This window comes from Paenibacillus shenyangensis (assembly GCF_000346635.1).
GTDB classification, from domain to species: domain Bacteria; phylum Bacillota; class Bacilli; order Paenibacillales; family Paenibacillaceae; genus Saccharibacillus; species Saccharibacillus dauci.
In genome coordinates this window covers 1-57,671 of record NZ_AOIG01000031.1, presented here as the reverse complement: position 1 = coordinate 57,671, position 57,671 = coordinate 1, and the positions used below count along the sequence as shown (strand labels likewise).

General features: G+C 46.1%; 64 protein-coding genes and 2 other annotated features. Of the genes, 1 reads left to right on the top strand and 63 read right to left on the bottom strand.

Going from position 1 to position 57,671, the window contains the following annotated elements:
- Window positions 1–5: 5 nt before the first annotated feature.
- The 58 genes from H065_RS0122625 to H065_RS0122345 all read right to left on the bottom strand — a co-directional run bounded on the left by H065_RS0122625 (window position 6) and on the right by H065_RS0122345 (window position 49,076).
- The gene (locus tag H065_RS0122625; protein WP_017815384.1) at window positions 6–302 is read right to left on the bottom strand and encodes a hypothetical protein; all 297 of its coding nucleotides are present in this window, start codon (window positions 300–302) and stop codon (window positions 6–8) included.
- A 9-nt stretch (window positions 303–311) separates the two neighbouring features.
- Window positions 312–1,064 carry a type I methionyl aminopeptidase gene (gene map, locus H065_RS0122620; RefSeq protein WP_017815383.1) on the bottom strand — a complete coding sequence of 251 codons (753 nt, stop codon included), beginning with the start codon at window positions 1,062–1,064 and terminating at the stop codon, window positions 312–314.
- Between the two features lie 5 nt (window positions 1,065–1,069).
- The gene (locus H065_RS0122615) at window positions 1,070–1,714 is read right to left on the bottom strand and encodes an adenylate kinase (protein WP_026136398.1); all 645 of its coding nucleotides are present in this window, start codon (window positions 1,712–1,714) and stop codon (window positions 1,070–1,072) included.
- A 92-nt stretch (window positions 1,715–1,806) separates the two neighbouring features.
- The gene (secY, locus tag H065_RS0122610; protein WP_017815381.1) at window positions 1,807–3,105 is read right to left on the bottom strand and encodes a preprotein translocase subunit SecY; all 1,299 of its coding nucleotides are present in this window, start codon (window positions 3,103–3,105) and stop codon (window positions 1,807–1,809) included.
- Window positions 3,105–3,545: a 50S ribosomal protein L15 gene (rplO, locus tag H065_RS0122605; protein WP_017815380.1), complete on the bottom strand. Its 441-nt coding sequence runs from the start codon at window positions 3,543–3,545 to the stop codon at window positions 3,105–3,107. The genes secY and rplO overlap by 1 nt, the downstream gene beginning before the upstream one ends.
- 46 nt (window positions 3,546–3,591) lie before the next feature.
- Entirely contained in the window at window positions 3,592–3,777 is a 186-nt protein-coding gene (gene rpmD / locus H065_RS0122600) for a 50S ribosomal protein L30 (RefSeq protein WP_017815379.1), read from the bottom strand.
- 12 nt (window positions 3,778–3,789) lie between these two features.
- A complete protein-coding gene (rpsE, locus tag H065_RS0122595) occupies window positions 3,790–4,287 on the bottom strand; it encodes a 30S ribosomal protein S5 (RefSeq protein ID WP_017815378.1) in 498 nt (165 codons plus the stop codon).
- A 27-nt stretch (window positions 4,288–4,314) separates the two neighbouring features.
- Window positions 4,315–4,680: a 50S ribosomal protein L18 gene (rplR, locus tag H065_RS0122590; RefSeq protein ID WP_017815377.1), complete on the bottom strand. Its 366-nt coding sequence runs from the start codon at window positions 4,678–4,680 to the stop codon at window positions 4,315–4,317.
- 82 nt (window positions 4,681–4,762) lie between these two features.
- Window positions 4,763–5,305, bottom strand: a complete 543-nt coding sequence (gene rplF, locus H065_RS0122585; protein WP_017815376.1) for a 50S ribosomal protein L6 — start codon at window positions 5,303–5,305, stop codon at window positions 4,763–4,765.
- 31 nt (window positions 5,306–5,336) lie between these two features.
- Window positions 5,337–5,735: a 30S ribosomal protein S8 gene (gene rpsH / locus H065_RS0122580; protein WP_017815375.1), complete on the bottom strand. Its 399-nt coding sequence runs from the start codon at window positions 5,733–5,735 to the stop codon at window positions 5,337–5,339.
- A 32-nt stretch (window positions 5,736–5,767) separates the two neighbouring features.
- Entirely contained in the window at window positions 5,768–5,953 is a 186-nt protein-coding gene (locus tag H065_RS27525) for a type Z 30S ribosomal protein S14 (RefSeq protein ID WP_013312154.1), read from the bottom strand.
- Between the two features lie 68 nt (window positions 5,954–6,021).
- Entirely contained in the window at window positions 6,022–6,564 is a 543-nt protein-coding gene (rplE, locus tag H065_RS0122575) for a 50S ribosomal protein L5 (protein ID WP_017815374.1), read from the bottom strand.
- Between the two features lie 33 nt (window positions 6,565–6,597).
- On the bottom strand, window positions 6,598–6,954 hold the full coding sequence (gene rplX, locus H065_RS0122570; protein ID WP_017815373.1) for a 50S ribosomal protein L24: 357 nt from the start codon (window positions 6,952–6,954) through the stop codon (window positions 6,598–6,600).
- Between the two features lie 53 nt (window positions 6,955–7,007).
- Window positions 7,008–7,376: a 50S ribosomal protein L14 gene (rplN, locus tag H065_RS0122565; protein ID WP_017815372.1), complete on the bottom strand. Its 369-nt coding sequence runs from the start codon at window positions 7,374–7,376 to the stop codon at window positions 7,008–7,010.
- Window positions 7,377–7,413: 37 nt separating this feature from the next.
- On the bottom strand, window positions 7,414–7,677 hold the full coding sequence (rpsQ, locus tag H065_RS0122560) for a 30S ribosomal protein S17 (protein ID WP_017815371.1): 264 nt from the start codon (window positions 7,675–7,677) through the stop codon (window positions 7,414–7,416).
- Between the two features lie 52 nt (window positions 7,678–7,729).
- The gene (rpmC, locus tag H065_RS0122555) at window positions 7,730–7,930 is read right to left on the bottom strand and encodes a 50S ribosomal protein L29 (RefSeq protein WP_017815370.1); all 201 of its coding nucleotides are present in this window, start codon (window positions 7,928–7,930) and stop codon (window positions 7,730–7,732) included.
- Window positions 7,920–8,354, bottom strand: a complete 435-nt coding sequence (rplP, locus tag H065_RS0122550) for a 50S ribosomal protein L16 (protein WP_017815369.1) — start codon at window positions 8,352–8,354, stop codon at window positions 7,920–7,922. Before rplP ends, rpmC begins: the two co-directional genes overlap by 11 nt.
- A 2-nt stretch (window positions 8,355–8,356) precedes the next feature.
- Entirely contained in the window at window positions 8,357–9,022 is a 666-nt protein-coding gene (gene rpsC / locus H065_RS0122545; RefSeq protein WP_017815368.1) for a 30S ribosomal protein S3, read from the bottom strand.
- A 15-nt stretch (window positions 9,023–9,037) separates the two neighbouring features.
- Entirely contained in the window at window positions 9,038–9,385 is a 348-nt protein-coding gene (gene rplV / locus H065_RS0122540; protein WP_017815367.1) for a 50S ribosomal protein L22, read from the bottom strand.
- Between the two features lie 35 nt (window positions 9,386–9,420).
- Window positions 9,421–9,699 (bottom strand): 30S ribosomal protein S19, encoded by a 279-nt coding sequence (gene rpsS / locus H065_RS0122535; protein WP_017815366.1) that lies wholly within the window; start codon window positions 9,697–9,699, stop codon window positions 9,421–9,423.
- A gap of 62 nt (window positions 9,700–9,761) precedes the next feature.
- Window positions 9,762–10,592 (bottom strand): 50S ribosomal protein L2, encoded by an 831-nt coding sequence (gene rplB / locus H065_RS0122530; protein WP_017815365.1) that lies wholly within the window; start codon window positions 10,590–10,592, stop codon window positions 9,762–9,764.
- Window positions 10,593–10,604: 12 nt separating this feature from the next.
- Window positions 10,605–10,898 (bottom strand): 50S ribosomal protein L23, encoded by a 294-nt coding sequence (gene rplW / locus H065_RS0122525; protein ID WP_017815364.1) that lies wholly within the window; start codon window positions 10,896–10,898, stop codon window positions 10,605–10,607.
- Window positions 10,898–11,521 carry a 50S ribosomal protein L4 gene (gene rplD, locus H065_RS0122520; RefSeq protein ID WP_017815363.1) on the bottom strand — a complete coding sequence of 208 codons (624 nt, stop codon included), beginning with the start codon at window positions 11,519–11,521 and terminating at the stop codon, window positions 10,898–10,900. Before rplD ends, rplW begins: the two co-directional genes overlap by 1 nt.
- A 25-nt stretch (window positions 11,522–11,546) precedes the next feature.
- Window positions 11,547–12,170, bottom strand: a complete 624-nt coding sequence (gene rplC / locus H065_RS0122515; protein WP_017815362.1) for a 50S ribosomal protein L3 — start codon at window positions 12,168–12,170, stop codon at window positions 11,547–11,549.
- 45 nt (window positions 12,171–12,215) lie between these two features.
- Window positions 12,216–12,524: a 30S ribosomal protein S10 gene (gene rpsJ, locus H065_RS0122510; protein ID WP_017692074.1), complete on the bottom strand. Its 309-nt coding sequence runs from the start codon at window positions 12,522–12,524 to the stop codon at window positions 12,216–12,218.
- A 327-nt stretch (window positions 12,525–12,851) separates the two neighbouring features.
- Window positions 12,852–14,042: an elongation factor Tu gene (gene tuf / locus H065_RS0122505; RefSeq protein WP_017815361.1), complete on the bottom strand. Its 1,191-nt coding sequence runs from the start codon at window positions 14,040–14,042 to the stop codon at window positions 12,852–12,854.
- A 112-nt stretch (window positions 14,043–14,154) separates the two neighbouring features.
- Window positions 14,155–16,227, bottom strand: a complete 2,073-nt coding sequence (gene fusA / locus H065_RS0122500; RefSeq protein WP_017815360.1) for an elongation factor G — start codon at window positions 16,225–16,227, stop codon at window positions 14,155–14,157.
- 50 nt (window positions 16,228–16,277) lie between these two features.
- On the bottom strand, window positions 16,278–16,748 hold the full coding sequence (gene rpsG / locus H065_RS0122495) for a 30S ribosomal protein S7 (protein WP_017815359.1): 471 nt from the start codon (window positions 16,746–16,748) through the stop codon (window positions 16,278–16,280).
- Between the two features lie 49 nt (window positions 16,749–16,797).
- Window positions 16,798–17,217 carry a 30S ribosomal protein S12 gene (rpsL, locus tag H065_RS0122490; RefSeq protein WP_017815358.1) on the bottom strand — a complete coding sequence of 140 codons (420 nt, stop codon included), beginning with the start codon at window positions 17,215–17,217 and terminating at the stop codon, window positions 16,798–16,800.
- A gap of 137 nt (window positions 17,218–17,354) precedes the next feature.
- Window positions 17,355–17,603, bottom strand: coding sequence for a ribosomal L7Ae/L30e/S12e/Gadd45 family protein (locus H065_RS0122485; protein WP_017815357.1), 249 nt, complete (start codon window positions 17,601–17,603; stop codon window positions 17,355–17,357).
- Between the two features lie 238 nt (window positions 17,604–17,841).
- Window positions 17,842–21,456: a DNA-directed RNA polymerase subunit beta' gene (rpoC, locus tag H065_RS0122480; RefSeq protein ID WP_017815356.1), complete on the bottom strand. Its 3,615-nt coding sequence runs from the start codon at window positions 21,454–21,456 to the stop codon at window positions 17,842–17,844.
- Between the two features lie 148 nt (window positions 21,457–21,604).
- Window positions 21,605–25,150, bottom strand: coding sequence for a DNA-directed RNA polymerase subunit beta (gene rpoB / locus H065_RS0122475; RefSeq protein ID WP_017815355.1), 3,546 nt, complete (start codon window positions 25,148–25,150; stop codon window positions 21,605–21,607).
- Window positions 25,151–25,573: 423 nt separating this feature from the next.
- Window positions 25,574–26,170, bottom strand: a complete 597-nt coding sequence (locus tag H065_RS0122470) for a class I SAM-dependent methyltransferase (protein WP_017815354.1) — start codon at window positions 26,168–26,170, stop codon at window positions 25,574–25,576.
- 105 nt (window positions 26,171–26,275) lie between these two features.
- The gene (gene rplL / locus H065_RS0122465; RefSeq protein ID WP_017815353.1) at window positions 26,276–26,638 is read right to left on the bottom strand and encodes a 50S ribosomal protein L7/L12; all 363 of its coding nucleotides are present in this window, start codon (window positions 26,636–26,638) and stop codon (window positions 26,276–26,278) included.
- A 94-nt stretch (window positions 26,639–26,732) separates the two neighbouring features.
- Window positions 26,733–27,236, bottom strand: coding sequence for a 50S ribosomal protein L10 (rplJ, locus tag H065_RS0122460; protein ID WP_017815352.1), 504 nt, complete (start codon window positions 27,234–27,236; stop codon window positions 26,733–26,735).
- Window positions 27,237–27,302: 66 nt separating this feature from the next.
- Window positions 27,303–27,466: a sequence feature (ribosomal protein L10 leader region), on the bottom strand.
- A 76-nt stretch (window positions 27,467–27,542) separates the two neighbouring features.
- Window positions 27,543–28,235 (bottom strand): 50S ribosomal protein L1, encoded by a 693-nt coding sequence (gene rplA, locus H065_RS0122455; protein WP_017815351.1) that lies wholly within the window; start codon window positions 28,233–28,235, stop codon window positions 27,543–27,545.
- A 108-nt stretch (window positions 28,236–28,343) separates the two neighbouring features.
- The gene (gene rplK / locus H065_RS0122450) at window positions 28,344–28,769 is read right to left on the bottom strand and encodes a 50S ribosomal protein L11 (RefSeq protein ID WP_026136396.1); all 426 of its coding nucleotides are present in this window, start codon (window positions 28,767–28,769) and stop codon (window positions 28,344–28,346) included.
- A gap of 170 nt (window positions 28,770–28,939) precedes the next feature.
- Window positions 28,940–29,473 carry a transcription termination/antitermination protein NusG gene (gene nusG / locus H065_RS0122445; RefSeq protein ID WP_017815349.1) on the bottom strand — a complete coding sequence of 178 codons (534 nt, stop codon included), beginning with the start codon at window positions 29,471–29,473 and terminating at the stop codon, window positions 28,940–28,942.
- 22 nt (window positions 29,474–29,495) lie between these two features.
- Window positions 29,496–29,687, bottom strand: a complete 192-nt coding sequence (secE, locus tag H065_RS0122440; protein ID WP_017815348.1) for a preprotein translocase subunit SecE — start codon at window positions 29,685–29,687, stop codon at window positions 29,496–29,498.
- A gap of 373 nt (window positions 29,688–30,060) precedes the next feature.
- Window positions 30,061–30,705: an RNA polymerase sporulation sigma factor SigH gene (sigH, locus tag H065_RS0122435; protein ID WP_017815347.1), complete on the bottom strand. Its 645-nt coding sequence runs from the start codon at window positions 30,703–30,705 to the stop codon at window positions 30,061–30,063.
- Window positions 30,706–30,891: 186 nt separating this feature from the next.
- Window positions 30,892–31,416, bottom strand: a complete 525-nt coding sequence (locus H065_RS0122430) for an NYN domain-containing protein (RefSeq protein ID WP_017815346.1) — start codon at window positions 31,414–31,416, stop codon at window positions 30,892–30,894.
- A 4-nt stretch (window positions 31,417–31,420) separates the two neighbouring features.
- Window positions 31,421–32,167 carry a 23S rRNA (guanosine(2251)-2'-O)-methyltransferase RlmB gene (rlmB, locus tag H065_RS0122425; protein WP_017815345.1) on the bottom strand — a complete coding sequence of 249 codons (747 nt, stop codon included), beginning with the start codon at window positions 32,165–32,167 and terminating at the stop codon, window positions 31,421–31,423.
- 106 nt (window positions 32,168–32,273) lie between these two features.
- Window positions 32,274–32,711 carry a Mini-ribonuclease 3 gene (locus H065_RS0122420; protein WP_017815344.1) on the bottom strand — a complete coding sequence of 146 codons (438 nt, stop codon included), beginning with the start codon at window positions 32,709–32,711 and terminating at the stop codon, window positions 32,274–32,276.
- A gap of 16 nt (window positions 32,712–32,727) precedes the next feature.
- Window positions 32,728–34,125 (bottom strand): cysteine--tRNA ligase, encoded by a 1,398-nt coding sequence (gene cysS, locus H065_RS0122415; protein ID WP_017815343.1) that lies wholly within the window; start codon window positions 34,123–34,125, stop codon window positions 32,728–32,730.
- 39 nt (window positions 34,126–34,164) lie between these two features.
- Window positions 34,165–34,824: a serine O-acetyltransferase gene (gene cysE / locus H065_RS0122410; protein WP_017815342.1), complete on the bottom strand. Its 660-nt coding sequence runs from the start codon at window positions 34,822–34,824 to the stop codon at window positions 34,165–34,167.
- A 60-nt stretch (window positions 34,825–34,884) separates the two neighbouring features.
- Window positions 34,885–35,196, bottom strand: a binding site (T-box leader).
- A gap of 150 nt (window positions 35,197–35,346) precedes the next feature.
- Window positions 35,347–36,810: a glutamate--tRNA ligase gene (gene gltX / locus H065_RS0122405; protein ID WP_017815341.1), complete on the bottom strand. Its 1,464-nt coding sequence runs from the start codon at window positions 36,808–36,810 to the stop codon at window positions 35,347–35,349.
- Window positions 36,811–36,834: 24 nt separating this feature from the next.
- Window positions 36,835–37,311, bottom strand: coding sequence for a 2-C-methyl-D-erythritol 2,4-cyclodiphosphate synthase (gene ispF, locus H065_RS0122400; protein ID WP_017815340.1), 477 nt, complete (start codon window positions 37,309–37,311; stop codon window positions 36,835–36,837).
- The gene (gene ispD / locus H065_RS0122395; protein WP_017815339.1) at window positions 37,308–38,006 is read right to left on the bottom strand and encodes a 2-C-methyl-D-erythritol 4-phosphate cytidylyltransferase; all 699 of its coding nucleotides are present in this window, start codon (window positions 38,004–38,006) and stop codon (window positions 37,308–37,310) included. Before ispD ends, ispF begins: the two co-directional genes overlap by 4 nt.
- A gap of 177 nt (window positions 38,007–38,183) precedes the next feature.
- A complete protein-coding gene (locus H065_RS26625) occupies window positions 38,184–39,221 on the bottom strand; it encodes a PIN/TRAM domain-containing protein (RefSeq protein WP_017815338.1) in 1,038 nt (345 codons plus the stop codon).
- A 112-nt stretch (window positions 39,222–39,333) separates the two neighbouring features.
- Window positions 39,334–40,059: a CDP-diacylglycerol--serine O-phosphatidyltransferase gene (pssA, locus tag H065_RS0122385; RefSeq protein WP_017815337.1), complete on the bottom strand. Its 726-nt coding sequence runs from the start codon at window positions 40,057–40,059 to the stop codon at window positions 39,334–39,336.
- 55 nt (window positions 40,060–40,114) lie between these two features.
- On the bottom strand, window positions 40,115–41,191 hold the full coding sequence (gene disA, locus H065_RS0122380; protein ID WP_017815336.1) for a DNA integrity scanning diadenylate cyclase DisA: 1,077 nt from the start codon (window positions 41,189–41,191) through the stop codon (window positions 40,115–40,117).
- Between the two features lie 12 nt (window positions 41,192–41,203).
- A complete protein-coding gene (gene radA, locus H065_RS0122375) occupies window positions 41,204–42,574 on the bottom strand; it encodes a DNA repair protein RadA (RefSeq protein ID WP_026136395.1) in 1,371 nt (456 codons plus the stop codon).
- A gap of 209 nt (window positions 42,575–42,783) precedes the next feature.
- The gene (clpC, locus tag H065_RS0122370) at window positions 42,784–45,255 is read right to left on the bottom strand and encodes an ATP-dependent protease ATP-binding subunit ClpC (RefSeq protein ID WP_017815334.1); all 2,472 of its coding nucleotides are present in this window, start codon (window positions 45,253–45,255) and stop codon (window positions 42,784–42,786) included.
- Window positions 45,256–45,274: 19 nt separating this feature from the next.
- Entirely contained in the window at window positions 45,275–46,348 is a 1,074-nt protein-coding gene (gene mcsB / locus H065_RS0122365; RefSeq protein ID WP_017815333.1) for a protein arginine kinase, read from the bottom strand.
- A 13-nt stretch (window positions 46,349–46,361) separates the two neighbouring features.
- Window positions 46,362–46,886, bottom strand: a complete 525-nt coding sequence (gene mcsA / locus H065_RS0122360; RefSeq protein ID WP_017815332.1) for a protein-arginine kinase activator protein McsA — start codon at window positions 46,884–46,886, stop codon at window positions 46,362–46,364.
- 24 nt (window positions 46,887–46,910) lie between these two features.
- Entirely contained in the window at window positions 46,911–47,369 is a 459-nt protein-coding gene (locus tag H065_RS0122355; RefSeq protein ID WP_017815331.1) for a CtsR family transcriptional regulator, read from the bottom strand.
- A gap of 325 nt (window positions 47,370–47,694) precedes the next feature.
- Window positions 47,695–48,612 carry a metallophosphoesterase family protein gene (locus H065_RS0122350; RefSeq protein WP_017815330.1) on the bottom strand — a complete coding sequence of 306 codons (918 nt, stop codon included), beginning with the start codon at window positions 48,610–48,612 and terminating at the stop codon, window positions 47,695–47,697.
- A gap of 68 nt (window positions 48,613–48,680) precedes the next feature.
- Window positions 48,681–49,076: a hypothetical protein gene (locus tag H065_RS0122345; RefSeq protein ID WP_017815329.1), complete on the bottom strand. Its 396-nt coding sequence runs from the start codon at window positions 49,074–49,076 to the stop codon at window positions 48,681–48,683.
- Between the two features lie 420 nt (window positions 49,077–49,496).
- Between H065_RS0122345 and serS the strand changes: the two genes are divergently transcribed.
- On the top strand, window positions 49,497–50,792 hold the full coding sequence (gene serS, locus H065_RS0122340; protein WP_017815328.1) for a serine--tRNA ligase: 1,296 nt from the start codon (window positions 49,497–49,499) through the stop codon (window positions 50,790–50,792).
- Between the two features lie 127 nt (window positions 50,793–50,919).
- Here the strand turns inward: serS and H065_RS0122335 are convergent, their stop codons facing one another.
- The 5 genes from H065_RS0122335 to H065_RS0122315 form a co-directional block, all read right to left on the bottom strand.
- Window positions 50,920–51,810 (bottom strand): carbohydrate ABC transporter permease, encoded by an 891-nt coding sequence (locus H065_RS0122335; RefSeq protein ID WP_017815327.1) that lies wholly within the window; start codon window positions 51,808–51,810, stop codon window positions 50,920–50,922.
- A 17-nt stretch (window positions 51,811–51,827) separates the two neighbouring features.
- Window positions 51,828–52,706, bottom strand: a complete 879-nt coding sequence (locus H065_RS0122330; protein ID WP_017815326.1) for a carbohydrate ABC transporter permease — start codon at window positions 52,704–52,706, stop codon at window positions 51,828–51,830.
- A gap of 175 nt (window positions 52,707–52,881) precedes the next feature.
- Window positions 52,882–54,225 (bottom strand): extracellular solute-binding protein, encoded by a 1,344-nt coding sequence (locus H065_RS0122325; protein WP_036630621.1) that lies wholly within the window; start codon window positions 54,223–54,225, stop codon window positions 52,882–52,884.
- Window positions 54,226–54,350: 125 nt separating this feature from the next.
- Complete coding sequence (locus tag H065_RS0122320; RefSeq protein WP_017815324.1) at window positions 54,351–55,124, bottom strand: response regulator transcription factor; 774 nt, start codon at window positions 55,122–55,124, stop codon at window positions 54,351–54,353.
- A 298-nt stretch (window positions 55,125–55,422) separates the two neighbouring features.
- The gene (locus H065_RS0122315) at window positions 55,423–57,186 is read right to left on the bottom strand and encodes a sensor histidine kinase (RefSeq protein ID WP_017815323.1); all 1,764 of its coding nucleotides are present in this window, start codon (window positions 57,184–57,186) and stop codon (window positions 55,423–55,425) included.
- Between the last annotated feature and the right edge of the window lie 485 nt (window positions 57,187–57,671).

Sequence of the window (57,671 nt, the reverse complement as noted above, 5' to 3'; positions counted from 1 at the left end):
CCTCCTTAAACCGTATTTTTTTCGGCAGATTCAACAAACTTGGCAACTGCATGACGCAACTTTCCGTTTGTGACCCGTCCGCTTTCTTGCAAACTGTCTACGATTTCGCTACTCACCATCGGCATCAGCTCCAGATGAAGCAGATTCTTCTTCTTAGGCTGATCAAACTTGCGTTTGTTTCCGTCGGCGATATACACGAATTTCTCATCCGATATTGCAATGATTACAGCAGGTTGGCCAGCTCCTTTTCCCTTCGAAACTCTCACAACTTGACCGACCTGCGGGGATGTCCCTAGTTTCAAAACAATCACCTACGCGTTAAGTTTTGTGAAAATTTCCATACCGTCCGGTGTAACCGCAACTGTATGTTCAAAATGGGCACACAGTGAGCCATCAACCGTAACTACTGTCCATTTGTCTTCCAACGTTTTCACTTGCTGCCCACCAACATTCACCATCGGTTCAATTGCGAGAACCATTCCTGGTTTTAGCCGTGGACCCCGATCTGCGATCCCATAATTCGGGATTTTCGGATCTTCGTGCAATTTGGTTCCAATCCCGTGACCGACATACTCTCGTACGACTGACATCCCGGCATCTTCAATAAAACGCTGTATCGCATGTGATATTGTAAACAGACGCACCTCCGGTTTTACCAGGTCTAGTCCTGCAAATAAAGCCCCTTCTGTGACTTCCAAAAGACGCTTCGCTTCGTCAGAAATTTGTCCTACCGGATAGGTCCACGCCGAATCACCGTGATACCCCTGATACTGAGCTCCAATATCAAAAGTAACGATGTCGCCTTCTTGCAGTTTGCGTTTGCTTGGGAATCCATGAACAAGCTGCTCATTCACCGAAGCACAAATACTGGCAGGAAAACCATTGTATCCTTTGAACGATGGCAAGGCATTCTGGCTGCGAATATAACGGTCCGCAAGTTGATCGAGCTCTTCCGTTGTAATCCCTGGCTCGATAGACTGTTTGATCAAAGCGTGTGTTTCCGCTACGATTCGCCCTGCTTCTCGCATAAAGCCAAGTTCTGTTTCGGATTTGCAAATGATCATTCCGCTTAACCTCTCAGCAATGACACAATATCCTGTGATACTACGTCAATGCCTTGTTCGCCATCAATATCTCTCAGAAGATTGCGATCTCCGTAGTAAGAGAGCAAAGGTGCCGTCTTGTTACCGTACTCGTCAAGGCGGGTTGCTACACTTTCTTCGTTATCATCAGGTCTCTGATAGAGTTCCCCACCATCGATATCACATACGCCTTCTTGCTTCGGCGGATTAAATACGATGTGGTAAGTAGCACCGCAGGTTCTGCAAATGCGTCGTCCAGTAATACGAACGAGCAGCTTATCCCGGTCTACTTTTAGATTGATTACGTGGTCCAGCTTACGGTCCATTGCCGCCAGCATTTTATCCAGCGCCTCAGCTTGAGCCAAAGTTCTAGGATAACCGTCAAGCAAAAAACCTTTTTCACAGTCAGGTTGAGCGAGCCGCTCTTCCACGATTCCATTGGTTACATCATCCGGTACCAGCAAACCCTGGTCAATGAATTCTTTGGCTTTTACTCCGATGGGAGTTTCCTGTTTGATCGCCAGACGAAATGCATCGCCTGTAGAAATATGAGGAATACCCAGCTCTTTCACAATCACAGCAGCTTGTGTTCCTTTACCTGCTCCCGGAGGTCCCATGAATATAATGTTCACGCTTCGTCACTCCCCCTAAAACTACTCTTGCAAGAACAGCACGAAAGGTGCCGGATATGAATGGGACACCCCATTCAGCCGGAACCTGCCGTCTATTTATTGATAAAACCCTTATAATGGCGTTTGATAAGCTGGCTTTCGATCGTTTTCATGGTATCCAGTGCAACACCGATAACGATGAGAAGGGAAGTACCACCGATCTGAACGGATTTAGGCAGACCCGAGATTGCTCCCAGGAATACTGGTAATACCGAGATGAGCGCCAGGAACAGTGAACCGGTCATGGTCAAACGAGTCATAACACGAGTCAAGTAGGTAGCCGTAGGCTTGCCTGGACGAACGCCTGGAATATAACCACCGTTCTTCTTCATATTATCTGCCATTTGTGTAGGATTCATTTGCACAAATGTATAGAAGAAAGTAAAGCCTATAATCATTATAACATACAGCACCATACCGAGCGGCTGATCATACCAAAGATTCTTGGTAATCCATTGTGCCCAGAGATGTGTAGACCAAAAGCTTGCTATAATGATCGGGAATTGAAGCAGGGATACAGCGAAGATTACAGGGATAACACCAGCTGAATTGATCTTCAGTGGAATATGTGTATTCTGACCGCCATACATTTTGTTACCTACAACGCGTTTTGCATATTGCACCGGAATTTTCCGAATCCCTTGTTGGATAAAGATAACACCGACAACAATCAAAACTACGACAATAACAACGACAACCAGTTTCACAACGTTCATGAACGTTTGACCTGGCGCCAAGAAATCCGATTGAACCATATCACGAATATGCTGTGGAATTGCTGCCACGATCCCCGCGAAGATGATAATCGAGATCCCGTTACCAATTCCTTTTTCAGTGATCTGCTCGCCAAGCCACATCAGGAAAGATGTACCGGCCGTCAATACAAGTGCAATCAGAACATAACTCCAGATAGTAGCACCTGGAATCATTTCTGTGTTGTATAGACGGTTAAAGCCGATCGATGTACCAAAGGCCTGAATCAGACCCAGAATAACTGTACCGTAGCGAGTAATCTGTGCTAGCTTCTTTTTACCGTGTTCCCCTTGTTTTGCCCATTCCGCAAATTTCGGAATGACATCCATCGACAGTAACTGTACGATGATGGACGCTGTGATATACGGCATAATCCCGAGGGCAAAGATCGAGAATCGAGACAATGCTCCTCCGGAGAAGGTATTTAAAAGACCGAATAATTCTTGCCCCTGGTTATTTGTGGCAGTGAAAACTTCCGTGTTTACTCCAGGTACTGGTACAAACGAACCGATACGGTAGACAATCAGTACCAGCAGGGTAAATAGTATCCGATTTCTAAGATCCTCCACCCGCCATATATTCGTCAGGGTCTTGAACATTAGATCACCTCGGTTTTACCGCCGGCAGCCTCGATCTTCTCTACCGCAGATTGAGAGAACTTATTCGCTTTTACAGTCAGTTTTACAGACAGTTCGCCATTGCCCAGGATCTTGATTCCGCTTTTCGCACTTTTTACAATGCCTTGCTCCATCAAGAATTCCGGAGTAACTTCAGTATCAGCAGCCAGACTGTTCAGTTCAGCTACATTAACCAGTGCGTACTCTTTACGGGTTGGGTTAACAAATCCACGTTTCGGTAAACGACGATACAATGGGTTTTGACCGCCTTCAAATCCTGGACGAACACCGCCGCCAGAGCGTGAATTTTGTCCTTTGTGACCACGACCCGATGTTTTACCAGTACCACTACTAGTTCCGCGACCGACACGTTTACGTTCTTTACGGGAACCAGGTGCTGGAGAAAGTTCATGCAATTTCATCGTTCGTTGCACCTCCTTATTGATAATAGGCTAATCTTTCGATCAATTAGCCTTGAATTTCTTTTACAGATACCAAGTGTTGTACTTGGTTAACCATGCCACGAATAGCAGCATTGTCTTCTTGAATGACCGAATGGTTCAGTTTACGCAGTCCCAAAGTTTTTACAGTGACGCGTTGGTTTTCTGGACGACCGATCACGCTACGGACGAGGGTAATTTCCAATTTAGCCATGTGATTCCCTCCTTAACCGAGCAGCTCTTCGATTGTTTTTCCACGCAGTTTAGCTACATCTTCAGCACGTTTCAGGCGAGACAAGCCTTCCAGCGTAGCATTAACCATATTCATGGAGTTCGAAGAACCCAGGGATTTTGTCAAGATGTCACCTACACCAGCGAGTTCCAGAACGGCACGAACTGGACCACCAGCGATTACTCCAGTACCTTCAGATGCTGGCTTCAGCATTACGCGGCCTGCTCCGAATTTACCGTTTACGAGGTGAGGAATTGTAGTTCCTACGAGTGGAACGTGTACCAGGTTTTTCTTAGCATCTTCGATACCTTTACGAATCGCATCAGGTACTTCACCGGCTTTACCGAGACCAGCACCAACCCAGCCTTTACCGTCGCCTACTACTACCAGCGCGCTAAAGCTAAAACGACGTCCGCCCTTAACTACTTTAGCTACACGATTAATATGAACTACTCTTTCAGTAAGTTCTAAAGTATTTGGATCAATACGCAAGTCGTTTACCTCCTTTTTTACAATGTTTTAGAATTTAAGACCCGCTTCACGAGCTGCATCTGCCAGGGCTTGAATCCGTCCGTGATACAAATAGCCTCCGCGGTCAAATACAACAGACTCGTGTCCTTGTTCAACTGCACGTTTTGCGATCAGCTGTCCTACTTGAGTAGCAGCTTCAACACTACCGCCGTTTTTGATGTCTTTCAGATCTTTATCCTTAGTGGATGCAGATACCAAAGTTACACCAGCCACGTCGTCGATTAGTTGAGCATAGATGTGTTTTGCAGAACGGAAAATGTTCAGACGAGGACGCTGAGCAGTACCAGTGATGTTCTTACGAACACGCAGATGTCTTTTCAGACGAGCTTTATTTTTATCAGCTTTAGTAATCATGACTGTATATTTCACTCCCTTCATTTTACCTGAGCCAGCTTCAAGCTAGCTTGCTTGGGGTAATGAGCCATTATCCCCTAGCTTATTTTTTCTTACCAGCTTTACCTTCTTTACGAAGAATACGTTCGCCTTCATACTTGATACCTTTACCTTTATAAGGTTCTGGTTCGCGTACGGAGCGGATCTTAGCTGCGTAAGCACCTACGCGCTCTTTATCGATACCGTTAACTACGATACGAGTGTTAGTAGGTACATCGAACTCGATGCCTGCTTCCGGAGTAATTTCTACCGGGTGAGAGTAACCTACGTTCAGAACGATTTTATCGCCAGATTTGCTTGCGCGGTATCCGACACCAACCAGTTCCAGAGCTTTGGAGAAACCAGTAGTTACTCCGCTCACCATGTTACTCACAACACTGCGAGTTGTTCCGTGCAGGGAACGGTGAAGTTTATTGTCAGAAGGACGCTCAATCGTGATCACGTTACCTTCAACGTTTACTTTCATGTCTTTGTGAAGCTCACGGGACAGGGTTCCTTTCGGACCTTTTACCGTAAGAGTAGTGTTATCCATAGTGATTTCTACACCACTAGGTACTTCAATTGGTTTACGACCAATACGGGACATTGCGTTGCACCTCCTTATTTTATGACGTTAATTACCAAACGTAGCAAATAACTTCGCCGCCGCTTTTGGATTGACGAGCCTCTTTATCGGTTACCACTCCGTTAGAAGTAGAGATAATCGCGATTCCGAGTCCACCCAATACGCGAGGGATTTCATTGCTCTTCGTGTAAACGCGAAGTCCTGGTTTACTGATACGTTTCAGGCCAGTAATTACACGCTCGTTATTTTGACCGTATTTCAGGAAAATACGGATAATTCCTTGTTTGTTATCCTCAACCATTTCAGCATCACGAATGAAACCTTCACGTTTCAGGATATCAGCAATTTGCTTCTTCATTTTAGAAGCTGGAACTTCTACTGTTTCGTGACGCACAGTGTTGGCGTTACGAATACGAGTAAGCATATCAGCAATTGGATCTGACATAGACATGTGTGTGAACCTCCTTCCTGTTAATCAATGGTTTACCAGCTTGCTTTTTTCACGCCAGGAATCTGGCCTTTGTATGCCAATTCACGGAAGCAAATACGGCAAATTTTAAACTTTTGCAAAACGGAATGTGGACGACCACAACGTTCGCAACGAGTGTAAGCACGCACTTTGAACTTCGGTGTACGTTGTTGTTTAACTTTCATTGAAGTTTTAGCCACTTCGCCTGACACCTCCTAAAGATTTTCGGAGAAAAAGGGGCTTATATTCGAACCCCGTACATTTCACATTATTTTACGAAAGGCATACCCAGTTGGGTCAGCAGTTCACGGGACTCTTCGTCCGTTTTAGCTGTAGTTACGATAACGATATCCATACCACGTACTTTATCAACTTTATCGTACTCGATCTCTGGGAAGATCAGCTGCTCTTTCAGACCCAGTGTGTAGTTACCACGACCGTCGAACGCTTTGGAAGATACACCGCGGAAGTCACGTACGCGAGGCAGTGTAATGTTCACCAGTTTGTCCAGGAAGTAGTACATACGATCGCCGCGCAGTGTTACTTTAACACCGATTGGCATGTTTTCACGCAATTTAAATCCAGCGATGGATTTTTTAGCACGAGTGATAACTGGTTTTTGACCAGAGATCAGTTGCAGATCGCTTACAGCAGAATCCAATACTTTGGAGTTCGATACCGCTTCGCCCACACCCATGTTGATAACGATTTTTTCAACTTTAGGGACTTGCATAACAGTCGTGTAGTTGAATTTCGTAGTCAGGGAAGGTACGATTTCGTTCAGGTACATCTCTTTCATTCTTGAAGCCATTGTGGAAGGTCCTCCTTTCCTTAACAATTAGTATTAATCGATTGTATCTCCGGAGCGCTTAGCCACACGAACTTTTTTGCCGTTATCCAGTGTTTTGTAACCAATACGGGTTACTTTTTTTCCGTCCTTAGGATCAACGTGCATTACGTTCGAAACGTGGATAGGTGCTTCTTGCTCGATGCGTCCACCTTGCGGGTTCAGCTGAGTCGGTTTTTGATGCTTGGTGATCATATTCACGCCTTCAACCAGTACGCGATTTTCACGAGGATACGCAGCGATTACGCGACCTTTTTTACCTTTGTCTTTACCGCTGATTACGATAACTGTATCATCTTTTTTCACGTGCAGTTTGTTGTTGTGAGACTCCAACACTTTTTTCACTTTCGCCATTTCTGTACACCTCCTATAACTCACTCAGGCACAGGGCCTTATATCGGTATCGTTTAGATGACTTCCGGAGCCAGGGAAACGATTTTCATGTAATCGCGATCACGCAGTTCACGAGCAACTGGTCCAAAGATACGAGTACCACGAGGGCCTTTATCGTCTTTGATTACCACTGCTGCATTTTCATCAAATGCGATGTAAGAACCGTCTTTACGACGTACAGAGCTCTTCGTACGAACAACTACTGCTTTAACTACATCACCTTTTTTGACAACGCCGCCTGGTGTTGCTTGTTTTACAGAACACACGATAGTATCGCCAATAGCAGCTGTACGACGTCCAGTACCACCCAATACGCGAATACACATCAGTTCTTTTGCGCCGGAGTTATCGGCTACAGCCAAACGTGTAAATGGTTGAATCATTTCTAGTTCCTCCTTCCAGGCAACTTATATCAAATCATCAAATGATGATTGCTTCTTCTACAACTTCCACCAGTCTCCAGTTTTTATCTTTGGACAGTGGACGAGTTTCCATGATTTTAACAACGTCACCGATTTTCGCAGTGTTGTTTTCATCATGAGCTTTGAATTTCTTAGTGTACTTAATGCGTTTGTGATACAGATCATGCTTCTTGTAAGTTTCTACAGCTACAACAATAGTTTTATCCATTTTGTCGCTGACAACTTTGCCTACCTGTACTTTACGGGCATTACGTTCGCTCATAGTGGGCCTCCTCCCTCAGCTGACGGCAATCACAAGCTCGTCAAATATTGGATTATGAAGTAATTCCGAGTTCTCTTTCACGAACTACTGTTTTAGCACGTGCAATTTGCTTACGGACTGCGCTAATACGAGTAGGGTTATCCAATTGACCGGTAGCAAGTTGAAAGCGCAGGTTAAAGAGTTCCTCTTTAAAACCAGCAATCTTTTGCTCGATTTCAGCAGTGGTAAGGTTGCGCAATTCATTAGCCTTCATTTGCTTCACCACCCAATTCTTCACGTTTCACAAACTTAGTTTTTACCGGCAATTTATGAGAAGCCAGACGCATTGCTTCACGTGCAATCTCTTCAGATACGCCAGCAAGTTCAAACATAATTTTTCCTGGTTTAACGATGGCAACCCATTTTTCTACGTTACCTTTACCGCTACCCATACGAACCTCGAGAGGCTTTTGAGTAATAGGTTTATCCGGGAAAATTTTGATCCATACTTTACCACCACGTTTGATATAACGAGTCATAGCAATACGGGCAGCTTCGATTTGACGGTTCGTGATCCATGCAGGCTCAGTAGCTTGCAGGCCGAATTCGCCGAAGTTCAGTTCAGTACCGCCTTTAGCGCGACCAGCCATTCCTGGACGGTGCTGTTTACGGTGTTTTACACGTTTAGGTACCAACATGATTAGTTGCCTCCTTCCTGAGCAGCTTGTTTCTTAGCCGTAGGAAGAACCTCGCCACGATAGATCCATACTTTTACGCCGATACGGCCGTAAGTTGTATGAGCTTCAGCTGTACCGTAATCGATATCAGCACGAAGTGTATGCAGTGGAACAGTTCCTTCGCTGTAACCTTCGGAACGGGCGATTTCAGCACCGCCAAGACGTCCGCTAACGGCTGTTTTGATTCCTTTAGCGCCAGAGCGCATAGTTCTTTGGATCGATTGTTTCAGAGCACGACGGAAAGAAACGCGACGTTCCAGTTGTTGTGCAATGCTTTCAGCAACGAGGATAGCATCCAGTTCCTGATTTTTGATTTCGGAAATGTTGATGTGAACTTTTTTACCGCCTGCGATTTTAGTCACTTCATTACGAAGTACTTCAACCTCAGAACCACCGCGTCCGATAACCATACCAGGTTTCGCAGTGTTGATTGTAACGTTCACGCGATTAGCCGCTCTCTCGATTTCGATTCGGGAGACAGCGGACTCCTTCAGTTTCGTCTTCAGGTATTCACGGATACGAACGTCTTCCAGAAGAAGATCGCCGAAGTCTTTACCAGCATACCATTTAGATTCCCAGTCACGGATAATACCTACACGCAATCCGATGGGATTTACCTTTTGGCCCACACGTTTTCCCTCCTTTTATTTTTCAGTTACCACCAAAGAAATGTGGCTGGTGCGTTTGTTGATCTTACTTGCGCGTCCCATTGCACGAGGGCGGAACCGCTTCAAAGTAGGACCTTGGTTTACGAAAGCTTCAGAAATGAACAGGTTGTTCACGTCCAGAGATTCGTTTTTCTCAGTGCTGATGAACTCAGCATTGGCGATTGCGGAGTTAAGAAGTTTCTCAACTACCGGAGATGCAGATTTTGGTGTGTGACGCAGAATTGCGATCGCCTCACCAACCTGCTTTCCGCGGATCAGGTCAACAACCAGTTGAACTTTGCGCGGAGCGATGCGTACAAACTTTGCATGTGCTTTCGCTTGCATTGCGTGACCTCCTCTCTTACTTTTACAACACTATATTAACGTCTTGTTTTTCTGTCATCGTCAGTGTGACCTTTGTACGTACGAGTTGGTGCGAACTCACCAAGCTTGTGTCCGACCATATCTTCCGTTACGTATACAGGCACATGTTTGCGTCCATCATAGACAGCGAAAGTGTGTCCGATGAATTGTGGGAAAATTGTGGAGCGACGGGACCAAGTTTTGATCACTGTTTTTTTGTTGTCAGCATCCAGAACTTCCACTTTTTTCAGCAAGTATCCATCCACGAAAGGACCTTTTTTAAGACTACGGCTCATAGGTTGAATCCTCCCTTCATCTTTTCGTCACTTCATACTTTACAAGCATTCACGCACAAATCTTACTTCGTGCGGCGGCGAATGATGTATTGATCGGAAGCTTTACCTTTTTTACGAGTTTTGTAACCCAGAGTTGGTTTACCCCAAGGTGACATTGGAGATTTACGACCGATAGGAGCTTTACCTTCACCACCACCGTGTGGGTGATCGTTAGGGTTCATAACTACGCCTCGCACTTGTGGACGTTTGCCCAACCAGCGGTTACGACCAGCTTTACCGATTTTGATCAATTCGTGATCTTCGTTACCTACAGAACCGATTGTAGCGCGGCATACTTTAAGTACGCGACGTACTTCACCGGAAGACAGGCGGATAGATACGTATTTTTCTTCTTTACCAAGCAATTGGGCTTCCGTACCAGCTGCGCGAACGAGCTGACCACCTTTACCTGGTTTCAATTCGATATTGTGGATAACTGTACCTACAGGAATGTTTTCCAGTGGCAAGGAGTTACCAATTTTGATATCGGATTCTGGACCGGAGAATACTTGATCTCCAACTTTCAGTCCTTTTGGAGCGATGATGTAGCGTTTTTCGCCATCAGCGTAATGCAGCAGCGCGATGTTAGAAGTACGGTTTGGATCGTACTCGATTGTAGCAACGCGACCTGGTATTCCATCTTTGTTACGCTTGAAGTCGATGATACGGTATTTACGCTTGTGTCCGCCGCCGTGGTGACGAACAGTAATTTTACCTTGGTTGTTACGGCCTGCTTTTTTGAAAAGCGGAGCCAGCAACGTTTTCTCCGGTTGATTCGTTGTAATCTCTTCGAATGTCGAAACACTCATATTACGACGAGCCGGGGATGTCGGTTTGTACTTTTTAATAGGCACGGGTTGTCCTCCTTACTCTACAGATTCAAAAAACTCAAGCGGTTTGCTTTCTGGAGCCAATGTTACGATTGCTTTCTTCCATTCGGAAGTATAACCACTGTAACGGCCATAACGTTTTGGTTTAGCTGGCATGCGAAGAGTGTTAACTTTAGACACTTTCACTTTGAAGATTTCTTCAATTGCCTTTTTGATTTCCGTTTTATTCGAACGAATGTCAACTTCGAAAGCATATTTCAGTTCGCTCATGTAGTCAGCAGTACGCTCAGTAATTACCGGACGCTTGATTATATCGCGTGGATCCTTCATTACGCGAACACCTCCTCTACCTTCTGAACTGCTTCCTTCGTCAGAATCAGTTTATCGTGCACAAGCACGTCTAGAACATTTACACCGTCAGCTGCAACAAATTTAACACCTGGGATGTTACGAGCAGAAAGAGCTACGTTATTGTCGTACTCGGAAGCTACGATCAATGCTTTACGGTCTACTTTCAGGTTGTTCAGGATTGCTGCAAACTCTTTAGTTTTTGGACTGTTCAGAGTCAGTGCATCCAGAACGATGATTTCATTAGCTACTACTTTGGAAGACAAAGCAGATTTGATCGCCAAACGACGAACTTTTTTAGGAAGTTTGAAAGCATAGCTACGTGGAGTTGGTCCAAATACTACGCCGCCGCCTTTCCATTGTGGAGAACGGATAGAACCTTGACGAGCACGTCCAGTTCCTTTCTGTTTCCATGGTTTGCGTCCACCACCGCGAACTTCAGAGCGTCCTTTTACTTTGTGAGTACCTTGACGAAGAGAAGCGCGTTGCATAACAACTGCATCGTGGAGCACGCTAGTATTAGGTTCGATACCGAATACGGAATCGCTCAATTCGATTTCGCCAACCTGGCTGCCATCGATACTATAAAGTGCTACTTTGGGCATTTCATGTTCCTCCTTTCTTTTTTAATTATTTTTTCACCGTTTCTTTAACTTTAACGAAGCTATTTTTAGGGCCTGGAATAGAGCCTTTAACGAGAATTACGTTACGCTCTGCATCCACGCGGATAACTTCGAGGCGTTGGATCGTTACTGTATCATGACCCATGTGACCTGGCAGACGTTTACCTTTCGGTACACGGTTCGCTTGGATAGAACCCATGGAACCTGGTCTGCGATGATAACGGGAACCGTGAGACATTGGTCCGCGGCTTTGTCCCCAACGTTTGATAACGCCGGCAAAACCTTTACCTTTGGAAATACCCGTTACGTCAACGAACTCACCTTCAGCAAACAAGTCTGCTTTGAGTTCCTGGCCAACCTCGACATTTGCGAGGTCAACACCGCGAATTTCGCGAACGTAGCGCTTAGGCACAGTGTTTGCTTTAGTAGCATGTCCTGCTTCCGGTTTGTTAGATCTGCTTGCTTTTTTATCAGCAAAACCGATTTGTACCGCTTCGTATCCGTCATTTTCCAGGTCTTTCTTCTGCAGAACCACACATGGTCCAGCTTCGATTACCGTTACAGGAATAACGTTACCTTCCGCGGTAAAGACTTGAGTCATACCAAGTTTTCTTCCTAAGATACCTTTCATGTTGACACCTCTTTTCGCTTTTGCGTATTACCACATCTATGTGGATTAAAGTTTGATTTCGATATCTACGCCAGACGGTAAGTCCAGACGCATCAGAGCATCCACAGTTTGTGGAGTTGGGTTAACAATGTCGATCAAACGCTTATGTGTGCGTTGTTCGAATTGTTCACGAGAATCTTTGTATTTATGCACCGCACGGAGAATAGTGATGATTTGTTTCTCAGTCGGAAGCGGGATCGGTCCGGATACTCCTGCGCCGGAACGTTTAGCCGTTTCAACGATTTTCTCTGCGGATTGATCAAGAATTCTGTGATCGTAAGCTTTCAAGCGAATACGAATCTTTTGCTTTGCCATTTTAGTCCCTCCTTTTATCGCCCAATTTATTATCGGACATACTCCGTGAAAATTTTCCAACTCACCGCTCATGGCAAAGGAGCCGGGTGTGTCAGTAACCTCTCACATCATCGCAACGTCTCAGCACAACATTAGTTATTATATATGATAAGCTGGTTGATGCGCAAGTCTTTTTTGAAACTTTCCATAAAAAAATAAGACCTACACCTTTTTGCAAAGGAAGCAGGCCTCATCTTAACTTTCGATTAGGATACAATGTTGCTTCGTTACAATACATTGTTGCTTATTTAAATCTTCCGGATCCCGAAGATCACGCGGAAAGATTAATTATTTGGAGATGGTAGCTACCGCACCAGCGCCAACTGTACGTCCACCTTCGCGAATCGCGAAGCGTGTACCTTCTTCAATCGCAATTGGATTGATCAGGGATACAGTAACAGTGATGTTGTCGCCAGGCATAACCATTTCAGTACCTTCTGGCAGGGAGATAACGCCAGTTACGTCAGTTGTACGGAAGTAGAACTGTGGACGGTAACCAGTGAAGAAAGGCTTGTGACGGCCACCTTCTTCTTTTGTCAGAACGTATACTTGAGCAGAAAACTCAGTATGCGGGTTAACAGAACCTGGTTTGGACAGTACTTGTCCACGCTCGATTTGTGCACGGTCTACACCACGCAGCAGGGCGCCGATGTTGTCACCAGCTTGAGCGGAATCCATCAATTTACGGAACATTTCTACGCCCGTAACAACAGATTTCTTAGTTTCTTCTTGGATACCAACGATTTCGATCTCGTCGCCGACTTTAACAGTACCACGCTCGATACGGCCAGTTGCAACTGTACCACGACCAGTGATAGAGAATACGTCCTCGACAGGCATCAGGAACGGACGGTCAGTGTCGCGTTCTGGAGTTGGAATGTAAGTATCGATTGTTTCGAACATTTCAACGATTTTCTTAGCCCAGTCGCCATCAGGGTTAGCCAGTGCTTCACGAGCAGAACCACGAGTGATTGGAGTATCGTCGCCTGGGAAATCGTATTCGCTCAGCAGATCGCGAACTTCCATTTCAACCAGTTCCAGAAGCTCTTCGTCTTCTACCATGTCGCATTTGTTCAGGAATACTACGATGTAAGGTACGCCTACTTGGCGGGACAGCAGGATGTGCTCACGAGTCTGTGGCATAGGGCCGTCAGCTGCGGATACAACCAGGATCGCTCCGTCCATTTGTGCAGCACCAGTGATCATGTTTTTAACATAGTCAGCGTGACCAGGGCAGTCAACGTGTGCATAGTGACGGTTAGGAGTTTCGTATTCTACGTGTGCAGTAGAGATAGTGATACCGCGCTCGCGCTCTTCAGGAGCTTTATCGATTTGATCGAATGCTACAGCAGCACCACCGTAAGTTTTGGACAGTACAGTTGTGATTGCAGCAGTCAGAGTTGTTTTACCATGATCGACGTGACCGATAGTACCGATGTTAACGTGCGGTTTATTACGTTCAAATTTAGCCTTTGCCATTTTAAACAGTTCCTCCTTGAAGGTAGTGTTGTTTATTTTTGTTATGGAATATGGATCAGAAAGCGGTCAAACCGCCTCCTGCCTACTCCATAAGTGAAAACATAATTCGGACTTAGCCGTTAGCTTTTGCACTAACTGCTTCAGCAATGCTCTTAGGTACTTCTTCATAATGAGAAAGTTCCATGGAGAACACGCCGCGTCCTTGTGTACCGGAACGAAGTGTTGTGGAATATCCAAACATTTCGGACAGAGGTACTTTTGCACGGATAATTTGAGTACCGCTGCGGGAATCCATACCTTCGATACGGCCGCGACGGGAGTTCAGCATACCCATTACGTCACCCATGTACTCTTCTGGTACTGTAACTTCAACTTTCATGATTGGCTCCAGCAGGACAGGTTTACACTTGTCTTTTGCGGATTTCAATGCCATCGAACCGGCAATTTTAAATGCCATCTCGTTGGAATCGACATCATGATAAGATCCGTCTACAACTGTAGCTTTTACGTCTACAACCGGGAAGCCTGCAAGAACACCGTTCTTCATTTGCTCCTCGATACCTTGAAGTGCAGGACCAACGTATTCTCTTGGTACGGAACCACCGACGATTTTGCTTTCGAATTGGTTACCAGTACCTGCTTCGAGAGGTTCGAATTCAACCCATACGTGACCGTATTGACCACGACCACCGGATTGACGTACGAATTTACCTTCGACGCGAGCTGGCTGACGGAATGTTTCACGATAAGCAACCTGTGGTTGACCTACGTTAGTTTCAACCTTAAATTCACGACGCATACGGTCGATAATGATATCAAGGTGAAGCTCACCCATACCTGCCAGGATAGTTTGTCCTGTTTCTTCATTAGTAGAAGCGCGCAGAGTTGGATCTTCTTCCGTCAATTTACCCAGAGCAGTTGCCATTTTATCTTGGTCTGCTTTGGTTTTTGGCTCAACTGCGATCTCGATAACCGGATCAGGGAAGTTCATGGACTCCAAGATAACCGGATTCTTCTCATCACACAGTGTATCACCAGTTCCTGTATCTTTCAAACCAACAGCTGCAGCGATATCACCAGCGTAAACTACGCTGATTTCTTCACGGCTGTTAGCGTGCATCTGCAGGATACGACCGATACGTTCGCGTTTGCCTTTAGTAGCATTCAGAACGTAAGAACCGGATTGCAGTACACCAGAGTATACACGGAAGAATGTCAGTTTACCAACATAAGGGTCAGTCATGATTTTGAATGCCAGTGCAGAGAATGGTTCTTCATCCGAAGAATGACGAATTTCTTCTGTACCGTCTTCGAGTTGACCGTTGATCGCCGGTACATCCAGTGGCGATGGCAGGTAATCGATAACTGCATCCAACATCGGCTGAACACCTTTGTTGCGGTAAGAGGAACCACAGATTACAGGGAAGATCTTAACATCACAAACACCTTTACGGAGAGCAGATTTGATTTCGTCAACCGTCAGCTCTTCTCCTTCAAGGTATTTCATCATCAGATCTTCGTCCAGTTCTGATACTTTCTCTACCAGTTCCATACGAAGCTCATCAACAGTATCTTTCAGATCGGCTGGGATCTCGATATCTACCGGATCTTTACCCAGATCATCTTTGTACTGGATGGCTTTCATTTCAATAATATCGATAATACCTACGAAGTCATTTTCTGCACCGATCGGCAATTGAATCGCTACTGCGTTCGCTTGCAGACGATCGCGCATGTCTTTAACTACGTTCAGGTAATCAGCACCGATAATATCCATTTTATTGACATAAGCGATACGAGGTACACCATAACGGTCTGCTTGTCTCCAAACAGTCTCGGATTGTGGCTCAACGCCCTCTTTCGCACTAAATACGCCTACGGCCCCGTCCAATACACGCAGGGAACGTTCAACTTCAACAGTGAAGTCAACGTGACCTGGAGTATCAATGATATTAACGCGGTGGCCCTTCCACTGAGCAGTCGTAGCCGCGGATGTAATCGTAATACCGCGCTCTTGTTCTTGCTCCATCCAGTCCATTGTCGCAGCGCCTTCGTGAACTTCACCGATTTTGTGCGTACGGCCTGTATAGAACAAGATACGTTCTGTAGTGGTTGTTTTACCGGCATCAATGTGTGCCATGATACCAATATTACGTGTATTTTTCAAGGAGAACTCTCTTGCCATGAATAGGTGCTCCCTTCAAAAATAGGAATTTTTGAAAATTGGCTTGAATCCTACCAGCGGTAGTGAGCAAACGCTTTGTTCGCTTCAGCCATTTTGTGTGTATCTTCACGTTTTTTCACGGATGCGCCAGTGTTATTGGATGCATCGATGATTTCTGCTGCTAAACGCTCTTCCATAGTCTTCTCGCCGCGGTTGCGGGAGTAGTTTACGAGCCAACGCAGACCAAGGGAAGTACGTCTCTCCGGCTTAACTTCGATAGGTACTTGATAGTTAGCACCACCGACACGGCGAGCTTTAACTTCGAGAACCGGCATGATGTTTTTGATTGCCGCCTCGAATACTTCCATAGGATCATTTCCTGTACGTTCTTGGATCAGGTTGAACGCGTTATAAAGAATGCTTTGAGCAACTCCACGTTTTCCGTCGATCATGATGCGGTTGATCAGGCGAGTAACAAGCTTGCTGTTATAAACCGGATCAGGCAACACGTCTCTTTTGGTAACTGGACCTTTTCTTGGCATGTTTATCCCCCTTTCTTAAATGTGCAGTGCAGATTTCTGCACTATCGAATTACTTTTTCTCTTTAGGACGTTTTGTACCATATTTGGAACGACCTTGCATACGGTTGTTAACGCCTGCTGTATCCAGCGCGCCACGAACGATATGATAACGAACCCCTGGTAAGTCTTTAACCCGGCCACCGCGTACGAGTACTACGCTGTGCTCTTGAAGGTTATGACCGATACCCGGAATGTAAGCAGTAACCTCGATACGGTTAGTTAAACGTACACGAGCATACTTACGAAGCGCGGAGTTAGGTTTTTTCGGAGTCATCGTACCTACACGAGTACATACACCACGTTTTTGTGGAGCACTCAGGTTTGTCTCTTGACGCTTCAGAGCGTTAAACCCTTTTTGCAGTGCAGGAGATTTCGATTTCTCGATTTTCGCTTGACGTCCTTTACGGACCAATTGATTGATAGTTGGCATTGTATTGCCACCCCCTTCCCATATTTTCAGTTCTTTTGTAAACCGATTGTTAAGCCCACAGACCCAGGCGGTTCATAAAAGAACAAATGAAAAGTTTTTGCCTGCCGTTCTGACTAGCAAAAACGTTCCTTATTGCATTATTTAAGGACAACAGCCATCGCACTTCCCACTTCGATTCCACATGCTTTGCCCAGTTCCTTCATCGTATCTACATAAGTGATTCTGACAGAGTGCTTGGAACACAATTGCACGATCTTTGAAATGAGATGCTGCTCTGCATCCTGCGCAACATAGACTTCATCAGCTTGCCCCGTTTCGACCATTCGCATTGTCTGCTTGGTGCCGATCTTAATACGGGCATCCTGTAATCCTTTATCATTAGTCATCTTAACGATTCCCTCCAAAAGATCAGGGATCAGCGCTCTATTCACGCACCTTTGCTATATTAGCATTACCATACGGTTAGTGTCAATAGATAAGTTGAATGTTCTATAAAGAATTGTGGGGATAATTATATGGATAAAGCAGTGGTTTCACCGGGAAAGATAGCTTCCCGGCGTAAACCCTACTGTATATCATATCAATTCACTGCTCTCACAGTCAATCGTTTACTGATATTTGCAACTATTCTACGGTTACAGTTTCCAGATTCTCTTCGTTTCCTTCTACTGTTTCCGGTTCTTCGAACTGAACACTGCGGTAACGGTTCATACCCGTACCTGCAGGGATCAGCTTACCGATAATAACGTTCTCTTTCAGACCCAGCAATTTGTCGACTTTACCTTTGATTGCAGCATCGGTCAGGACACGAGTAGTCTCCTGGAAGGATGCAGCAGACAGGAAGGAATCTGTCTCCAGGGATGCTTTGGTAATACCGAGCAATACCGGTTTGGCAACAGCTGGCTCACGGTCTCCCATAATGGCCACTTTGTTGGCATCTTCATATTCATAGATATCCACAAATGAGCCTGGCAGCAGCGTAGTTTCGCCGTTATCCACAATACGGATTTTGCGCAGCATCTGTCTGATCATAACTTCAACGTGCTTATCGTTAATTTCTACACCCTGGTTACGGTATACGCGCTGTACTTCCTGCAGGATGTAGTTCTGAACGCCGCGGATACCTTTGATACGCAGCATTTCTTTTGGATCGATGGAACCGTCTGTCAGCTCGTCCCCTGCTTCGATTTCCATGCCTTCTCTTACACGCAGGCGGGAACCGTAGGTAACGGAGTAGACTTTGGTTTCTGCTTCACCTTCGACTTCGATTTCACGACGGTCTTTGGCTTCGCGGATCTCTTTAACCACGCCATCGATTTCACTGATTGTCGCCTGACCTTTAGGGTTACGGGCTTCAAACAGCTCCTGGATACGCGGCAAACCTTGAGTGATATCATCTCCGGCTACACCACCGGTATGGAACGTACGCATTGTCAACTGAGTTCCTGGTTCACCGATGGACTGTGCTGCGATAATACCAACCGCTTCACCGATCTCAACGTGTTTACCAGTTGCCAGGTTACGACCGTAACATTTCTTACATACCCCGTGTCTTGTACGACAGCTCAGTACAGAACGGATCTGTACTTTATTGACGCCAGCAGCCACGATAGCTTCAGCCTTGTCAGAATCAATCAGTTCATTGCGGCTAGCAAGAATCTCGCCTGTCTCCGGATGACGAACAGTCTCGAAGCAATAGCGTCCTTCCAGACGGTCATACAGATCTTCGATAACTTCTTTACCATCCTGGATACGACTAACGATAAATCCTTTGTCTGTTCCGCAATCATCTTCACGTACGATTACGTCCTGGGCTACGTCAACGAGACGACGAGTCAGATAACCGGAGTCAGCAGTACGAAGTGCTGTATCCGCCAGACCTTTACGCGCTCCGTGAGTAGACAGGAAGTACTCGAGGACTGTCAGACCTTCACGGAAGTTCGATTTGATTGGGAGCTCGATAATACGACCGGATGGGTTGGCCATCAGACCACGCATACCACCCAGCTGAGTAATCTGGGATTTGTTACCCCGCGCCTTGGAATCAACCATCAGCATGATGGAGTTATAACGATCCATCGATTTCATCAGGATGTCTGTCAGCTCGTCCTTCGTACGGGACCAGATTTCGATAACACGATCATAACGCTCTTCGTTCGTGATCAGACCACGACGATACTGGTTCGTGATAACTGCAACTTTTTTATCGGATTCAGCCAGCAATGCTGTTTTCTCCGGTGGAACAACAACGTCTGCCACACCAACGGTAATACCCGCACGAGTGGAATACGTGAAGCCCAGCTGCTTGATTTTATCCAGAATCACGGAAGTCAGTGTTGTATGGTAGACTTCGAAACAGCGTGCAATGATTGTACCGAGATATTCTTTGCCGATCGCGCCAGTTTGCGGAACTGCCTTCATGAATTCCAGTACGTTTGTACCTTTTTCATAGATGAAGTAGTGATCCGGGATACCCTGATACAGGTTGGCACGAGTCGGTTCATTGATATAAGGGAAAGACTCAGGGAAGATCTCGTTAAAGATAATCCGTCCGACAGTTGTGATCAACATACCGGATTGTTGTTTTTCCGTAAAGCTGGTTTTACCCAATGCTTTGGCAGGGATCGCTACACGTGCATGCAGGGACGCTGTTCCACGTTGATAAGCGGATACGGCTTCATTGACTGTACGCAGGATCATGCCGGCACCTTTGGCTTCCATATTATCCATAGTCAGATAATAAGAGCCAAGGACCATATCCTGGGAAGGTGTAACAACCGGCTTGCCGTCTTTAGGGTTCAAGATGTTACCGGATGCCAGCATCAGCAGGCGGGCTTCCGCTTGTGCTTCAGCAGACAATGGTACGTGAACCGCCATTTGGTCACCGTCAAAGTCAGCGTTATACGCTGTACATACGAGCGGGTGAAGACGGATTGCACGGCCTTCAACCAGAATAGGTTCGAATGCCTGGATACCGAGTCTATGCAGCGTCGGTGCGCGGTTCAGAAGAACTGGGTGTTCTTTGATTACTTCTTCCAGTACATCCCATACTTCTGGACTTACGCGTTCAACTTTGCGTTTTGCACTCTTAATGTTATGAGCCAGGCCTTTATTAACCAGCTCTTTCATTACGAATGGTTTGAACAGTTCCAGTGCCATTTCTTTTGGAAGACCACACTGGTACATTTTCAGGTAAGGACCTACGACGATAACGGAACGACCAGAATAATCGACACGTTTACCGAGCAAGTTCTGACGGAAACGACCCTGTTTACCTTTCAGCATATGGCTGAGGGATTTCAGAGGACGGTTACCCGGACCTGTTACCGGACGTCCGCGACGGCCGTTATCGATCAAGGCATCTACTGCTTCTTGCAGCATACGTTTCTCGTTCTGTACGATAATGTCAGGAGCACCCAGATCCAGCAGGCGCTTCAGACGGTTGTTCCGGTTAATTACACGACGATACAGGTCATTCAGGTCAGATGTCGCAAAACGTCCACCATCCAGCTGAACCATCGGGCGAATTTCCGGCGGGATTACCGGCAGAACATCCATGATCATCCAATCCGGAGAGTTGCCGGAATTACGGAAAGCTTCGATAACTTCAAGACGTTTGATCGCACGGTTACGACGTTGGCCTTGAGCGGTACGCAGCTCTTCACGCAGGAATTCCAGTTCTTTGTCCAGATCAAGGTCTTGAAGCAGTCGCTTGATCGCTTCTGCACCCATACCTGCATGGAATCCGTAGCCATACTTTTCACGGTAGCTGCGGTATTCTTTTTCAGAGAGAAGCTGTTTCTTCTCCAGTGGTGTCTCGCCTGGATCAGTAACAACATAAGATGCGAAGTAAATAACTTCTTCCAGGGATCTTGGAGACATATCGAGTGCAAGACCCATACGGCTCGGAATACCTTTGAAATACCAAATGTGGGATACAGGAGCTGCCAGCTCAATATGTCCCATACGTTCACGACGTACTTTGGCACGTGTTACTTCAACGCCACAACGGTCACAGACTACACCTTTGTAACGTACGCGCTTATATTTACCGCAATGACATTCCCAGTCTTTGGTTGGTCCGAAAATACGTTCACAGAACAGACCGTCTTTCTCTGGTTTAAGCGTACGGTAGTTGATTGTCTCCGGTTTTTTAACTTCTCCGCGGGACCAAGAACGAATTTTGTCTGGGGAAGCAAGCCCAATTTTCATAAATTCGAAATTGTTAACGTCTATCAAGAGACACCCCTCCTAAGGCCAAATCCTATTTATTGTAAAGCTCTGTATTCCGCACAAATCCCAACGCACCGTCTGATGAATGAGGATAGACCGGAAATGCTCCGGTCTACCTTCATCAGACAATGTTGGGAATCATGAATAAGTGATATTAATCTACGCCGACTTCTGAACCTTCAAGGTTGAGGCTCAGTTTATCATTGGTGTTCTCTTCCTCGTCATCCAGCTCTCTCATCTCAATTTCATTTTCATCTTCATTGAGAATCTTAACGTCCATACCCAAGCTTTGCAGCTCCTTGATCAATACTTTGAAAGATTCAGGAACGCCCGGTTCAGGAACGTTTTCGCCTTTCACGATGGATTCGTACGTTTTCACACGACCAACGACATCATCGGATTTGACAGTAAGGATCTCTTGCAGAGTATAAGCAGCGCCATAAGCTTCCAGCGCCCATACTTCCATCTCCCCGAAACGCTGACCACCGAACTGAGCTTTACCACCCAGCGGCTGTTGTGTAACGAGAGAGTAAGGACCTGTGGAACGAGCATGGATTTTATCATCAACCATGTGCGCCAGTTTGATCATGTGCATAACGCCGACTGTAACTTCACGCTCGAACTCGTCACCGGTTCTTCCATCGTAAAGGATAGTCTTACCATTACGCTGCATGCCAGCTTCTTCCATCGTATCGAATACATCATACTCATTCGCTCCGTCAAAGACCGGTGTAGCGACGTGAATACCAAGTTTCATCGCTGCCATACCGATATGGACTTCGAGAATCTGACCGATGTTCATACGGGAAGGTACGCCCAGTGGATTCAGTACTACCTGTACCGGTGTACCATCTGGCATAAACGGCATATCTTCTTCCGGCAGAATACGTGCAACGACACCTTTGTTACCGTGACGTCCCGCCATTTTATCGCCTTCGGAGATTTTACGTTTTTGCGCGATGTATACACGTACCAGATGATTTACACCTGGTGGCAACTCGTCGCCGTTTTCTCTGGTGAACACTTTAACGTCTACGACAATACCATCTGTACCGTGTGGTACGCGAAGGCTGGTGTCGCGAACTTCTCGTGCTTTTTCACCAAAGATCGCATGCAGCAGGCGTTCTTCTGCTGTCAGTTCGGTTACACCCTTAGGTGTTACTTTACCAACGAGAATATCGCCGGCAGCAATCTCGGCACCGATGCGGATGATACCGCGCTCGTCGAGATTTTTCAGTGCATCTTCACCCACGTTAGGAATATCGCGTGTGATTTCTTCCGGACCGAGCTTCGTATCACGAGCTTCGGATTCATATTCTTCAATATGGATGGAAGTGTACACATCTTCTTTTACGAGTTTCTCGCTCAACAGGATCGCATCCTCGTAGTTATAACCTTCCCAGGTCATAAATGCTACGACTACGTTACGTCCCAGAGCGATCTCGCCCATCTCTGTGGATGGACCATCTGCCAGGATATCGCCTTTCTTCACAACGTCGCCCGTTTTAACGATTGGACGCTGGTTGATGGCAGTACCTTGGTTAGATCTCATGAATTTGTGTAATTTATACTTAATGAGATCACCTTTAACTTCTTTGCCGTCTACAGTCTCAATACGGCGCAGTGTAATCTCGCTAGCAGTAGAACGTTCGATGATACCGTCGTGTTTGGTTACGATACATACGCCGGAATCCTTGGCTGCTTTGTGTTCCATACCTGTACCGACAAGTGGTGCCTTAGGAATAAGCAAAGGTACCGCCTGACGCTGCATGTTGGAACCCATCAGAGCACGGTTGGAGTCATCGTTTTCCAGGAACGGAATCAATGCTGTCGCAACAGATACAACCTGTTTTGGAGATACGTCCATATAGTCAACACGTTCTCTTGGCATAGGAAGAATGTTATCGGCCTGTTTGTTGTAACGGCTGATTACCATTTCTTCTGCAAAAGTACCGTCTTCGTTCAGGACCGCATTCGCCTGAGCTACTACATAGTTGTCTTCCTCATCCGCAGTCAGGTAATCAATTTGATCAGTTACCCGATTGGTGTTCGGATCTACACGACGGTATGGTGCTTCGATGAAGCCATACTCATTGATACGTGCGAACGTGGACAGGGAGTTGATCAGACCGATGTTCGGTCCCTCTGGAGTCTCGATAGGACACATACGACCGTAGTGACTCGGATGTACGTCACGGACTTCAAAGCCTGCGCGTTCACGTGTCAGACCACCGGGTCCGAGGGCAGACAGACGACGTTTGTGCGTCAGTTCACCGAGCGGGTTGGTCTGATCCATAAACTGGGACAGCTGGGAGCTACCAAAGAACTCCTTGATGGATGCAATCACAGGACGTATGTTGATCAGTGCCTGTGGTGTAATCACGTTAGCGTCCTGAATGGACATTCTCTCGCGTACTACACGCTCCATACGGGACAGACCAATACGGAATTGGTTCTGCAGCAGTTCGCCTACGGAACGCAGACGACGGTTACCCAGATGGTCAATATCATCGGTATCGCCAATACCCTGAAGCAGGTTCAGGAAGTAACTGATCGATGCGATAATATCAGCCGGTGTAATATTCTTCACAGATTTATCAATGGTGCCGTTGGCAATCACTGATACGACTTTGCCATCTTCCAGCGGAGAGAAGACATTAATCGTCTGCATTGGAATATCATTGGCATCCAGTACGCCACCAGCTACATGATAAGTTTTGAAGTTCAGATCTCCTTCAAGGTAAGGCATGATCTCGTCAAGGAGACGACGATCTACTACCTGTCCGGCTTCTGCTACAATCTCACCTGTATTGGTATCAATCAGCGTCTCAGCCAGACGTTGGTTGAAGAGACGGTTTTTGATATGAAGCTTTTTGTTGATTTTGTAACGACCTACATTTGCAAGATCATAGCGTTTTGGATCGAAGAAACGCGCTACAAGCAAGCTTTTGGCGTTATCAAGTGTTGGTGGCTCGCCCGGACGAAGACGCTCGTAAATCTCGATCAGCGCTTTCTCGGTAGAGTCAGTGTTATCTTTATCTAATGTATTACGGATATATTCGTCGTTGCCAAGCAGGTCCAGAATTTCAGCGTCGCTGCCGAATCCAAGTGCACGCAGCAGTACGGTTACCGGGATCTTACGAGTGCGATCGATACGTACATAGACGATATCTTTTGCATCCATCTCCAGTTCCAACCATGCGCCACGGTTAGGAATAACGGTAGCAGTATATGATGTTTTACCATTTTTATCGACTTTAGTGCTGAAATAGACGCTGGGAGAGCGAACCAACTGGCTGACAATAACCCGTTCTGCACCGTTAATGATAAAGGTGCCGGTTTCCGTCATCAGCGGGAAATCACCCATGAATACTTCCTGCTCTTTGACTTCACCCGTTTCCTTGTTGATGAGACGGACTTTTACCCGCAGCGGAGCTGAATACGTAACGTCACGCTCTTTTGCATCGTCTACTGTGTATTTCGGCTCACCAAGGCTGTAGTCGATGAACTCGAGCACCAGATTGCCTGTAAAATCTTGAATTGGCGAGATATCCTGGAACATTTCACGCAATCCTTCATCCAAAAACCACTGATAAGATTTCTGTTGGATTTCGATCAGGTTAGGTACTTCAAGAACTTCGTTAATTCGTGCATAACTTCGCCGAGTGCGTCGACCATATTGAACAAGATGTCCTGCCAACTTATACTCACCCCTTAATGTCTACTCACTTAAAAATTTCATTGCGAACTGCTGTTTGGATCACGTATAATAGGTCCATACATAGAAGCGCACACCCACAAATAGAGAAAAGCTCTTATCGAATCTTCTCGAAAAAAGAGCACCATCAGCTATCAACGGATGTGACCCAGCAGCTCAGACGTATATTTCAGTTGAAATTAACTGAAATACCGATTATTATACGTTTAAGGACAAGATTAAACACCCTTATGGTACATAATTTTCGTAATTCTACAGAAAACTAAAGCCAAAAAGGGCATCTTAATACTGACATTTTGTAATAATAACACGTTAGCCTATTTAAGTCAACAGGCGTATTCACTGATTTTGCGTTTCCTAGTTTGTGTCAAGGTCTGTTCATCCTAGCCGATGAATAGGCCTTTTTTATTTGATCGCCTGGAAAATGCGATATCCTTTATCTTTGGTAACTTCCTCTACACTGGTGAACAACTCTTCCATTTTGGCTTTGGCCGAAGGAGCCCCCTGCTTTTTCTGGATAACGACCCATAGAGAGCCTCCATCCTTCAAATGAGCTGCTGCTTCTTCAAAGATCGCATGTACGGTTGATTTCCCTGCACGAATCGGCGGGTTGGTCAGCACTACATCAAACTTCTGTCCTTGAACAGCTGCAAACAAATCACTTTCCAGAATAGTTACATTCTCAATATGATTGAGCGTAGCATTCTCTTTGGCCAGCTGAACAGCACGTGCATTTACATCCAGCATGGTTACATGACCTTTTGTAGCCAGACATGCAGCAGACAGACCAATAGGCCCATAACCGCAACCTACATCCAGCACGTTGGAATCTTCACTTAGTGTAAGGGCATCAATGAGCACTCTGCTGCCATAATCTACTCCAGTTTTGGAAAAGACTCCGGCATCACTTATAAATTTGAAAGCCTTGCTCCGCAATTCCACTTCAATAATGCGGCGTTCATGCGCTGCGCCAGGCTGGCTGGAATAATAATGATCTCCCATATCATTCCTTCACCCTTTCTTGATAATACCTGTTATACTGCTTTTGTTATAAAACAAACCCCTTGAACGGATTCAAGGGGTTTGTAAGAAAGAAGAGAAAATCTCTTATTTCAATTCTACAGATGCGCCTGCTTCTTCCAGCTTAGCTTTGATGGATTCAGCTTCTTCTTTAGCAATACCTTCTTTGATTGCTTTAGGAGCGTTATCTACTACTTCTTTAGCTTCTTTCAGACCCAGACCAGTTACTTCACGAACTGCTTTGATTACGTTGATTTTGGAAGCACCAGCGGAAGTCAGTACTACGTCAAATTCAGTTTGCTCAGCTTCTGCAGCTGCGCCGCCTGCTGCTGCTGCTGCTACTGGAGCTGCTGCAGTTACACCGAATTCTTCTTCGATTGCTTTTACCAGATCATTCAGTTCCAGTACAGTCATGCCTTTGATGGCTTCAAGGATTTGCTCGTGACTCATTTATAAACCCTCCATAATTGGTTGTATTTTGGTTTGGCTGATTACAGCCATTTTTTACGCCACTAGGGCGTGTGAGGAACAGTGTGCAAATTGCTTACGCGCTTTGCTCTTCTTTCTCGGATACTGCTTTAACTGCCAGTGCAAAGTTGCGAACTGGAGCTTGAAGTACGCTAAGCAGCATGGACAAGAGACCTTCGCGGGATGGCAGAGCTGCCAGTGCTTTGATTTCTTCTGCGCTTACTACGCGTCCTTCAACAACGCCGCCTTTCAATTCCAGAGCGTCATTCGTTTTAGCGAAATCGTTCAGAATTTTAGCCGGTGCTACTGCATCGTCTTTACTGAAAGCAATAGCGGTAGGACCGCTAAGTACTTCGTTCAGTTCAGTCAGGTCAGCAGATTCAGTGGCACGACGAACCAGTGTATTTTTCAATACTTGGAACTCGATACCAGCTTCACGCAGTTGCTTGCGCAGTTCTGTAACTTGAGCTACGTTCAGACCACGATAGTCAGCAACAACTGTAGTTACGCTCTCGCGCAATTTCGCTGCAACCACTTCTACCGCTTCCTGTTTTGCCTGGATTACTTTTGCGTTTGCCAAATTGGACACCTCCTGATCGTATTCTTGCTTTTCTCCATCCTCTTGCGATTCGGAAGAAAAGTTCCTACGGGCATTAAAAAAGCCCCCGCAGAATGACGAAGGCTTGACGGAGCGGATTCACCAGGCGCAGCAAGCTGCGCGCTGAGTATCCGATATTCTATCATAACACCTCGGTAGGAAATTAAGCCTTTACGGGCACCTACTGTCTACGGTTAAACATATTCAAGTGTAATTGCAAGTACAACGTTCAAGCATAATTACAACTTTCACAGATTATCAAATATAAAGGTTGTTGTCAACCATTAATTATCTGTAAGTTGTTGCATTTACGCGTGCGCTTGGTCCCATTGTGGAAGATACCGCAATGTTCTTCAGGTAGATACCTTTTGCTGCAGCTGGTTTAGCACGGTTAAGAGCTTCAACCAGAGCTTGCAGGTTCTCATTCAATTGCTCTTCAGAGAACGATACTTTACCGATAGGCGCGTGAATTTGTCCTGCTTTGTCCAGACGGTATTCGATTTTACCAGCTTTGATTTCTTGAACAGCTTTGGTAACGTCGAAAGTAACTGTACCTGCTTTAGGGTTAGGCATCAGACCTTTACCACCGAGCAGACGTCCCAGTTTACCAACTTCACTCATCATATCCGGCGTAGCTACGCAGACATCAAAGTCGAACCATCCTTGTTGGATTTTGTTGATCATGTCCTGATCGCCAACGAAGTCAGCACCAGCAGCTTCCGCTTCTTTTGCTTTTTCGCCTTTTGCGAATACGAGAACACGTTGAGTTTTACCAGTACCGTGCGGCAGTACTACGACGCCACGAACAGCCTGATCTTGTTTACGAGGGTCTACACCCAGACGTACTGCTGCTTCAACAGTTTCGTCGAATTTTGCAGTAGCTGCTTTTTTAACCAAAGCAACTGCTTCAGCCGGCTCGTAAGTTGCTTCGCTGTCAATCAGCTTAACAGCTTCCAAATATTTTTTACCATGTTTAGCCATTTGTTATTCCTCCTTTGTGGTATTAACGGATATTCCTCCCACATATGCGGAAAGCAATGTTTCCGCATAGACTGGATCCTGGCGGACACCAGTAAAAACTAATACAAATTAGTCTTCGATTGTGATACCCATGCTACGTGCTGTACCTTCAACCATCAGCATTGCTGCTTCGATAGAAGCTGCGTTCAGGTCAGGCATTTTTTGTTCTGCAATTTCACGAACTGCGGAACGTTTAACAACTGCGACTTTCTTCTTGTTCGGTTCGCCAGATCCTTTTTCGATCTTAGCAGCAACTTTCAGAAGAACTGCAGCCGGTGGAGTTTTTGTGATGAAAGTGAAAGAACGATCTTCAAACACTGTGATCTCAACCGGAATGATCAAACCTGCTTGATCTGCTGTGCGAGCGTTGAACTCTTTACAGAATGCCATGATGTTGACACCTGCTTGACCCAATGCCGGACCTACTGGAGGAGCCGGATTCGCTTTACCAGCTGGGATTTGCAGTTTTACCATTTTGATTACCTTTTTAGCCATGTAAAACACCTCCTTGCGAATAGTGGTAGACGGACATCGCTGCCCTCCCACGTAAAACGACGCATTCAACTTAAAACATCTGTCTCAAGCCTATGCGGTAAAACCGGAAGCACCGGTTAGAATTTGAAATGATGACTCACTTCAAATCCCCGTGTCATCCTAGAAACCTGCTATATCTTTTCCACTTGAGTATAATCCAGCTCAAGCGGGGTTTCCCGTCCGAACATGTTAACATGTACTCTGAGCTTGCTCTTGTCTACCAAGATTTCTTCCACGGAGCCCACAAAATTCGCAAACGGTCCAACTTTGATGCGTACGGATTCTTTAACCTCGAAGTCAATATGCTCCTTCGGTTCTTCCATACCCATGTGTTTGAGAATCTGTTCCACTTCTTCCGGCAGTAGCGCAGTCGGCTTGGAGCCTGAACCTGTCGAACCGACAAAGCCGGTTACACCAGGTGTATTGCGTACTACATACCAGGAATCATCAGTCTGGATCATTTCAACAAGAACATAACCCGGGTAAACTTTACGCATGACGGTTTTTTTCTTGCCGTCTTTGTTTACCAGTTCTTCTTCCATAGGAACAAGAACGCGGAAAATCTTGTCTTCCATGCCCATGGACTCAACGCGTTTTTCCAAATTGGCTTTGACCTTGTTTTCATACCCTGAATAAGTATGAACTACGTACCATCTTTTTTCCATATCAAGCCACCTGGAACCCTTCTTAAATTATCGCTTCGATCACAGCGGAAATGCCGATGTCTAGAACCCAAAAATAAACGGCGACAAACAATATCGTACCGATAACGATAAGAGTATAGTTGGTCAGCTCTTTACGATTAGGCCAGCGAACCTTTTTAAGTTCAGCCCAGCTTTCGGAGAAAAAGGAAAACACAGACTTAAAGCTTCGTGCCACGACTACACCTCCAAAAGACGATCTGGTTAAACGAAGAAAAGGGTCAGACCAAGAGCCTGTACCATTCTTCATCCCCATGCGGTCAGGGTGGTTACACTTGCTCATATAGCTGCCTTCGTCGCCATAAAGATTGACACACCTAAGAACAGGCGATTTCAGGCCTACCTGAAACACTTTATCACAGGGCTCTGTACGTGTCAACGAATATTCGTGTTTGTTTTTCAAAAAAATAACAATTCTTCTCGGCTTCTTTTCCAGACAGGATCGAATGATTTTATTGTTATTACTTACTGCCATATTACAGGGTGAACGACAGCGCTGTGCAAAATAAAAAAGACTCTATATGCAGAGTCTTCACTTGGTTGCCAGGAGTCTAGTTATCACGTACTTCGAGGTAACGCTCAAGCTTGCGTTTGACACGCTGAAGCGCATTATCGATAGATTTGACATGTCTGCAGAGATCGACAGCGATCTCCTGATAAGAGCGTCCATCGAGATACAGCATCAATACTTTGCGTTCCAGATCACTCAGAATTTCGGACATTTTGTCTTCCAGACCGGTGAACTCCTCTTTGTTAATAACCAATTCTTCCGGATCGGATACCTGTGAGCCACAAATGACATCAAGCAGTGTACGGTCGGAATCTTCGTCATAGATCGGTTTGTCCAGAGATACATACGAGTTCAGTGGAATATGCTTTTGCCGTGTAGCCGTCTTGATCGCAGTAATGATCTGACGGGTAATACACAATTCAGCAAATACCTTGAACGAAGACATCTTATCGTTTTTGAAATCACGAATGGATTTGTACAGGCCGATCATGCCTTCCTGTACGATATCTTCACGATCTGCACCAATAAGAAAATAAGATCGGGCTTTTGCACGTACAAAATTTTTGTACTTGGTAATCAAGTACTCCAAGGCTTCGGAATCGCCTTGCCGGACGGCTTCTACAAGATCTTCATCGCTCTGGTAATCGTATGGTGACACCATGATATCTTTGAGGTCGACACTCACAAACAATCCCTCCGGTTGCAACGCAAGGTCTCCGTTACCCTATAAAATATAGCCCAAGTATATATTATGTAACCTCACATCGTCAACCGTATTTGTCGCCTCTAACGCCGTTGTTACAGCATTTTCAGCCTTTTTTTTATAAAAGAGAACGCAGGTTCGTAAGTAAGCTGTCATTATAGTGACAACTCACTCTCCCCTGCGCCATTTTTCAAACAGATGCCGCTGCTGCGGATTCAGTTTGCCATCCAGTGTATTGCGTGAAGCATAATCCCTTTGTTCGCGTATGCGCTGCGCAATCTCCCTTTCGCTGATCTGAACTTCGATCAACAGCTCACGGGCTGATACCCGTAGCGCTCCCTGACCAAAAACAACATGCTGCTCAGCCAGATCACTGGTAGCGACATAGATTTGGCGGCGGCGGTGGGACAACTCACCGACAAAGCGTTCGATCGCTTCATCGGCAGTTTCCTTTTCCTTGGTAAAGTACATCTCGACCTTGCCCTGTTCATAGGATTTGCCCAATCCCGGAACCCGGTAAGCATCAAAAACGGCAATGACCCTTCGCCCCGAATAAGCCTGATAATTAGCCAGACGTTCCAGTAGACGGTTGCGCGCCTCATTGAGGCCGATCTCCGACAATTCCACAAGCTCGGGCCAGTAACCGATCATATTGTAACCATCCACCAGAAGAACATCCCGCAGATCCGTCATACCTCTAACCGAGTGACTGCCGGCGGCGCAGTACTTCGTACATGACCACTCCTGCAGCTACTGAAGCATTGAGCGAGTTAATCTGTCCTTTCATCGGAAGCTGAACCAGTACATCGCACTTCTCCCGGATCAATCGGCCCATGCCTTTGCCTTCATTACCGATAACGATAGCTACCGGACCATTGAAAATATCCGTCTGATACAGATTGCTGTCTGTATCCACATCGGTTCCAACTACCCATACACCCTGTTCTTTGAGACGGTCAATCGTCTGTCCCAGATTGCTGACCCGGGCTACCGGTACATATTCCACGGCACCTGCTGATGTCTTGGATACAGTCGCTGTGATTCCTGCCGAACGACGCTTTGGAATTACAACGCCATGTACACCGGTGCAATCGGCTGTACGCAGGATCGAGCCGAGGTTATGCGGATCTTCGATCTCGTCCAGCAGCAGAATAAAGGGAGCTTCTCCCTTGGACTGCGCAGCGGCAAGAATATCTTCAACTTCTGCATATTCGTATGGAGCAGCCTGGGCAATTACTCCCTGATGCTGTACCCCCGGTACAAAGCTGTCCAGCTTGCGCTTGTCCACATACTGGACAATGACTCCGCGCTGTTTGGCTTCGTCCATGATCGACTGTACCAGATTTTTTTGGGAACCTTCAGCGATCCATATTTTATTGATGCTTCTACCGGCACGAAGCGCTTCGGTAACCGAATGCTTGCCAGCAATATATTCTTCTTCCATGGTGTTTCCTCCTGTGGACTACATTATGCCTACTCACCCATTACCCTTTTTGAAGAGGAATGCTTCTGTGGCATACCGTGCCTATCTAAATAATGGATAAAGTCGTCTACGACTTTTGCTCCAAATGCTGAATCCCCTGGGTAATCAGCTCTTCAATACGTGCCTGCTCACCTTTGTAATACAGATATCCAAGCAGACATTCCCAAGCCGTTGCATACCGATAATCGATAACACTGGCATTTTTCGGTACCGTACCGGATTTGGCATTGCGTCCCTGCCGTACGACACTTGCTTCAGTCTCTGTCAGTAACGGCTTCAGATGCTGAAGCATCCGTGCCTGCGCGCCTGCCGAGACGAAACCGGTCGACAGACGGTGCAGATGATTGGGACGCAAGTTTTTGCCGGAAATCAGATACTGTCTTACTGCCACTTCATGAATGGCATCCCCCATATAGGCAAGAGCCAGCGGCGGCAGCTGCTCTGCCGGCTTGGATGGGGAAAATGGAAACCAGCCGTGCATATCATTATTTTCTGGAGGGTTCATCAATATCTCCTCCTGTTCATTTACGACGCCATCTCATGCCCTGAGGCGTGTCTTCCAGCATAATGCCCTGTGCAGACAGCAGATCACGGATCTCATCGGCTCTTGCCCAGTTTTTACTGCTGCGCGCTTCGATACGTTCAGCGATCAGCTGCTCGACTTCTTCATCCAGAAGCTGCTCTTCTTCCCAGTACAGACGCAGTACTTCGTTCATTTCTTCAAATACCTGCAGCAAAGCTTCCAGGGAAGCTTGTTGTACTACTTCACGCTGCAGCAGCAGATTGGCTTCATTCACCCATTCAAAAATCGCAGTGATTGCATCCGGTGTATTAAAATCATCCTGCATCTTCTCATGGAACAGACTGCGGATTGCCTCTACGCGGCTAACCAGTTCTGTATCCGCCGGAGAAGAAGTATCGGATGCGGACAGACGGTGCTTCACATTGCTGACAGCATTGGCAATACGTTCAATACTGTTCTCAGCCTGTGTCATCGTATCATCTGTATAGTTAAGCGGATTGCGGTAGTGTGTCGACAGCATCAGATAACGAATAGCTGCAGGCTTGTGGTTCTTGCGCAGATCCTTGACCAGAATACCGTTCCCCAGAGACTTGGACATTTTCTCATCATCAATACGGATAAATCCGTTATGCATCCAGTAGTTGGATAATGGCTTGCCGGTTACCGATTCCGATTGTGCGCATTCGCACTCATGATGCGGGAACTGCAGATCCTGGCCACCGCCATGAATATCGAGTGTATCTCCCAGATAGTGACGTGCCATAGCAGAGCATTCAATATGCCAGCCCGGACGTCCCTGTCCCCATGGACTCTCCCAGAAGATCTCGCCCGGCTTGGCTGCTTTCCAGAGTACAAAGTCTTCCGGATTTTCTTTGCGTTTGTCGACTTCGATCCGGATACCAAACTGCAGTTCATCCAGCTTCTGGTGGGACAGCTTGCCATAGGAAGCGAATTTGCGTGTACGGAAGTATACGTCGCCTTCTTTGGGATAGGCATAGCCCAGCTCAACCAGCTTATCGATAAATTGAACGATGATATCCATATTTTCCGTTACCCGTGGGTGAATCGTAGCACGGCGGATACCGAGACCTTCCAGATCTTCGAAATAGGCGGCAATAAAACGCTCTGCTACTTCGATAACCGTTGTATCCAGTTCTTCTGCCTTGCGGATCAGTTTGTCATCTACATCGGTGAAGTTAACTACATAGTCGACTTTGTACTGCTGATTCTCCAGATAGCTGCGTACTACATCAAAGAAAATCATGGGACGGGCATTACCGATATGAATATAGTCGTATACGGTAGGTCCGCATACGTACATTTTCACTTCACCTGGTGTCAGGCTGACAAATTGTTCTTTCATGCGAGTCATTGTGTTATAGATTTGCAATGGCATATTCTCATCCCTTCTCTGTGTCCATGTATATTGTGATGATTACGAAGAATGTCTGCTGCTATTCGGCTTGATTCCCTGTTCCATTTCCAGCTGCTTTTTGAGCTGTTCGATCTCCAGCTGTAGTTCAGCGAGTCTGGCGGCTACCGGATCGGGCATCTGATGGCTGAGTCGATCGGCTTTCTTGCCATCCTGAATTACAATTTTGCCGGGGATGCCTACTACTGTACTGTTGGGCGGAACTTCCCGCAGCACCACCGAGTTGGAACCAATATTGGAATTGGAGCCCACTGTAAAGGAACCAAGCACTTTGGCACCCGAGCCAATCACGACATTATTGCCAATGGTCGGATGGCGCTTGCCTTTTTCCTTGCCTGTCCCTCCCAGTGTAACCCCCTGATAAATGACCACATCGTCTCCAATCTCGCAGGTCTCGCCAATCACAACCCCCATGCCATGATCGATAAACAGACGATTGCCAATTGTAGCTCCAGGATGAATCTCTATACCTGTCATAAAGCGGCTTGCCTGGGAAATGACGCGCGCGACAGTAAACCACCGTTTACAGTAAAACCAGTGGGCCAGACGGTGAGCCCAGATCGCATGCAATCCCGAATAGGTGAATATGACTTCAAACCAGCTGCGCGCTGCCGGATCATTATCGAACACAGCGCGAATATCGGACCTCATATTTTTCAGCATGACTTCTTCCCCTCTTTGGCTTGCGCCTCATTAAAAAACGCCCCCACAGCCTGTTAGGGCTGCAGAGGCGTATTCTTACGCGGTTCCACTCTGCTTGGGCAGCCTTATTGCTCCTTATCCTTTTAAAAGGTCAGGAAAGGCTGTCCAACTTGTGCAGTCTGTAACGTAAGACCATACGGCAAAATCTACTGCTCTTCACATGCTTTCGTTCAAAATGAAGGAAAGAGCACGGAAAAGGTTCGACTTTGCAGCTCACAGGTGCATGTTCAGCCTGTCTGAAGTGGATGATTTCCAGCTACCTGTCATTACTCACAGGGTCATCCTCTCTGGGACTTCATATTCAGGCTTACTTTTCCTGATCAATGCCATTATATCGATATATTATACATTTAAGTTTTAAATTATCTGTCAGGTGATCATTATAACGGACTCTACCCGATTAAACAATATGAATTATGCAGCTGCGGCAAATTCCGACAACTCCTGGATGGCTTTGAACAGCTGCTTTGTACCAAATGGAAATCAGGATCCTTTGATCTGGGAAGCCAGACGTTCGATAACACGATCACGGCCAAGCAGATATACCGTATGGTTGAGATCGCGTCCATGCATTTCGCCTGTCAGTGCTACGCGGATTGGCATGAACAGCTGCTTGCCTTTATATCCGGTTTCTTTTTGTACTTCCTTGATCATTGCAGCTGCATGAGCAGGACTGAATTCCTCGGAAGAATGGATTTTGTTCAGCAATGCTTCCAGTACGGTTTTGACATGCTCTTCTCCCAGGATTTGCTGCTCTTCCTGACCAAGCTCTACATGGGTACGGAAGAACATTTCGGATAGTTCCACGATATCGGAAGCCGATACCATTTGCTCCTGATACAGAGCAACCAGATCATGTGCCCACTGCTGCTGCTCTTCGCTCAGTTCTGCCGGCAGACGTCCTGCTTTTTGCAGATGAGGAATCGCCATCGCTGCGATACGATCGGTATCGGCTTTTTTGATATACATATTGTTCAGATGCGCCAGCTTGTGGGTATCAAATACCGCCGGGCTCTTGGACAGACGCTTGGCATCAAAAATTTTGATCAGTTCTTCACGGGAGAAAATTTCTTCTTCACCTTCCGGTGACCAACCCAGCAGCACGATAAAGTTAAACAATGCCTCTGGCAAATACCCAAGCTGATCGTACTGCTCGATAAACTGGATAATAGACTCATCACGTTTGCTGAGCTTTTTGTGGTTTTCATTGACGATCAGTGTCATATGACCAAACTGTGGTGGTTCCCAGCCCAGTGCTTCGTAAATCATCAGTTGACGCGGTGTATTGGAGACATGGTCTTCCCCGCGCAGAACATGGGAGATCTTCATCAGGTAGTCGTCCAGTACAACCGCAAAGTTGTAGGTTGGAATACCGTCTTTTTTGACAATAACAAAGTCTCCGGTATCTTCCGTAGTAAACGAAATTTCGCCTTTGACAATATCATTGAATGTATAGGTCTTGTTCTCCGGTACACGGAAACGGATACTAGGTACGCGTCCTTCCGCTTCAAATGCAGCACACTGCTCAGGTGTCAGATCGCGATGCTTGCCGGAGTAACGCGGAGTTTCTCCTTTGGCCATTTGCTCTTCACGTTCCTGCTCCAGCTCTTCCTCGGTGCAGTAACATTTGTAAGCCAGACCGCGGTCCAGCAGATTCTGCCAGTGTTCACGATAGATATCCAGACGCTCGGTCTGACGATACGGTCCGTATTCACCGCCAACATCAATGCTTTCATCCCAATCGATACCCAGCCATTTCAGGTAAGAGAGTTGATTTTCTTCACCACCGGCTACGTTACGTTTTACATCCGTATCCTCGATCCGGATAATAAATTTGCCACCCTGACTGCGGGCGAACAGATAATTGAACAGTGCGGTACGGGCATTACCGATATGCAGATGTCCTGTAGGACTTGGTGCATAGCGTACGCGAACTTCATTAGACATAATAAATTTCCTCCTTAAACTTGATTACTCTTTGATCAGACATACAACAGCCTGTGCAGCGATACCCTCACCACGACCGGTGAATCCCAGCTGCTCGGTTGTTGTAGCCTTGACGTTAACCTGGTCAATTTCCGCATCCAGTGCTTTGGCAATAACTTCTACCATTTGCGGAATATAAGGGGCCATCTTTGGCTTCTGGGCAATGATGGTAGCATCTACATTACCCAGACGATAACCGCGTTCGCGGATCATTTTCCAGATATGCAGCAGCAGCTTGAGGCTATCGGCATCTTTGAATTCCGGATCGGTATCGGGAAAATGCTTGCCGATATCCCCCATGGCAAGTGCGCCCAGAATAGCATCGGTAATCGTATGCAGCAGTACATCCGCATCCGAATGCCCGAGCAACCCTTTATCATAAGGAATAGTCACGCCACCGATAATACATGGCCGTCCCTCTACCAGTTGGTGTACATCAAATCCCTGACCTATGCGAATCATATGTGTCTCTCTCCTTTGCGTTCCAATAAATAAGCAGCATAATCCAGATCATCCGGGGTCGTGATCTTCACATTCGTGTAACTGCCTTCCACGACAGCTACCATCATTCCCAGACGCTCTACCAGCATGGCATCATCAGTCCCGCGGAAACCCTGCTGCTCAGCCTGCCGATGAGCGTCCAACAAATCGCTGCGCCGGAAGGTCTGCGGTGTCTGGATCGCCCACAGACTGCTGCGATCCGGCGTCCCGATAATTTGCTTGTCCGAATTGACCTGCTTGATCGTGTCCTTAACCGGAACAGCCAGCACAGAGGCGCCTACTTCAACTGCTACTTCATAACATTGCCGAATATGATCTTCGGTAACAAAAGGACGGACTCCATCATGTACCATAACCCACTCTGTGGTCAGATGCTGCAGGCCGTTCAAAACAGACTCCTGACGATCATGACCGCCGGCTGCCACATGAATAACCTTGGCCAAACCATATTGTCTGACCCAGTCCCTGCAGCGTTCCACATCCTCTGCTCCTGTAACCATAACGATCTCATTCACCATAGATGAACGTTCAAAAACCTCCAGCGTATGTATGATGATCGGCTTATCCTGAAGTTTCAGATACTGCTTGCTCTCTGTCGTGCCCATGCGTGAACCTTTGCCCGCTGCCACGACGATTACACCCGCCTTATTCGTCATAATCCCCATCCTCATCTTTCCAGTCCGCCATCCTGAATGCTTCCAGGACGTCTCAAATCCCATTCCTTAATAATATACCCGCTGCATCTACAGCACAACCTATTAGATGATCGCTATTGTCTCTACCCGATTCTGGGCAAAAGCAGAAAGATATCGGCATCCTTTCATTTTCAATCTTCAATCGGAGATATGAGGTTTGGCAAATACCATTTTGCCATTGGCTGTCTGCAGTGCACTGGTGACCATGACTTCTATAGCCCGTCCCATATATTCACGCCCTTGCTCCACTACAATCATGGTACCATCATCCAGATAAGCAATTCCCTGGCCCTGCTCTTTACCAGCCTTGGTAACCGAGACAACAAGCAGCTGTCCGGCGATAAGCTGCTGCTTCAACATCGAAGCCAGGTGATTGACATTCAAAACCCGAATCTGATGCAGCTCACTGATTTTCTGTAAATTGGTATCATTGGTCAGCAGTACCGCTTGGTGGCTTCGTACCAATTGAACCAGTTTATCATCGGTACTCATGGCTTCCGGAAGTTCAGTATATAAAATATCCAACTGTTCCTGATCCAGCTGACGGAGCCTGTTTAACAGATCCAGTCCACGTTTTCCCCGCTGACGACGCAACAGATCGGCAGAATCGGCAAGCATCTGCAGCTCATGCAGTACAAAATCCGGTATTAGCAATTTCCCTTCCAAAAAGCCTGCCTGAATAATATACTCAATTCTCCCATCGATAATAATATTGGTGTCCATTATTTTGGAAGAGACTACTTTGAGGGATCGTGGTTCTTCATGCCGTTCTTCGGATGCAGGAAGCGGAGAATCGGAATTCATTTTCTGACCTGGCCAGCCTGCGATTTCGGTAGCGTATATATAGCTCATACGCAGTCCAGCGTAACCAAATGCCAGCATAAGCAGCGATCTTATCATCTCGTATCCCTGCCCCCACCATGAGAAGATGAGAGCTCCTACTGCTCCTGTTACCCATCCTGCCAACATTCCCGCTGTCATAATCATTATTTGCTGGACAGATAGCGGCTCTCTTCTGTTCTTGCAGCTCTGCTGCCAACGTATCAGCAGACTACGGCAGATCCATACGAGCAAAAAAGCGATAACCAGTATTACAATTCCATCCAACACCATTTTTGCCGGTTGTCCTTCGCCTTGCAGCCAGCCGTTATTCCATTCTCTCCATTGCTCCAGCATATACCTGTCTCCTTTGCATTCATTCCAACTATTTGGACATAAAAAAAAGCATTTATTCTCTGTTACGCTAGAGAAATAAATGCTTCTTTATTCATCATATCATGCCAGCATCTTAACGAAGAGATTCTTTGGAAGAGTTGTCTTCGTCCTGATGCTTACGACGTCGGGTCAGCTGGCGTATATTTTGTTGGAAACCATACAATGCATACAGTGCCAGCGGCACAAAAATCAGTTTGGATACTTGATCCGGGAACATGATGGCGATAACAACCGCCACGATAACAACGAATGGAGCCAGCCATAATGCTTTGCGCGGGATACCCACTTTTTTGAAGTTGGGGTATTTCACACGGCTTACCATCAGGTAAGACAATATTAATGTGCTGATCACCATATAAGGCGTAGAGACTTCGTTATGGAATAAGGATAAAGTTGCCAGTACGCCGCCTGCTGCCGGAATCGGCAGACCGGTGAAGTATCCGGGCACTCCTGCTTTTACATTGAATCGTGCCAGACGCACTGCGCCGCACATTGGGAAAATCAACGAAGCTACGACAGCGAGCACCGGATTAATATCATAAAAGGAAATACTGTACATGATAATAATAGGCGCTACACCAAACGATACCAGATCAGACAGCGAATCGAGTTCTTTTCCCAGTTCACTCTGGGCATTAAGCGCTCTGGCCATACGACCATCCAGACCGTCCATTAACATTGCTACAATTACCATGATCGCTGCCAGACTATAGTTATCATTCAACGACAGTAAAATAGCCACCATTCCAAGTCCCAGGTTAAACAGCGTACACAGGTTTGGAATTGATTTTGTTATCATTTTGTCACCTCAAAGATGGATATATTAACCAATTAACTTTACGATTCTAACGCTTTTAGATTTGTCTGTCAATAAATACTTGTTCCTGAATGCGTTCCAGACCTGCACGAATCGTTCTTGCCCGTACTTCACCAATGCCATCCACTTCATCCAGCTCTTGAATACTGGCACCTATTACTTGATGCAGGGCTTCAAAACGCTCGACCAAATTGTGGATAATCACATTAGGCAGTCTCGGAATTTTGTTCAATACACGATATCCGCGGGCATGCACCACTTCTTCCGACTGGGCAATCGCCACAGGATAACCCAGCATTTTGACAATTTGCGTGACATCCATGAGTTCATTATCGGTAATCCGCTTAAGGTTGTTTACAATTTCATTCAACTTGTCTTCACTGCAATCGCGTCCGTAGTCTTTGAGCAGCAATCGGAATTCTTCCTCCGTATTACCGACCATTTCTTCCATCTGCATGGAAATAAGGCGGCCTTCCGCGCCAAGTTCCGTAATATAGCGGCTAATCTCGGTTTGAATGCGCAGTACCATCTCTACTCGCTGAATCACACCTGCCACCTCGGAGATCGTAACCATCTGTTCGAATTCGGAAGCCGTCAGGTTGGTCAGTGCCTGGCTCAATACGGCCTGATAACGTTCCAGCGTCTGGATCGCCTGATTGGCTTTGGTCAGGATAACACCGATCTCTTTGAGCGCATAACGCAAATTCCCTTTGTACAGCGTAATAATATTACGACGCTGCGAGATCGAAATAACGAGTTCTCCGGTCTGCTTGGCTACCCGTTCTGCCGTACGGTGGCGAATCCCCGTCTCAATCGAGGAGATGGAAGAATCCGGGATCAGCTGCGTATTCGCATAGAGAATCCGCTTCAGATCACCACTTAGAATAATGGCGCCATCCATTTTGGCCAACTCATACAAATAGTTGGGAGAAAATTCGCAATCGATGGAAAAGCCGCCATCTACTACTTCCATTAGCTGGGGAGTTGAGCCAACCACAATAAGACCGCCCGTTTTGGCCCGCAATACATTTTCGAGTCCATCCCGGAATGCTGTGCCTGGCGCTACCATTTTCAGCAGGCGATTGATTTTCTCTGCTTGACTGATTTCCTTCATCTACTGTTCCCCCTAATCCAACGCAGCCTTTAATGCTTCCGCTACCGTATTTACACCGATTAATTGAATATCCTTGGGATGCTTCCATCCCTTGAGACTTTTCTCTGGCAAAATGACACGCTTGAATCCCAGCTTGGCCGCTTCCTTGACCCGCTGTTCTGCTCTGGACACAGCGCGCACCTCACCGGTCAGACCGATTTCTCCAAAAATTACATCATCCGGCTTGGTAGGTGCATCCCGGAAACTGGAAGCCAGACTGACTGCAATTGCCAGATCGACAGCCGGCTCATCCAGTTTGACGCCCCCTGCCACATTCAAGTACGCATCCTGATTTTGCAGGAACATGCCCATACGTTTTTCGAGTACGGCAATAATCAAAGACAGACGGTTATTATCTACACCGGTACCCATCCGCCGTGGGGACGGGAAATGCGTCGCTGCTACCAGCGCCTGCAGTTCAACGAGCATTGGACGTGTACCCTCCATACTGGCGACAACCGTCGAACCGGCTGCTCCCATGGCACGTTCGGACAGGAACAATTCCGAAGGATTGGACACTTCCGTTAATCCTTCTTCATGCATTTCAAAAATTCCCATCTCGTTCGTCGAACCAAAACGGTTCTTCACCGCCCGCAGAATCCGGTACGTATGATGACGCTCTCCTTCAAAGTACAATACGCAGTCTACCATATGCTCCAGCATCCGCGGACCGGCAATCGCACCTTCCTTGGTCACATGACCAACCAGTACGGTAGCTATGCCCCGAATTTTCGCTACACGCATAAATCGTGACGTACATTCGCGTACCTGGGACACACTACCCGGTGCACTTGTCACTTCCGGCTGATATACCGTCTGTATAGAGTCAATAACCAAAAAATTAGGATTCAAATTGTCAATTGCTTCCTCGATCAGATCCATATTACTTTCACACAGTACAAAAAGCTCATCAGACAGCGCATCCAGCCGCTCTGCACGCAGTTTGGTCTGTCGAACAGATTCCTCTCCGGAAATATACAGTACACGCAGTCCAGCCTTTGTCAGTGCATGCGACGTCTGCAGCAGCAGCGTCGATTTACCGATACCCGGATCACCACCGACAAGTACCAGCGAGCCAGGCACTACCCCTCCGCCCAGAACGCGGTTCAGCTCCTGAATCCCGGTTTGGATACGCGGCTCCTTGCCTGCTTCAATCTCTGTAATTGCCTGTGGCTTTTGCTTGGTCTGGAACAGGGAGGAATTCATGCCCTGCGTTTTGACCGCTGTGCTTTCCTTTTCCTCGATCATGGTATTCCAGGCCTGGCATCCTGGGCACTTACCATACCATTTGGGAGATTCATATCCACAATCCGTACAGAAAAACTTTGTTTTCACTTTTGCCATGGACGTCCCTTTCTATATATACGTTAACCGAACAGTTAACATCTAATATCTTTTTATCGTAATACAATGTTTTGAATTTTACATTCTATTCTATTATAACATTAAAAAGGTTGATTCCGCGGGCGATTTTGCCTTTGGAATCAACCTTTATTTATACACGATATCTATAGGTATTCTTCTATCCTTTGCAGAAATAGAGGAGACCTTAATTACAGATTTGCTTCGTTGGCAGAGACGCTGTCTGCCTGGGTAGCAGGATCAACCTTATCTACTGTCAGCGCACCGTCTTTCTCGTCGATCAGCAGGGTATCCCCTTTGGTCACGCTGCCTGTCAGCAGTTCTTCGGACAGACGATCCTCGATATGCTTCTGGATCGCACGACGAAGTGGACGTGCACCATACGCAGGATCGAATCCTTCTTTGGCAAGGAACGCTTTGGCGCTGGCAGTAAGGGTAAAGTCTACCGCATACTCACGCAGACGCTTGCGCAGTTCCTCGGACATCAGGGTTACGATCTCGGCGATGTGTTTTTCTTCCAGAGAGTGGAATACGATCACATCATCAATACGGTTCAGGAACTCTGGGCGGAAGTGACGTTTCAGTTCATCTGTCACTTTACCTTTCATGTTCGTATACTCTGCACCCGAATCTACAGTTGCTGTAAAACCAAGCGTACTGTTCCGGCGGATTGCATCTGCGCCGACGTTAGAAGTCAGGATAATCAGTGTATTCCGGAAATCGACTACACGGCCTTTGGAATCGGTCAGACGACCATCTTCCAGTACCTGCAGCAGGATGTTGAATACTTCTGGGTGAGCTTTCTCAATTTCATCCAGCAGGACTACAGAGTATGGTTTGCGGCGGACTTTTTCGGTCAGCTGACCGCCTTCCTCATAACCCACATATCCTGGAGGCGCTCCGACCAGACGGGAAGTCGAATGTTTCTCCATGTATTCGGACATATCAATCCGGATAATGGCATTTTCATCACCGAACATGGACTCGGCCAATGCACGGGCGAGCTCGGTTTTACCAACCCCTGTAGGACCGAGGAAGATAAAGGAACCCATCGGACGTTTTGGATCTTTCAGACCCGCACGGGCACGGCGGATTGCACGGCTGACAGCAACGACAGCTTCATCCTGACCGATTACGCGCTGGTGCAGCAAGCTTTCCATATTGAGCAGACGATCGGTTTCCTCTTCTTTGAGCTTGGTTACCGGAATGCCTGTCCAGTTGGCAACGATATCTGCGATATCTTCAGGAGTAACCTCGGAATCCGTACGACCTTGCTTTTCTTTCCATTGGTTCTTGGTTGTATCGAGTTCTTCACGGATTTTTTGCTCGGTATCACGCAGAGCAGCCGCTTTCTCGAATTCCTGACTTTGTACAGCGGCGTCTTTTTCCTTGCGGATATCTTCCAGACGACTTTCCAGTTGCTTCAGATTAGGCGGGATTGTGTAAGAGTTCAGTCTTACTTTGGAACCTGCTTCATCAATCAGGTCAATCGCTTTATCCGGCAGGAAACGATCCGTAATATAACGGTCAGACAATTTAACAGCCTGCTCAATCGCTTCATCCGTAATTTTCACACGATGATGGGCTTCATAACGATCACGCAGACCCATCAGGATCTGTACAGCTTCATCCGGAGATGGCTGATCAACGGTGATTGGTTGGAAACGACGTTCCAGAGCCGCATCTTTCTCGATATATTTACGATATTCATCCAGTGTAGTCGCACCGATACATTGCAGTTCACCACGTGCCAGAGAAGGCTTCAGGATATTCGATGCATCAATTGCACCTTCCGCTCCACCTGCACCGATCAATGTGTGCAACTCATCAATGAACAGTACGATATTACCCGCTTGACGAATTTCGTCCATGATTTTTTTGAGACGATCCTCAAACTCACCACGATATTTGGTTCCGGCTACGACAGAACCCATATCCAGCGTCATAACACGCTTGTCACGGAGAGTCTCCGGAATCTCGTTGTTGATAATTTTCTGAGCGAGACCTTCGGCAATGGCTGTTTTACCAACACCCGGTTCACCGATCAGTACCGGGTTATTTTTGGTACGACGGCTCAATACCTGAATCACGCGTTCGATCTCCTTGCTGCGGCCAATAACCGGATCCAGGTTGCTATCTTTGGCAATAGCCGTCAGATCGCGTGCCAGACTATCCAGTGTAGGCGTACTTACATTAGCAGGAGTACCGTGATGGCTGGATACCGCTTCATTACTGCCCAGCAGCTGCAATACCTGTTGGCGTGCCTTGTTCAGGCTAATACCCAGATTGTTCAGCACTCTTGCTGCTACACCTTCACCTTCACGGATCAGACCGAGCAGAATGTGCTCTGTACCCACGTAAGTATGACCAAGCTTGCGTGCTTCATCCATGGACAGCTCAATCACTTTTTTGGCACGCGGAGTATATGCAATATTTGTAGGCTGTTCCTGTCCTCTACCAATCAGAGATTCGACTTCATCCTGAATTTTTTCAAGTCCAAGACCCAGACCGATCAGCGCTTTGGCTGCGATGCCTTCACCTTCACGAATCAATCCAAGCAAAATATGCTCTGTACCGATGTTGTTGTGACCGAGACGAACTGCTTCTTCCTGAGCCAAAGCCAGAACTTTTTGAGCTCGCTCCGTAAATCTACCAAACATCATATTCAAGCACCTCCACGGTTTAGTCTTCTACGTGTACATTACCCAATTTATCGCGGATCAGCTGCGCCCGGTACATATCGCGTTCTCCTGATCCCATTTTAACACCGAAGGTTTTCTGAAGGAAACCCGATTGTGTCATAATCATTAACTCGTTCATCTGCGTAACCGTCGTCTTGTCGATCAATCCAAGATCCACGCCCAGTCGCACATCGGAGATACGCTGAAATGCTTCCTTGGAATCCATCATAGTGGCATAACACAGAATTCCATAAGAACGCATAATCCGGTCCGTTATGCGCAGACGAGATTCGGTCAGCAGACGATTGCGAGCATGCTGCTCATACTCAATGATCTGTAGCACTACGCTGCGCAGATTATCGATAATTTCCTCTTCCGATAATCCCAGAGTAATCTGGTTGGAAATCTGAAAAATATTACCGATTGCTTCGCTGCCTTCACCATACAAACCTCGTACTGCAAGTCCAACCTGCGAGACCGCCGACAAAATGCGTCCCACCTGGTTCATGATCGCCAGCGCCGGCAGATGAAGCATTACCGAAGCCCGCAGTCCGGTACCCATATTGGTAGGACAACTGGTCATATAGCCTCGATGATCATCGAATGCATAATTAACGGCCTTTTCAAAAGCATCGTCAATACCGGATGCGCGCTCCCATGCCTCCTGAAGCTGAAACCCCGGATACAGACACTGAATCCGCAGATGATCCTCTTCATTAAGCATAATGCTTACCGACTCATCCTCGGCCAGCAGCACTGCTCCTGCTCTGGATTCATTAATAAGGCTCGGACTGATCAGGTGTTTCTCCATCAGCACTTCCTTATCCACATCATCCAGTTCACTCAATATGATCGGTTCAAAGGTACCTATGCTCTGTACCGATTCACTCCCCAGCGCTTCGATCAGCTGTCCCTGCACGGCTTCTGCCTGCTCGGCTGAAGCAACGATAGGAAAAGGGTAATGAACCAGATTACGTGCAATACGTACTCTGCTGCTGATTACAACATCCGAATGCTCTCCGCCTTCTTTCATCCACTCACTCAAAGGCTTCTCGGTAAAACGGAGATTGGGCATACGGCATTCCTCCTTACGACTCCTGTGAAATCTGCTTTTCCAGTCCACGGATCTGATCTCTCAGCTCTGCAGCCTGTTCAAATTCCTCATCAGCGATGCTCTGCTGAAGCTGCTGCTTGAGCTCGTGCATCTGCTGTCTGATTTTGATCTGAACACCGGCGCGACCAGGCAGTTTACCAGTATGAGCGGTACTGCCATGCACCCTTTTAAGCAGTGGGTCCAGTTTGGCATCAAATGTCTTGTAACAGGAACTACAGCCAAACCGTCCCAGTTTGCGAAATTGGGTATAGGTCATGCCGCATTCCGGACATTGTAATTCCTGCACAGGAGGTCCGGCAACCTGACCTTTGTTGCTGGAATCAAAGTCCATCAATCCCGACAGCAGATTATGAATCGAAAAGCCGCCGGATGTACCCGGAATCAGTTCGCCTTTTTCACGGGCACAATGTTCGCAAATATGAAATTCCGTTTTTTCCCCATTTACGATTTTGGTAAAATGAAGAGTAGCCGGTCTCTTTTGACATTCCTGACAGACCATCACAATTACCCCCTTTGCCAGATATCAGGAGCCAAGCAATGAAATCAACATGGCCTTCATCATCCTGGCACGGACTTCATCCCGGTAGGGAAGATTCAATGAAATAACGTCCCGGCATACGACAGAACGCATCAGCTCGGCTTCACGCTTGGAAATAAGCCTTGCTTCCAGCAACTGATAAATAAGTCCTTCTGCTGCCACCTGACTCATATTCTGACCGATACTTTCGTGAATATGAGTATGGATCGTCGAATGAGCAGGCAGTTCGATACGCCGTATGCGGATATAGCCCCCGCCTCCCCGCTTACTTTCAACGAGGTATCCTTTTTCAAGAGTAAAGCGGGTGCTGATAACATAATTGATCTGTGAAGGCACACACGAGAACTGATCAGCCAGATCGTTGCGCTGAATCTCTATCGCTCCTTCACCTTCCTGAAGTATCCGTTTTAAATATTGTTCGATAATGTCGGAGATATTACGCATTGTATCCTCCTCCATGTATAGTTAAACCTGCAAACATGAATTCGCCAATGATAATATCAAAGTCTACATAAATATCACTTAACCATAAATTTCATGGTCAGAAACGAACGTTCGTAACAATCTATTATACAGATCGAAACAGATCGTCACTTTGCAGGATCACATCCATTCTACAGGCAAATATATTACTGCATTTGCTCGCTGACTTTGACTTTCTTTGACTTTATAATATTATACCATAAAATCCCGTTTTGCCAATAGCAGACAGGAGAAGTTTGTTTTGTTTTTGAGTGTTTAAGCTCATACGGAACGGTTACAGAAATCGTTATTTTGGGGTGGAAGTAAAAACAAATACTTTGCCATCGGTATTCAGTATCTGGGTTCCATTGGGTAGGGTGGCATAATGCTCCTGATGATCATGAGTCTGCCATCCCACGTGTCCACAGCAGAGTAATACGGGATCATGCTGTTCCAATTCCAATCGTACGGCTGGAGCTCCAGGGCGGTTATGAACAGGATCATCCGGCCCCTGATGCATCAGCATAATATCCGGTGTTTTCTTTAGCAAATGAGCCATATGCTTCAGGAATTCCGGTGCTGCCATTCGATTGGGCTTGTCCGTTCTACCGATTATACCGCCCAATCCGGCAATATGAATATTGGCAATATCCAGCAGTTGCGGCTTCAGCATCCAGACTGCTTCAGGGCAAGTATTCAAGCATTGCATATCCTCATCCGTAAAAATATCGTGGTTGCCTGACACTGCCGTCATATACCGAAATTTTTGCCGAAAAGCTTCCCAGACGGATAATGGGCTTCCACTGGCACCTCGTTGCAGTGGATCGGCGTACAGATCTCCACATAACAACGTCAATACTTTTTCCTGCTGGATATCAGGCCATTCAATCTGCAGCAGCAACTCCAGGCTTTCGGCCAAATCTTCGCCAAGTAGACGATAGGATTGCATATAATGCTGCGTATCCTCTGTTTTTGAATGCAGCTTGGCTATAAGATTTTCATCTTCTGGACTATTTGCTTCTCCTTTGAGAAGAGATCGATTATGTGGGGTCACTCCCTGCAAATCAGATGCAATAATAATGGCATCGATCGTCTCGGGAAGACCTTTTATAGTACCGCTGTATACAGGCAACTGCTTGTACTCTATCCCCTGACTGCCTTGAGCTGCTGTAATATACGTAAATACTTCTACAGGTTCATTATGGATATGTACTATTTCCAGCATATGAGTACCTCTTTCCAGGATGTTGTGCTTGCTTCATCGTTTCTGTATTTGCTGCTTGACTTGCTTCTTTATAAAGTACCCTCTACAACAATCTCATCCGCATGCTGAAGCTGAGTCCGTATCCAATCGGTGAACAAATCAACAAAAGCACGATGATCTTCATTTGCTGCCGGGAATTGATCCATTTCCTGCAAAATATGCTGCCAGACCGGTGCAGCAATGGCATTATCCCAACAATGATCAAAGCTGTCGTAGACTTCCCCGGTTTTCGGATCGGTTAATGGATACTGCTTTTCAATAATCGGAACCAATTCGGCAAAATCCGTAAAGTAAACAAATAGCAGCTCTTCATTGCTGTAGTCATCATCCCCCGGCCGTGCCGTGCCAAAAAAGTAGCCAGGATCATTACGCGGTCTATCATGATGATACAGCAGATAAGTAATGTTCGAATCTTTGATACTCACAAAAGAACCCTCCTATCATCTAGAGTTATTCCGTATAACTTGATCATACCGCAACAGAAGACGGCATGGAATCCAAGGATAAACCGGCAAGCGACTGGCAGCTTGACGTATTGTATCCGATCAAGTACACTAGCACAAATACATATCACGAAACGGCCACTGAAAGGAATCCAACCTGGAGGCGTTCTCGTCAAGGAACAGCACAAGCTATACGTAAAATAGCAGCTGTTACCCTAAGTTAAACGGTATCCGCCCGTTATCACGGAACCTGAGTGGATCGGAGTCATAGTACTTCGATTAAATTGGGTGGCACCGCGAGCAGAACGCTCCTCGTCCCAAGTTGATGAGGAGCGTTCTTTGTGTTTTTTCAGAATAACTGGCAGTGACAACATTGCCTATTTGAAAAGGAGCGAACCACCCATGCTGGATATTCAGTACATTCGACAACACGCCGATACCCTTCAGGAAATTGCCAACAAAAAGCATATTGCACTATCGATTGCAGAGCTGGTACAGCAGCATCAAGTGCGCAGCCAGAATCTGCAGGAGATAGAGCAGCTAAGACAGCAGCGCAATGTATTAACACGTCAGATCAGTGAACAGATCCATACTTCTCCTGCTACAGCCGAAGAGACGAAGCAGCAGGTTCGAAATATTAACCTTCAGTTGAACACACTGGAGCAGCAAGCCGAACAAATACTCGAGAAATATAACGCACTTATGGCGATTGTACCCAATATCGTATCGCCGGATACACCAGAAGGGCAATCGGACGCAGATAATGTATTGCTGCGGCAGATCGGTACACCCCCTGCATTTGACTTTGCTGCCAGGGATCATATCGAGCTTGGAGAGCTGCATGGAATGATCGATACAGCACGTGGCGTCAAGGTCAGCGGCAGTCGCCATTATTATTTAAAAGGGAACGGTGTACTGCTGCATCGCGCTGTTCAGCAGCTGGCATTTGATCTGCTGCTGGGCAAAGGATACACTCCGCTCGAAGTACCCATGATGGTTCGCGGTGCAGCAATGTACCATACTGCCTTTTTCCCGCTTGGAATCGATCAGACTTTCCGGATCGACCAGGAAGATCGCTGGCTCACCGGTACTTCCGAGGTAGCACTGGTATCGTATTATCAAAATGAGGTTATTGATCTGGCAGAAGGTCCTATTCGGCTGGCGGCGGCTTCGCAAAGCTTCCGTAGTGAAGTCGGCTCGGCTGGTAGGGATGTACGTGGACTGTATCGGGTACATCAATTTGCCAAAGTCGAGCAGGTTGTCCTCTGTGAAGCCGATCCCGAGGTATCGGAACATATTTTGCAGGAGATCACGGGCAATGCAGAAGAACTTCTGCATCTACTTGAGCTTCCTTATCAGGTTGTTGCTGTCTGTATTGGCGATATGTCGCAGAAAACCTATAAGCAGTACGATATTGAGACCTGGATGCCAGGACGCGAGGCTTATGGCGAGACTCATTCTTCGTCGAATCTGCATGATTTTCAGGCACGACGTGCCAATATACGCTATCGCACAGAAAATGGAGAGCTGCGTTTCTGTCATACGCTGAATAATACAGCTGTAGCATCGCCGCGTATCCTGATTCCACTGCTGGAGAATCATCAGCAGGAAGACGGCAGTATTTACATTCCTGCTGCTTTGCGTCCTTATATGAATGGGATGGAGCTGTTGGCTGCCCCATCTGTAACGTTTAACTGAACATAAACTGAATAGTTTGCTTTGTACCGGTATATAGTGAGTCCTGATGCACGTTTAAAAGGAGCTTCCTCCATCAGGAAAGCTCCTTTTAAATATGTCTATCTGCAATAGTCTACAAACTAAAATATCACCCTTTGACCGAACCGGCAGCCAATCCTTCGACAATCCGGTTGCTTAGCAGCAGGAATGCGATCAGAATAGGAAGAATGCTAATCATCAGTGTAGCGCCGATCGCTCCCCAGTCTGTCAGATATTGCCCAACAAAATTATTAACACCTACAGTCAGTGTTTTCCAGCGATCGGAGCTGATAAAGGTATTTACAAATACAAACTCATTCCAATTGTAAATCATATTGATAATAGCAGTCGTCGCCAGAACCGGTGTAGTCAGCGGTAATACGATGCGCAAAAAAATCCGGTGTACCGAACAGCCATCCATAACACCTGCTTCTTCAATTTCACGCGGAATCGCCTGATAGAATCCTAGTAAAATCATAATCGTAACCGGTAAGTTAAAAGCCGTATACGATAAAATAACCGAAAGCGGATTATTGATCAGATGCACATGCTTAAAAAAATTAAATAGAGGAATCAATGTAGAATGCAGCGGGATCATCAATCCTACAATAAAAAGTCCCAGTACAAATCGGCTCAGCTTCCAGTTCATTCTGGTAATCGCAAACGTCACAAAACTGGCAAGTATAATCGTCAGCAAAACAGCTACCACTGTGTACCAGACACTGTTGAAGAAGTATAGATTAATATGTCCCTGACTCCATACCTTTGGATAATTAGCCCACTGTGGGTGCTGAGGAAATGCGAACGGTGACATACCGAAAACTTCCTGATTCGTTTTCAGCGAAAATAAAAACAGCCAAAATAGCGGATAAATCTGGATTACAGCCAATATCCCGAGAATCAGATAAAGTACACCAAAACCAAGGCGACTCCCAAATGATGCTTTTACTCTGGTATCGGAGATAGTTCCAGATCGTTTATGTGCAGCAAATTCATTCATTATGTTCATCCACTCCCTCAGTATTGGACATCTTCGCCTGATGTGGTCAGCTTGCGGATCAGCCAGGTCATAAGCAGACAGATCAGCAAGAGGGCAAAGCCCACAGCACTGCCATAGCCAAAATTGTACTTGCTGAAAGCTTCACCATACATATAAGAAGCCATCACTTCGCTTGCATGATTCGGCCCTCCACCAGTCATCACAAAGATCAGGTCAAAATACTTGAGTGAGCCAACAAGCGCCAGTATAATGGTCACCTTGAATACCGGAGAAATCAGCGGCAATTTGATACGACTCGCTACCTGCCATGGGGTGGCTCCATCGATCGTTGCTGCTTCTATCACTTCTTCCGATACATTTTTGAGAGCGGCATAATAGATAATGATATAAAAACCGGCATACTGCCATACAATTGGAACAAAGATCGCAAACAGTACAATATTCGGGTCGGATAACCAGAGCGGCGGATTTTGTATCCCGATACTGGTCAGTAGATGATTGAGCATACCATTGGACGGATCATAGATCTTGGACCATAGCTGGGCAATGGCTACAGAGGACAGCAACATCGGAATCAGATAAATTTTGCGAAACAGATTGGCACCCTTGATCCGGCTGGCCAGTACCATGGATACCGCCAGATAGATCAGCAGACTGAAAGTAGAACAGATGCCCAGTAACACGGAATGATATGTGCTTTTCCAGAACATCGAATCATGGATTAGCTTGTTATAATTATCCAGACCAATAAACTTCATCGGGGCAAAGCCTTTCCAGTCCATCATGCCATAGTAGCCCGTAAGCACCAGCGGAATATAGATGATAATCAGAATCAGCAGCAGCGCCGGCCATACATACAGCGCAATCGCACTTTTATTGGACATAACTGCTTTCATAATCTTTCCTCCTTTTTGACAGAAGGAAGAGCATCGAGATACTCTTCCATTCACAAATCACAAATGCCAGACAAGTGCAGCAGGACTCAGCTTCCTGATCCCTTTCGACCAAAGCAATAATGTCGGACAAAGGCAACCTACTAATGATTGGCATGCCTTCCATTCCCAAACCGAATTAATTACTTTCTTCTGCCAGGGCAGCGGCTGTCTGCTGAACAAACTGCTGTGGTGTAATTTGCTTGCCAAACAGGGCAGCAATTAGATCATGATGCAGCTCGGCCACATTAGGACTGGCCTGGGTATCAAAGTACGTAGTCACATTGGAGGCACTACTCAGATCTTTGAGAATCTCTACATACATAGGGTCCAGCTTTTTGCCGGCAGTGTCCACTTTGGTTGCAGGAATAACACCTGCATCGGTCACTGATTTGTCTCCCCACTCCTTTACCAGGAATGCAGCAAAGTCTTTGGCCTGCTCTTTCACTTCGGAATTCTCTGCAACGAACAATCCTACACCGGGTCCACCAACATAGCTGTTGATATCTGTTCCTTTACCGCCTTCATACAGAGGGAATTTGAAATAACCGATCTTGTCCTTGAAGGCCTGTGGAACATCCGGGCTGGTAGTATAATTTGGCAGCTCCCAGGTAGCCGTTAAAAACATAGCTGCCTGTTCGTTCATAAAATATCCTTTGGCTTCATCGTTGGACAAACCGCTATTTCCTTTCTCAAATGTATTCATATCGACCAGACTTTGCACTTCTTCGGCCGCTTTTACAATAGCTGGATCATCAAAGCTCCGTTTGCCATGAATCACATCGGTTAGCAAAGTAGGACCGCCGATACGATCAGCCAGATACATAAACCAGAAAGAACCCGGCCACCCTTCTTTATTGCCTACTGCTGCAGGAATTACACCATTATCGTTCAGCGTTTTGACGATATTTTTGAATTCGCTGTAGGTTTTGGGTACCTGCAGATTATACTTTTTGAATAACTCTTTATTGTAGAAAATATAGGAGATATTCAGTTCCAGCGGCATACCATAGGTTTTGCCATCAATCGCATAGGATTCTTTGACACCCGGAATGAAATTATCTTTCAGATTGGCATCAATAACATCGTCCAGCGGTGTGAATAACTGACCTTCGACATAAGGCTTGAGAAACCCATCCGACCAGGTCATGCCTACATCCGGCAGTTCATTGGAAGAAGCTAATACTTTCAACTTTTCGCGATACTGGTCATTGCCGAGAATTTCAGTCTGTATTTTGATATCGGGATGCTGTTTTTCATAATCCTGTATGATCTTATTAACAATAGTGTATTGGGCATTGGAACTGCCTTCCGGCCACAAATGCATAAATTTAATTACCGTTTGTCCATTGCTGGCACCCTGACTCCTACTTGCACTATTATCCGGCGACGTGCAGCCCGAGAGAGCCAAAGACAGCATAACTACCAAAACCACTATAATAGGAAGCGCTTTCTTTTTGTTCAATGAAACTACCTCCTCCATATGTTTATAGCCGTGTGACTATAGCTCAAGTCTAACAGCTGACTCTGGCAGGTATAAGGCAACAGTGATTGGTAAAAATTCTCTTTTTATTGGAGGTTTGGTATGGATAAAGATTATGATCGTATTTAGTGGATCGATTTGCGATAGCTGCTTGGAGTAATGCCTTCGATTTCTTTGAAGATTTTTATAAAATATTTGGCGGTACGATATCCTGATTGCTCGGCGATATCTCCAACTGGCAGACTGGTTGAAATGAGTAATTCTTTGGCACGCTGAATACGCTGACGGGTCACATACTCGCTAAAGGTCAGATGAACCTGTTCCTTGAACAGTACACTTAAATAGCTGGGATTAAGATGGATATGCTCGGCCAGTTCCTTTAGTGTAAGTTCCTCTTCCAGATGAGTATCAATATAGTGCAGGGCAGATCGTATTCGTTCTGTAGCTGTCTGACTCTGCTCATTCACCTGAACCAATCGATTATCCACTACTTTCTCGACGATAAATGCCCGTGTCTGTTTCTCTTCCACCTGTAGTGCAACCTCTACAGCAGCAGTCAGATCGGTTTTGCTGATAGGTTTGAGCAGGTAATTCACCACGCCAAGCCGGATCGCCTCCTGCGCATAACCGAACTCCGAGTACGCCGAGATCAAAATAACAACAGGTGACAATCCATGCTCCCGGATGCTACGCAGCATGGTTAATCCATTCATCTCCGGCATTCGAATATCAGTCAGCAGCACATGAACATGCTGTTTTTTCATTACGTCAATGGCTTCTTCGCCATCCGCTGCTATCATAATCCGGCAGCTTCCATCGCACCATTGATCCAGAATCTTTTTCATTCCCTGCCGTGTACGCGGTTCATCATCGACAATCAGAATTGTTTTGGCATACATACGCTTTGCCTCCTGTTCATACTTTCTAGCCGATTATTCTTTTGTGGTCTCTGGTATACATCTACTAGTCAGTACTCTTCATCTACGCATTCCGATCCGTATTTATCCGGTTTCTATTTATTGTTATGGTATGCATCTATTTCTCTGATATGCATCTATCAACTTGTGGTTATATCTCTTTCTCTGGTATGCCTTTATTAACTTGTGATCTATATCTATTTCTCTAGTCTGTATCTATTAACTTGCGCGCTACATGTATTCCCCTGGTTTGCATCTATTGGCCTCTAATATATATCTATTAATCTCCATTCTCTATCGGGATTGCAAAAGAAATACATGTTCCCTCATACAGTCTACTTTCGATCCGCAATGGATCGGTTTGATCAGGAAAGTACAGTCTCAACCGCTGATATACATTGGACAAGGCTATTCCACTACCTTCTCCCTCATCTGCATCTGCTGAATGAACAATTCCTCCTGAGCGCATAGCCTGTTGAATATGCTCCAGCGTCTTGGTATCCATTCCTGGGCCATCATCCTGCACAACTATATGCAGTAGTGTATTATGACTATCCGGATAAACCCGCATACTTACAGTGCAGTCTCTTTTTTTATTGCCGGCTCCATGTAATATCGCGTTTTCTACCAACGGCTGAATCAGCAGACGCGGGATTCGTACCCGGGATACTTCATCAGACATATCGATCCGATAATGCAGTCGTTCCCCAAAGCGCATTTGCATAATTTCCATATAGTTATGAATATGGCGAATTTCCTGTTGCAGTATGACCCATTCGTCCTTATCCTGTCGACTGATCGTATAACGAAATAAATTGGACATGGCTATTACATGTTCGGCCAGCTCCTCCTGATTACGATCTTCCAGTGACCAGCGGAGCGCATCCAGCGCGTTGAACAGGAAATGAGGATTGATTTGTGCCTGCAGCGCTTTGAGTTCACTGCGGCTACGAGTAATCTCCTTTTCGTAGACCATTTGGATCAAATGATTGGTCTCTTTTACCAGCTGATTGTAAGTGCTATTCAGCTCATTAATTTCATTAACAGCATGAATTTCCGGATTAACAGTCAAAGGACCTTCAATCGCCTGCTGCATAGTACGCGTAAGTCGCAGAATCGGTTTGGTAATAATAGTCGATAGTAAATAAGAGCAAATGAAGAAAATAATAATTCCTATTATTCCTGCATACAAAATCCCTGTACGCAGCACATCAATACTTCTATAGAGAGCGCTTACAGGAGTAAGAATCAAAACTGTCCAGTTTGTTACAGACGAATGCTGTCTTGCCATAATATACTGTTGATCTTCCAGATTTACGATAGGCATTTGCTGGGGATGATGAATAATATTCGCTAGCGGCCCATTATAGTTGGAACTGATCATTTCCATCTTCTGCCCCAGAAGAATAGAATATTGATCGGTCTCCTGAGCAGGCTGTGGATTGGTAAACTGAAAATAATAACGATACATGCTTACAAGTACATATCCGCCCGTACTGTAATGATGATCCATCAAGTTAACACGCCGAATGGCCAAAAAATAGTTCCGGTCTGTCGGATCATTGCCAATCCATACAAGACGCCCACGTGCTTCATCTGCCTTGGCAATCCACTCCTTGTTTAATCTTCCCGATAGACTCGCATCATCCAGAGGCAGTACCCGCTCAAGCTCAGTCGTATATAATTCAAAGGAAGAAATACCATCCGAATTGGCTTGAATTGTGTTTACAATTCCTTTTAATTCCTGACGTTCGTTAAAAGACACCGGCTTGTTGTAATACTTGCGCAGCAGTACATTTTGTACATTCTGATTGGTAGTTACCAGCTTCGATACCATATTAATTTGCTCGTATAAAGACTCAAAGCGTCCATTAGCTTCTACCGCCACTTGCTGTATCTGATGCTCGGTATGATCCTGCAGCATGGAAGAGATCGGACGAAATGTCATCACACTCACAATACATAGTACAATCACCATAACAAACAGAAAAACAAACAATACCTGATTACGCAGCGTATTCCATCTTCTTAATAAAGACAGCATCCCACTCCCTCTTTCTTTTATCTATAATTTATAGATACTTTCTCATCTGTGTTACTAGCAAAACAGAAAGAGAAATATAAAGTGGCACAACGAGCACACAAAAGTCTGTACTATGATGAGACACTATAAATAGAAACAACCAAGATGAAAGACGTACTAAAACCATTCAACTACAAAAGGCCTTTCAGATCCAAAAGAATCAGATACAAAAAATAAAAACTATGTAGGCAGATATATACAATTAAAGGTAAGAATAACAGAAAGACGGATATTATAAAATAACTCCTATAAGAAAATAAGCATATTAAGTAAGAATACTCATTCTCATACATGAACAAATTTAGAAATAATCTGTTTTAAAACAAAAAATCATAATGAACACTTTAAAGGCCTGAATTCCGCTAAGAGAGTGTCTAATCATGAAAAAAGATCTATTGATCAAGTACTAAAGTATAAAAACATACAAAAAAGACGCTATCCAGTGG

Bases quoted from the DNA above. Each gene is read 5' to 3' on its own strand.
- rplA (WP_017815351.1), bottom strand. From the start codon at position 28,235: ATGGCTAAACATGGTAAAAAATATTTGGAAGCTGTTAAGCTGATTGAC.
- nusG (WP_017815349.1), bottom strand. From the start codon at position 29,473: ATGGAAAAAAGATGGTACGTAGTTCATACTTATTCAGGGTATGAAAAC.
- rpsJ (WP_017692074.1), bottom strand. From the start codon at position 12,524: ATGGCAAAGCAAAAGATTCGTATTCGCTTGAAAGCTTACGATCACAGA.
- rpmC (WP_017815370.1), bottom strand. From the start codon at position 7,930: ATGAAGGCTAATGAATTGCGCAACCTTACCACTGCTGAAATCGAGCAA.
- rplD (WP_017815363.1), bottom strand. From the start codon at position 11,521: ATGCCCAAAGTAGCACTTTATAGTATCGATGGCAGCCAGGTTGGCGAA.
- ispD (WP_017815339.1), bottom strand. From the start codon at position 38,006: ATGACGAATAAGGCGGGTGTAATCGTCGTGGCAGCGGGCAAAGGTTCA.
- rplE (WP_017815374.1), bottom strand. From the start codon at position 6,564: ATGGCTTCAAGAATGAAAGAGATGTACCTGAACGAAATCGTACCTTCC.
- fusA (WP_017815360.1), bottom strand. From the start codon at position 16,227: ATGGCAAGAGAGTTCTCCTTGAAAAATACACGTAATATTGGTATCATG.
- radA (WP_026136395.1), bottom strand. From the start codon at position 42,574: ATGGCAAAAGTGAAAACAAAGTTTTTCTGTACGGATTGTGGATATGAA.
- H065_RS0122485 (WP_017815357.1), bottom strand. From the start codon at position 17,603: ATGACTAATGATAAAGGATTACAGGATGCCCGTATTAAGATCGGCACC.
- rplF (WP_017815376.1), bottom strand. From the start codon at position 5,305: ATGTCCCGTATTGGTCGTAAACCAATTGAAGTACCTAGTGGTGTAGAA.
- mcsB (WP_017815333.1), bottom strand. From the start codon at position 46,348: ATGCCCAATCTCCGTTTTACCGAGAAGCCTTTGAGTGAGTGGATGAAA.
- rpsL (WP_017815358.1), bottom strand. From the start codon at position 17,217: ATGCCAACTATCAATCAATTGGTCCGTAAAGGACGTCAAGCGAAAATC.
- H065_RS0122420 (WP_017815344.1), bottom strand. From the start codon at position 32,711: ATGAACCCTCCAGAAAATAATGATATGCACGGCTGGTTTCCATTTTCC.
- H065_RS0122315 (WP_017815323.1), bottom strand. From the start codon at position 57,186: ATGCTGTCTTTATTAAGAAGATGGAATACGCTGCGTAATCAGGTATTG.
- rpmD (WP_017815379.1), bottom strand. From the start codon at position 3,777: ATGGCTAAATTGGAAATTACCCTCGTCCGTAGCGTGATCGGTCGTCCA.
- rlmB (WP_017815345.1), bottom strand. From the start codon at position 32,167: ATGGAAGAAGAATATATTGCTGGCAAGCATTCGGTTACCGAAGCGCTT.
- H065_RS0122320 (WP_017815324.1), bottom strand. From the start codon at position 55,124: ATGTATGCCAAAACAATTCTGATTGTCGATGATGAACCGCGTACACGG.
- rpsQ (WP_017815371.1), bottom strand. From the start codon at position 7,677: ATGAGCGAACGTAATGCCCGTAAAGTACAGGTAGGCAAAGTTGTCAGC.
- H065_RS26625 (WP_017815338.1), bottom strand. From the start codon at position 39,221: ATGCTGGAGCAATGGAGAGAATGGAATAACGGCTGGCTGCAAGGCGAA.
- map (WP_017815383.1), bottom strand. From the start codon at position 1,064: ATGATCATTTGCAAATCCGAAACAGAACTTGGCTTTATGCGAGAAGCA.
- cysS (WP_017815343.1), bottom strand. From the start codon at position 34,125: ATGCCATTGCAAATCTATAACACAATGACTCGCATGAAAGAACAATTT.
- clpC (WP_017815334.1), bottom strand. From the start codon at position 45,255: ATGATGTTTGGTAGATTTACGGAGCGAGCTCAAAAAGTTCTGGCTTTG.
- cysE (WP_017815342.1), bottom strand. From the start codon at position 34,824: ATGCTGAAAAATATGAGGTCCGATATTCGCGCTGTGTTCGATAATGAT.
- H065_RS0122350 (WP_017815330.1), bottom strand. From the start codon at position 48,612: ATGCTGGAAATAGTACATATCCATAATGAACCTGTAGAAGTATTTACG.
- tuf (WP_017815361.1), bottom strand. From the start codon at position 14,042: ATGGCAAAGGCTAAATTTGAACGTAATAAACCGCACGTTAACATCGGT.
- pssA (WP_017815337.1), bottom strand. From the start codon at position 40,059: ATGATAACAAAATCAATTCCAAACCTGTGTACGCTGTTTAACCTGGGA.
- H065_RS0122330 (WP_017815326.1), bottom strand. From the start codon at position 52,706: ATGAAAGCAGTTATGTCCAATAAAAGTGCGATTGCGCTGTATGTATGG.
- H065_RS0122325 (WP_036630621.1), bottom strand. From the start codon at position 54,225: ATGGAGGAGGTAGTTTCATTGAACAAAAAGAAAGCGCTTCCTATTATA.
- rplX (WP_017815373.1), bottom strand. From the start codon at position 6,954: ATGGCGAAAGTGAAAAAAGTGTTGGAGTCTCACAACAACAAACTGCAC.
- rplL (WP_017815353.1), bottom strand. From the start codon at position 26,638: ATGAGTCACGAGCAAATCCTTGAAGCCATCAAAGGCATGACTGTACTG.
- disA (WP_017815336.1), bottom strand. From the start codon at position 41,191: ATGAAGGAAATCAGTCAAGCAGAGAAAATCAATCGCCTGCTGAAAATG.
- ispF (WP_017815340.1), bottom strand. From the start codon at position 37,311: ATGATTCGCATAGGTCAGGGATTTGATGTACACCAACTGGTAGAGGGA.
- rplC (WP_017815362.1), bottom strand. From the start codon at position 12,170: ATGAAAGGTATCTTAGGAAGAAAACTTGGTATGACTCAAGTCTTTACC.
- mcsA (WP_017815332.1), bottom strand. From the start codon at position 46,886: ATGGTCTGTCAGGAATGTCAAAAGAGACCGGCTACTCTTCATTTTACC.
- rplW (WP_017815364.1), bottom strand. From the start codon at position 10,898: ATGAAGGATCCACGCGATATAATCAAGCGTCCGGTAATTACTGAGCGT.
- H065_RS0122335 (WP_017815327.1), bottom strand. From the start codon at position 51,810: ATGAATGAATTTGCTGCACATAAACGATCTGGAACTATCTCCGATACC.
- H065_RS0122355 (WP_017815331.1), bottom strand. From the start codon at position 47,369: ATGCGTAATATCTCCGACATTATCGAACAATATTTAAAACGGATACTT.
- rplK (WP_026136396.1), bottom strand. From the start codon at position 28,769: ATGGCTAAAAAGGTAATCAAAATGGTAAAACTGCAAATCCCAGCTGGT.
- gltX (WP_017815341.1), bottom strand. From the start codon at position 36,810: ATGTCTAATGAAGTTCGCGTACGCTATGCACCAAGTCCTACAGGACAT.
- rplO (WP_017815380.1), bottom strand. From the start codon at position 3,545: ATGAAATTGCATGAACTTTCTCCAGCACCTGGTTCCCGTAAAGAACGT.
- rplV (WP_017815367.1), bottom strand. From the start codon at position 9,385: ATGCAAGCGAAAGCACATGCAAAGTTTGTACGCATCGCTCCGCGCAAA.
- rpsG (WP_017815359.1), bottom strand. From the start codon at position 16,748: ATGCCAAGAAAAGGTCCAGTTACCAAAAGAGACGTGTTGCCTGATCCG.
- rplR (WP_017815377.1), bottom strand. From the start codon at position 4,680: ATGATTACTAAAGCTGATAAAAATAAAGCTCGTCTGAAAAGACATCTG.
- H065_RS0122470 (WP_017815354.1), bottom strand. From the start codon at position 26,170: ATGGGAGATCATTATTATTCCAGCCAGCCTGGCGCAGCGCATGAACGC.
- H065_RS0122430 (WP_017815346.1), bottom strand. From the start codon at position 31,416: ATGACGGATCTGCGGGATGTTCTTCTGGTGGATGGTTACAATATGATC.
- rpsS (WP_017815366.1), bottom strand. From the start codon at position 9,699: ATGAGCCGTAGTCTTAAAAAAGGTCCTTTCGTGGATGGATACTTGCTG.
- rplN (WP_017815372.1), bottom strand. From the start codon at position 7,376: ATGATTCAACCATTTACACGTTTGGCTGTAGCCGATAACTCCGGCGCA.
- rplP (WP_017815369.1), bottom strand. From the start codon at position 8,354: ATGTTGGTACCTAAACGTGTAAAACACCGTAAACAGCACCGTCCAGGA.
- secY (WP_017815381.1), bottom strand. From the start codon at position 3,105: ATGTTCAAGACCCTGACGAATATATGGCGGGTGGAGGATCTTAGAAAT.
- serS (WP_017815328.1), top strand. From the start codon at position 49,497: ATGCTGGATATTCAGTACATTCGACAACACGCCGATACCCTTCAGGAA.
- rpsH (WP_017815375.1), bottom strand. From the start codon at position 5,735: ATGTCTATGTCAGATCCAATTGCTGATATGCTTACTCGTATTCGTAAC.